The sequence below is a fragment of the Sphingobium sp. CFD-1 genome (assembly GCF_024611115.1).
Classification (GTDB): Bacteria; Pseudomonadota; Alphaproteobacteria; order Sphingomonadales; family Sphingomonadaceae; genus Sphingobium; species Sphingobium baderi_A.
In genome coordinates this window covers 284143-339908 of the sequence record NZ_CP084398.1, presented here as the reverse complement: position 1 = coordinate 339908, position 55766 = coordinate 284143, and the positions used below count along the sequence as shown (strand labels likewise).

Genomic DNA, 55766 nt, shown 5'->3' with positions numbered 1-55766 from the left:
CGACCGGATGCGCCATTCGGCCACCCGCGCGCTGCTGGAGCGGGACGACGTCATCATCGTCGCGTCCGTCTCCTGCCTTTACGGCATCGGCTCGGTCGAAACCTATTCCGCCATGACCTTCGCGATGAAGAAAGGCGGGATCGAGGACCAGCGGGAGATCATCCGCAAGCTCGTCGCGTTGCAATATAAGCGCAACGACGCCGCCTTCGCGCGCGGGAATTTTCGGGTGAAGGGCGACAATCTGGAAATCTTTCCCTCGCACTATGAGGATACGGCCTGGCGCATCAGCTTCTTCGGCAATGAGATCGAGGAGATCGTCGAGTTCGATCCGCTGACCGGCAAGAAGGTCGCGTCGCTGGACTATGTGAAGGTCTTTCCCAACAGCCACCACGTCACGCCCGGCCCGACGCTCAAGCAGGCGATGGAGGCGATCCGACATGAACTGGCCGAGCGGCTCAAGGAATTGCAGGCGGAGGGCAAGCTGCTGGAGGCGCAGCGGCTGGAGCAGCGCACCAATTTCGACCTGGAGATGATCGCGGCCACCGGCTCCTGCGCGGGGATCGAGAATTATTCGCGCTTCCTTACCGGCCGCCTGCCTGGGGAACCGCCGCCGACCCTGTTCGAATATCTGCCGGAAAACGCGCTGCTGTTCGTGGACGAAAGCCACCAGACCGTGCCGCAGATCGGCGCGATGTCGCGGGGCGACCACCGACGCAAGATCACGCTCGCCGAATATGGCTTCCGCCTGCCGAGCTGCATCGACAACCGCCCGCTGCGCTTCAACGAATGGGACGCGATGCGCCCGCAGACCGTCAGCGTCTCCGCTACCCCCGGTCCGTGGGAAATGGAGCAGACCGGCGGCGTGTTCTCCGAACAGGTGATCCGCCCTACCGGCCTCATCGACCCGCCGGTCGAGATCAAGCCAGTGGAGGATCAGGTGGACGACCTGATCCACGAAGCGCGGGAAACGGCGAAGAAGGGATACCGCACCCTCGTCACCACGCTCACCAAGCGCATGGCCGAAGACCTTACGGAGTTCATGCATGAGGCGGGCATCAAGGTCCGCTACATGCACAGCGACGTCGAAACGCTGGAGCGTATCGAGCTGATCCGCGACCTCAGGCTCGGCGTCTATGACGTGCTGGTTGGCATCAACCTGTTGCGCGAGGGATTGGACATTCCCGAATGTGGGCTCGTCGCGATCCTCGACGCGGACAAGGAAGGCTTCCTGCGTTCCGAAACATCGCTGATCCAGACCATCGGCCGCGCGGCGCGCAATGTGGACGGGCGCGTCATCCTCTATGCCGACCGAATCACCGGCTCCATGGAGCGGGCGCTCAATGAAACGTCCCGCCGCCGCGAGAAGCAGCAGGCCTATAATGTCGAGCATGGCATCACGCCGACCACGATCAAGCGTCACATCGGCGACATCATCGCCCATGTCGCGAGCAAGGATCAGGTCACGATCGACACGGGGATCGACGATCGCCCGCACCTGGTCGGCCACAACCTGCGCGCCTATATCGAGGATCTGGAAAAGAAGATGCGCGCCGCCGCCGCCGATCTGGAGTTCGAGGAAGCCGGCCGCATCCGCGACGAGATCCGCAAGCTGGAGGCCGAGGAACTGGGCCTGCCCGCCGAGCAGCAGGTCGCCGCCCCCAGAGGCCGCGCGAACGAAGGCAAGCCGGGAACGCGGAAACTACGCTACGGCAGGACGCAGCGGAAGTTCGGACGATAGGACCGTTGAGTGGAATGGCAGTTATAGGTGGATTGCGGACTGTGCGCTTCTTCATTCTCCGTTGCGGGCTATGTCCGCTCACGGTCGAAACCCGCCTGGCCCCGCCCTGCCACCATCACGCGAAGCTCGCCCGTCCGCGCATCCATTCGCGCCCAGCCCCGCGCGGCGGGCGGGCCATGATCCGTTTCCACGCGCGTTCGTGGAAGAAGAACGCGACGGCATTCACCATCGGCTCGATCAGTGCGATGCCGCCCGCCAAGGCGGCCGATCCGGTCAGCACATAAGCCACGGAAAAGCCGATGGTCAGGTGAATGGACAAATAGGTGGCGGTCTTGATGAGGTCGAGCGGCATGGCGAAATCTCCTGCCGCAACAGTTAAGAATCAATCGCAATAAAGACCAACATCTTTTCCCGCTGGCTCTGATCGCTTCGACCGATCAATATGCCGCGCAGGAGGAATGAGTCATGCGCGGACGGATCAGGGTCGGGATCGGTGGCTGGAACTTTGAACCATGGCGCGGTGCCTTCTATCCTGCCGGGCTACGGCAAAAGGACGAACTGGCCTATGTTGGACAGCATCTGACCGCAACCGAGATCAACGCAACCTATTACAGCACGCAGAAGCCCGCGACCTTCGCGAACTGGGCCAAGTCGGTGCCAGATGGCTTCCATTTCGCGGTCAAAGCGTCGCGTTTCTGCACCAATCGGCGCGTATTGGCAGAGGCAGGCGAATCCGTCGCGAAGTTCGTGAACCAGGGATTGGTCGAACTAGGCGACCGGCTGGGCCCGATACTCTGGCAGTTCATGCCGACCAAGACATTCGATCCGGGTGATTTCAGCGCCTTCCTGAAACTGCTCCCGGCGAGCGTCGAAGGCGTCCCGCTGCATCATGCGCTGGAAGTGCGGCATGAAAGCTTCGGCGATCCCGCCTTTCTGGCTATGGCGCGGGATGCGGGCGCGGCGGTCGTGCTGTCCGATCACCCGGAATATCCCGCGATCCATGGCCATGATGTCGACTTTTCCTATGTGCGCCTGATGCGGAGCCGGGAGGAGGAAGTGACCGGCTATAGCGTGGCGGAAATAGCGCGATGGGCCGATATCCTGCGCGAAAGAGCACGGGGCGGCGACGTGTTCGCCTTCTTCATCAGCGGCGCTAAAGCAAGGAATCCGGCGGCTGCAATGGCCATGATCGCGCATTTGGACAGCTAGATGAGGAAATAGCGTTCCTCCCTCTCCTTTTCGGCGAACCAGCATCCTGTCACTCTCGCGCAACAGGCTGTTGCATTTGCTGCAACTGCGAAGGCGCGCTTTGCGATTGTTGCAGCGCAATGACACGCGCATAGCGGTGACATCAGCCCACAGGGCGATCAATGAACCTGTTGATGGAGTTAAATATGCGTCACGCTTTTCAGGGCGTCGTGCTGGTAGTTGCGGTCAGTGCACAGGTGCTGACCTTCTATTCGGTGCTTTTTGCCTGAGTTCTTCTGCGCTTTTCCCTCTCCCGATTATCGTCGGGACTCAAAAGGCCGCCCCGGGTATCAGCCAAGGGCGGCTCTTTTATTATCTGCTGTTTTACCCAGTCCAGACGATAGTGCGGAACTGACCCGTCAGCCTTCCGCCATCCAGCCTGCAAGCAGATAGGCAACGACGCCCACCGGCCCAAGCGCACAGAGTGTCAGCAGCAGCACAGCGACGCGGATCAGCGTTACATCCATGCCGGTGCGGTTGGAAAGACCCGCGCACACGCCCATGATCTTTCCGTTGCGGCGGTCGAGAGTGAAGCTGTTGTTCATGATTCTGGCCTTCTGATGCAAATATTCTGGTCTATGCGGAACAGTTCGGTGCTGGTTCAGGCGATCGAAACGACTGGACCTACAGCCGCGCCAACAAAGATGCTGGCGAACAGCAAAGCTCCAGCGAGGGCAAAAGCGACGTTCTGAATCTTGGCGATGGACATGTTAATGACTCCCTTGACTTGTGGCGGCCGAACCATCCGGCCTTGATGCCCACTTGATTGCAGGAGCCGTGCCATTTGCCTTTTTCAGCGGAAATGCAGGGTTTCGGACATGCTTTCAGCGAAAGTGCAACGTGTAAAATTCCGTAAATTAGAATAATTCACCGTTTATCGGGATAATTTTCAAGAAGGATGCCATGCCTGCACAACTTCTCTTCGTCTATGGAACATTGCGCCCGGCTTTTGGCAGGCCGATGGCGCTCTGGTTCGGCACGGTCGCGCGGCACAAGGGAAAAGGAAGCGCGAAAGGAGCGCTCTATCGCATTGCCGATTATCCGGGCTTCGTTCCCGGACCGAATGACGTGGTGGCAGGCGATGTGTTCGGACTGCCCGATCCCACGCCGGTCCTTGCGAAACTGGACATCTATGAGGAATGTTCGCCGGACTTCCCGCCACCCCATGAATATCGCCGCGAAATGCTGGCGGTGGATATGCCGGACGGGCCGGTGCAGGCCTGGGTTTATGTCTATGCTCGCCCGACCGACGGGCTGGAGCGCCTGGGAAACGGCGACCTGTCCGCCTGACATGCTTGCGCCGGGACGCTCCCTCGCTAGTCTGCGATCCGGGGCGGGAACAGAGGAGAGCATGCCATGAGCCAGCACCCCCATGATCATAGCGAGCGCCTGCCCGAAGACCGCAACTGGATCAGTTCCACGGGCCTGAACCGGCGGCGGCTGCTGATCGGCGGCACCTTTGCCGCGGGTTTCGCCGCGGCCTGCCGCCCCGTGTCCAGCAGCGCGATCCAGACCTCCGCGCAAGGGCTGGCCGAAGAAAGCGTGTCGATCCCTACCGATGACGACTTTGCCATGCCCGCCTTCGTCGCGCGCCCTGCCGACACGGAAAACGCCCCCGTCATCTGTGTCATTCATGAGATTTTCGGCGTCCACGAATGGGTCCGCGACATATGCCGCCGCTTCGCAAAGGCCGGCTATTATGCGATCGCCCCCGACCTCTTCGCCCGCCACGGCGATGCGACGAAGATTCCCGAGATCAAGCAACTGGTGGACACCATCGTTTCCAAAGCCCCCGATACGCAGGTGCTGGCCGACATCGATGCGGCATATGCCTGGGCCGGTAGCCACGGCGCGAACGGAACGCGGCGCGGCATCACCGGCTTTTGTTGGGGTGGGCGGATCGTCTGGCTCTATGCAGCCCATAGCCCCAATCTGGATGCGGGAGTCGCTTTCTACGGCCGCCTCGTCAGCCAGAAAACAGCACTTCAGCCGCTAAGTGTGATCGAGGAAGTGACGAAACTGAAAGCCCCGGTGCTCGGTCAATATGGCGCGCTCGACAAGGGGATACCGTTGGCCGACGTGGATGCCATGCGCGCCGCGCTCAAGCAGGCGGGCAAGTCCCCGCCCGACGAAATCACCGTCCATCCCGGCGCGGACCATGGCTTCATGGCGGACTATCGTCCCAGCTATGACGAAGCCGCCGCCACAGCGGCATGGCAGGCAACGCTGGGCTGGTTCGACCGCTATGTGAAAAAGGGCAAGTGACTATTTCCCCGTTATCGCCTTCACCGCTGCCAGCGTGCTTTGCACATGGCCGCTATAATTCATCTCGCTATGGACAAAGGCGATGCGGCCCGACGGCGCGATAACATAAGATGTGCGGTCGGTCATGCCCGGCCGCATCTTGAGCGCCACATCATAACCCTGCACGATCCCCGGCCCGGCGGAAGCCACAGCGAATTTGCCAGCGCACTCCTTGGTGGAAAAGGCGACCAGATCATCGACCGGATCGGTCGACATGCCAATGACTGTGGCGCCGGCCTTCTTGAAGTCCTCGATATGCTCGGCAAACTCGCGGGCTTCGGCGGAGCAGCCAGGGGTGAACGCCTTGGGGAAGAAATAGAGCACCACCGGCCCGCGCTTCAACTGGTGCGATAGAGTGAGCGTGAAGGTCTTGCCCGCCATCGCGCCGCGCGTGGTGAAATCAGGCGCTTTCGCACCAACGGCCAGTGCCGCCGTTGCGCCAGTCGCGCTCATCATTGCGGCTGCGACAAGGGAAAGCCCCGCGATCCGTGCGATCGATCTGCTTGACATGGTTCAATTGTCCTTATCTGACGATGCGGGCGGCTCCCACAATTCGATGGCATTACCTTCCGGATCATGGATTCGTGCGAAACGGCCGACCGCGGGATCGTCCCACTCATCCTTGGTGATGATCTCTATCCGCGCGGCGCGCAAGTGCGCGAGCAGGCCGTCGAGATCGCTCACACGGAAATTCATCATGAAATTCTTGTCGGCGGCGAAATAGTCGCTGTCCAGATTGAACGGCGAAAAGACCATCGGTCCCCCCAGCGTCTGCCACACCCATTCATTAGGCGGTGCCGCAGGATCGCTCGTGCAACCAGCGCCAACGCCCAGATGCTGTCGATACCATGAGGCCAGCGCGTCGGGATCACGCGATCGGAAGAACAATCCGCCCATTCCCAATACAGGCATGAAAAAGCACTCCTGACACAATCAAGGCAAGTGTCATCCTTCTTCCCCAGCGGAACTCTTGCCCGCGTCGCCAGTTCCTTCCGGATGCGTTTCTATCTTCCTTTCGCCCTGCCGCTTCTGCTTGTCGCCTGCGATGGCGGCCATGATCAGCAATCCGGCATGATCACCGATATCGAAAATGCGACGTCTTCCGGCCCACAGGAGAAGATAGTCACGAACAATGCCAACCCACCGCCCGAAAATGCCACAGCGCCACGCGCGCAGGAGACCGGATCACTAATCCCCACGGCATTACAGGGGCGCTGGACGGGAATAGGCGACGATTGCACCGACAAAACCGCCGAGCAGGAACTGTCCATCACGCCGAAGGAACTGATCTTCCATGAAAGCGTCGGCACCGTGACCAGTATCGAACAGCAGGCGGATGGGCGGATGAAGGTAAACGCGTCCTTTACAGGCGAGGGCCAAAGCTGGACCCGTAGCTTGACGCTCAAACCCTCCGCCAAGGGGCAGGAACTGACTATGGTAAACGACGGCGTAGCTGTCACGCGCAAGCGTTGCGGTTGAGCTGCGCGGCGTACGCTTCCTAAACCGCTTCCGCACCGCTAGAGCGGCCTGATGATCGGCCGACTGACCCTAAGCGATTTCCGCAATCATGCGGACGCGCTGATCGTACCCGATCATGCATTCATCCTGCTGACCGGCGAAAATGGCGCGGGCAAGACGAACATCCTGGAAGCAGTGTCGATGCTGGCTCCGGGGCGCGGGCTGCGCGGGGCGGCTCTGCGCGACATGGCAAAACAGGACGGCATGGGGGGCTTCGGCATAGCGGCGGAGGTCGATGGCGTGATGCTGGGCACAGGAATCGTGGCCGACACGCCCGATCGACGACAGGTGAGGATCGGCGGGGTTGCCTCTTCCGCCAATGCGCTGGCAGATCATTTGTCAATCATGTGGCTAACGCCCGCAATGGATCGCCTGTTCATGGATAGCCCGGGCGGGCGGCGGCGGTTTCTGGACCGGCTGACCCTAGCGCTGCACCCCAGTCATGCCGCCCATAGCGCTCGCTATGAAGCGGCGATGCGGGCGCGTAACCGGCTGCTGGGCGATCTTAGAAACGCCGATCCGCTCTGGCTCGACGCGCTGGAAGCGCAGATGGAGGAGCATGGCGCCGCGCTGGCCGCCGGGCGCACCGATCTGATCACGCGGCTGAACACCTTGCTGGTGGATCAGTCCGACGCCCCCTTTGCCCGGCCATCACTCGCGCTCCAGACGGAAGAAGAAAGCCACGATTCGCTTGCCCGCCGCCTTAGCCGAGAGCGGCGGCGGGATGCCGCCGCTGGGCGCACATTGTCGGGGCCACACCGGCAGGATCTTGCCGTCACGCACGTCGCCAAGGGCCAGGCGGCAGCACTCTGCTCGACGGGTGAACAAAAAGCCTTGCTGCTCTCTATTCTGCTTGTCCACGCCGCTTTGGTGGCGGCTTCGCGCGGGCAGCCGCCGGTGCTGCTGCTCGACGAAGTGGCAGCCCATCTCGATCCGTTGCGTCGGAGCGCCTTGTTCGACCGGCTGCGCGGCATGGGCGCGCAGGTGTGGATGACCGGGACGGAAAGTGCGCTTTTCCAAGATATTGACGCAGCCACACGGCTGTCCATCACGGCTGGTCAGCTCTTTCGTTCCGCCAGCTAACGCGCGGTAGCAACGACTCGTCGCCCCGCACTTTTCAATTCGTCCGGCCTCTGCCCTAAGGCCGTGACGGGGATGAAACACCTTTAATATATTCGGGGGTCGCAACGCATGATCGGTGGTTTTCGCGCTCTGTTCGCAGCAGTGATGCTTGCGCTCGGCGCCCTGACCGTTACGCCTGCTACTGCCGGCGTACTTCAGTGCGTTCCCTATGCCCGTCAGATTTCCGGTATCCAACTTTATGGCAATGCCAACACCTGGTGGTCCCAAGCGCAGGGCCGCTATGATCGCGGACATGAACCACGCGTAGGCGCGGTTCTGGCCTTTTCATCCAGCCGCGCCATGCCTGTCGGCCATGTTGCGATGGTGAGCAAGGTCATCAGTGATCGGGAAGTGCTGCTGACCCACGCCAATTGGTCCTATCGTGGCGGGATCGAACGCAATGTCCGGGCCATCGACGTGTCGCCGAACAATGACTGGTCCGACGTGCGCGTATGGTACGGCCCCATCGGCAAGCTGGGCCTGCGTTCCAATCCGGCGCGCGGTTTCATCTATGCCAGCCCCGCGCGCGACGATACGACGGGCGTGCAGTTCGCTTCAGCCGATCGCGCCACTGCGGGCTCCGAATCCGCGCACGGTGCCTACTGAACGTTTAACCACTTCCTAAATGTCGCGACCTAGGATCGTCCCCGGTGGGGCGATTCTCTGTTTGAGGTCGCATGATGTTTCGATGGATTCGTTGGGCGGTGGCGATGCTCCTGTCCGGCGCGATGGCTGCGCCCGCTCTGGGGACAACGCCTCTTCAATGCGTTCCCTATGCGCGCATCGTCTCCGGCGTGGAGATTTACGGCGACGCGCTGACATGGTGGGCACAGGCGGAAAACCAATATCAACGCGGGCATAGGCCGCGCAAAGGCGCAGTTCTCGCCTTCCGTCCGGCGGGGCCGATGGCGCTGGGGCATGTGGCGGTGGTCAGCCATGTGATGGACGCGCGACGTATCTTGATCCGCCATGCCAACTGGTCCGCTCCCGGAGCGATCGAGGAAGACGTGATGGCGGTGGACGTTTCCCCCGCCGGGGATTGGAGCGAGGTGCGCGTATGGCACAGTCCGACCCGCCGGATGGGTGCGCGGATCAATCCGACCTATGGTTTCATCTATGGCGACAGGGAAAAGCTGCATCCCTTCACGCCCAATCCGGCCATGGGGAGCAGCATCCGTTTGGCCAGCATGGATCAGGACGCATGGCGGGATGTTCAGGTGCCGGCGCGCGCGGTTTTCCGTCCTGCGTCGAATGAGGCGCGATTGCAGAGGACGGCATCGAACGATATGCGAGATCGGCGCAAATCCGCCCATGAGCCATGGCTTGAGAGCGATCCGCGCGTGATGGAATATGCCGATGCGACGCCCGCCTCGCGTTCGCTGGGCGACATTATCGCCGACGTGAAGCAGGAAGCGCGGATGCGCTGAGGATTATTCCCCGCTTGTCTCAGATGTGTCTTCAGCAGCGGTTTCAAACCAGGCTTCGACCGGCCCGGACAGTTTGATGGTCAACGGATTGCCATGACGATCGCGGGTCTTGCCCGCCGCGACGCGAATCCAGCCTTCGGAAATGCAGTATTCCTCGACATCCTTCCGTTCACGCTCTTTGAAGCGGATGCCGATACCGCGCTGCAGGACTTCCATGTTGAAATGGGGGCTGCGCGGGTTGGTCGAAAGACGATCCGGGGGCGTGTCGCTCATATCTCTGCTTCCTGTGACGTGTGCGGCGCGCCTACCCCGTCACCCTGCCGCGCGTCAACCATGGCGCGGCGGAGAAAGAGGAGGAATGGACGCGAGCCGCGCCTGTTCGCCCCTCCCCTTTCATCCGGCTTCAGCGGCAGATTCGGACGCGAACGCGCCGGTCGGCATAATAGCTGTAGCGCCATTCGGTCCAGCAACGCTGACGATAGCCGCGCCAGTTCGCCCGATAGTGACGGTCACGGCGCCAGTCACGGCGATCGCCTCTCCAGTGACGCCGGTCATTCCAGCGATGATCGCGGTCGCCGCGCCAGCCGTCGCGATAACTATGGTCGCGCGCCTGTGCGGGAACCGACGTCGCGCCCAGGCTGGCGATCGCCAGTCCCAGCGCAGCAGCGCCTTTCCACAAAAGGGTCATGATACTTCTCCTCACGCAGTCCCGCCGCTCCAGCCGACGGGACTTGATGAGGAAGATGGGCGTTAGCGACTGAACCGTCGGGGAACGCGCCTGTCAGTTTGGGTTCAGGCTTATCCTACCGCCCGCGCAGACCTGCTTCGGCCTGCGCCATATAATCGCGGGTGATCGGCAGGGTGCGCCGGTTACGCGCATATTGGACCTGAAAATTCACCATGCTGCCATGCTCGAACACCGTCGCGGCGCCCGCCAGATAGAAAGTCCACAGGCGGAAAAACCGCTCGTCATACAGGGCGACGATCTCTTCCTTGTGCTCCATTGCCCGCTTATACCATTCGCGGATCGTAAGGCCGTAATGCAGGCGCAGAACCTCCACGTCCGTCACCATCAGGCGCGTGCCCTCACTGCCTTTCAACATTTCAGACAAAGCTGGGATATATCCGCCAGGGAAGATATATTTTTGCGTGAAGGCGTCGGTGATGCCAGGACCGTCCACCCGCCCGATGGTGTGGATCAGCATCACCCCTTCAGGCGTCAGCAGGTCACGGCATTTGTTGAAGAAGGTGCGGTAATGCGCTGTGCCCACATGTTCGAACATGCCGACGGACACAATCCGATCGAACGGCCCCTCCATATCGCGATAGTCGATCAGTTCGAAACGGACATGGTCCGATACGCCAGCATCCTGTGCTCGCTGGCGCGCAACCTTGAGCTGTTCTTCCGACAGGGTGATGCCTGTCACATCGACGCCGCAGGTGCGGTGGAGATAGAGCGCCATGCCACCCCAACCACAGCCGATGTCCAGCACCTTCATGCCCGGTTCCAGCAGCAGCTTGGCAGCGATATGCGCTTTCTTGTCTTCCTGCGCCTCTTCCAGGCTGATCCCCGCCTGATTGTCGGCATCGGGCCAGTAAGCGCAGCTATATTGCCGGTCCTTGTCGAGGAAGAGCGCATAAAGCGCGCCCGACAAATCATAATGATGGGCGACATTGGCTTTGGCGCGGGAACGATGGTTGGCGCGCCAAAGCGTCTGTCGAAGCGCCTTGAAACCGCGTTTCAAGGGCCCTTTGGCGCTGATCGATTTGCCGTTTTCCCAAGCGTTATTGACGCGAATTAGGGAGATCAGTTCCATGATCCCGCCACCTTCGATGATGACCCGCCCGTCAATATAGGCTTCCGCCATGCCGAGCCGCGGATCCTTCAATATATCGATGGGAACGCGCGAATCGAGGAATTGAAGGGTCAACGCGGGAAAGGCTGGATCGGCCGTTCCCACCGTGCTGCGAGAGCCGTCATGATAGATGACCGTAAGCTGACCTTGCGAAACCAGTCGTTTGAGAACCCGATCGAATATTTTCATGCGCCGCACCCTGCCCTGTCATGACGCGGGCGTCAAATGCCTGCATACCAGTCATAACCAGCCCGATCTTCCCAGTAGCCGCCCTTACCCGCGCCGATACCGGAGAGACTTTCCACCACCTCTATTCCCGTCAGATATTTGGCGTGCTTGTAGCCAAGCTGCCGCTCCACCCGCAGTCGCAGCGGCGCCCCGTTCGCCACCCGCAAAGGTTGATCGCCCAGTGCGAAAGCCAGAATGGTCTGGGGATGGAACGCGTCGATCAGGTCGATGCTTTCATAATAGGCATTACCGTTCCCCATATCGTCGGCGCAGCGAAAAACGATGTAGCGCGCGCGGCTGCTCATCCGCGCCGCATTCAGAATCAGCGATAGCGGCACGCCGCGCCATTTGCCGATCGCACTCCATCCTTCCACGCAATCGTGGCGCGTAATCTGCTCGCGATGGGGCATGGCATGAAGTTGCACGAGGGAAAGCGACAGGGGCCGGGCCACCATTCCGCTTACGCGCAGCCGCCAGTCGGCAAAGCCGTTGCGCCACAGTGTCTTATATTCGGGCGTGTTGGGATTAGCGGTGCCGTTCGCGCGAAAAAAGGGGGAAATCTGGTCGGGCCGGAATTCATGGGCGAGGGCATCGCGGCGCATCAGACTGCGTTGCGCCCATTTATGGAAATTCTCGGCTGAAAACAGCGTGTCGCGCACCCTTTCATTGCTCGCCAGCCGATCGCATCCGGCCAGCGTGACCGCTCCGCCCAGCACCAGTGCGCGGCGGGATAACAAAAGCGTCATCTCCCTTCCTCCGGCAGACGATATTTGCCGGTGAGCATCGACCGGATTTCATTCAACGGCCCCGCCAGCAGAACCATGAGAATGTGAACGAGAAAAAAGGCCATCAGGGCGAACGCCGCCAGGAAATGAAGCGACCGGGCCGATTGGCGACCGCCAAACAGATCGATCAGCCAGGGCCAGGCCGCGTTCATGCCCGGTGACATGGTAAGCCCGGTCAGAATGACCAGCGGCAGCAATAGAAAGATCACGGCCATGTAACTGGCCTTTTGCAACACATTATAATGCAGCGCCGCTTCCCCCCTTGGGAAACGCAACCGGACATGATCCTTGACGTCTCGCCAGAGATGAGCAGGCGCCAACTCACCCCGGCGGAAAAGCAAATCCTTACCAATATGCCCATTGCCAAGGCTCCAGAGCATATAAGCGAGGAGCGAGACGATCAGGATCGGCGCGGCGGTCAGGTGCCAATGCCGCGATATGGCGAGATTATAGAGTGCCGGCAGGGTGATCCAGCCCGGAAAACGATCCAGTTCCAGCCACGCATGATCGAAATTGGCGCCATACTGGCCCCAATAGAGCCGGGGGTGGGCATTGAAGATGCCAAGGCCACTGGTGAACAGCGTGTAGAGCAGCAGCACGTTCGCCCAATGCCACAGACGGGTGGACAGCCGATGGCGTTGCACCATACGCGCCGCAGTAGCGGGGACCAAGCCTTCTTTCATGGCAGGCACTGTTACTCTTTTGCATCAGTCAGGTCAAAATGGATGTTCCCTGACGGAAATGACAGAAGCCGTTCATGTGGCAGCCATCTGGCGAGAGCATAAGCGCGCTCCCGTCGCAAGTAAGATCGTCGGATATATAAGCGACTACGGAACGATACCTGCATGTTTCAAGGGGGGCTTGATCAAAATAAATAATAGATCAGTCCCTTTTCAAAACTGATTGAGTACCTAGATAGAGTTCATCCCGGTTCAGGGTGTCAAAGAATAAATGAGGAATATCATGAAGACTGCGATTCTCGCGGCCATTGCTGCTGCCTCCGTTGCCGTTCCAGCTTTTGCTCAGGACGCAACTCCCTTTACTGGCCCGCGTGCAGGCGCGATCCTGGGTTATGACAATATCCAGGGCAGCGATGGTTTCACCTATGGCGCCTCCGCCGGTTACGACATCGCGGTGGCCCCGCGCATCACGGCCGGCCCGGAAGTGTCGTTCAGCGACTCCACCACCAAGGACAGCGGCGTCCACGCCAGCCGCGACCTCGCCGCCTCGCTGCGTCTCGGTTATGCCGTGACGCCGAAGGTTCTGGCGTTCGGCAAGGTCGGCTATGCCAACACCCGCTTCGAATTTGCCGGCGCGCATCAATCGCTGGAAGGCGTGCGTTTCGGCGGCGGCCTGGAATATTCGGTGACTCCGCGCACCTATATTTCCGCCGAATATCAGCGCACCGAATATGAAGATGATTTCGGCGGCCGCAATGCGGGCGTCGTCGGTATCGGCTTCCGCTTCTAAGCACGGAACCAGTGTATGGAGAAGGGCGGCTCCTCTTGTGAGCCGCCCTTTTTTTGCATCTACGCTTGCGCCGCCCAAACTGTTGCGAAAAAACATCAATCCTCAATAATGTTTATGACGATGTTGCAACTCGATCCATGGCGACGCATATGCGCGTCACCGCAGGTGAACATTGCGGTTCATGAGAAGGCTGAAGGCTGCTTACCGCAGTCTTTTTGCAAGGTGATAAAGAAAACAATCGAAACACCAAATCATGAATACATGACGGCTATTGTCATTCCGACAATGTTGCCGCTTCCATAATATGAGGGTTTTATGAAGACTGTGATTTTCGCAGCCGCTGCTGCTGCCGCTTTTGCCGTGTCCGCGCCTGCTTTCGCTCAGGAAGCCGCGTCCTTCACGGGTCCGCGCGCCGGCGTGACCATGGGCTATGACAAGTTCGACGGTGAAGATGGCTTCAGCTATGGCGTGACCGCCGGCTATGACCTGGCGCTCGCTCCCCGCGTGACCTTCGGCCCCGAAGTGTCCTTCGGCGACACCACCACCGGTGAAGGCGGCGTCGAAATCAGCCGCGACCTCGCTGCTTCGGTGCGTCTGGGTTATATTGTCACCCCGCAGATCCTCGCCTTCGCCAAGGTCGGCTACGCAGACACCCGCGTCGACGTCGGTGGTGCGGGCTTCGCGGTGGAAGGTGTGCGTTATGGCGGCGGTCTGGAATTTGCAGCCCGTCCGAACATCTACATTTCGGCTGAGTATCAGCGCACCGAATATGAAGCCAATTTCGGTGGCCGTGATGCGGGCGTCGTCGGCATCGGCTTCCGTTTCTGATCCTTCCTGGACAGCAAATAGGAAAGGGCGGTCCCATGGGGCCGCCCTTTTTCGTTGCGCCATATTAGGTTGGTGAACGATCAGCCCAGCGCCGCCTGTTTCTCCTCGGCCAGCCGGTTGAGTTCGGCGCGGCTCTTCTTCTCGCTCGCGGATTTGAGCTGCCCACACGCCGCCATGATGTCCCGCCCGCGCGGCGTGCGGACCGGAGCGGAAATACCGCCTTCGAACACTATGTCGGAAAAGCGCCTGATCCGCTCCGGCGTCGAACATTCATAGTCGGTGCCCGGCCATGGATTGAAGGGGATCAGGTTCACCTTCGCAGGCAATTTGAACTGGCGGAGCAGGCGGACAAGCTCATGCGCGTCGGCGTCGCTGTCATTCTTGTCCTTTATCATCACATATTCGAAGGTGATGCGCCGCGCATTGTTCGCGCCGGGATAGTCGGCGCAGGCCTGCAACAGCTCCTCGATCCCATATTTCCGGTTGAGCGGCACCAGTTCGTCGCGCACGTCCTTGGTCACGGCATGGAGCGACACGGCAAGATTGACGCCGATCTCCTCACCTGCCCGCGCCATCATCGGCACTACACCAGACGTGGAGAGAGTGATGCGCCGCTTCGACAAAGCCAGCCCGTCGCCGTCCATCACGACCTTCAGCGCGTCGCGCACATGGTCGAAATTATAGAGCGGCTCGCCCATGCCCATCATAACGATGTTGGTCAGCATCCGGCCGTCGGGCGCATATTGCGGAGCGTCATCATCCTCATCCTCGATGGTCGAGGACATACTCCCCTTGGGCCATTCGCCCAGCGCGTCGCGCGCCAGCATCACTTGCCCCACGATCTCGCCCGGCGTCAGGTTGCGGACAAGGCGCATCGTGCCGGTATGACAGAAGCGGCAGTTGAGCGTGCAGCCGACTTGGCTCGACACGCAGAGCGTCCCCCGATCCGCGTCGGGGATGAACACCATTTCATAATCCTGCCCGTCGTCGGAGCGCAGCAACCATTTCCGCGTGCCGTCGCTCGACACCTGCGCCTCCACCACCTGCGGACGGCCGACGATGAAGCGCGCCGCCATCCAGCCGCGCATCGGCTTGGCGAGGTCGGTCATCTTCTCGAAATCGGTCTCGCCGCGATGGTAGAGCCAGTGGAAAAGCTGCTTGGCGCGCAGCTTCGCCTGCTTGGGCTCCAGCCCCGCGCTTTCCAGAACAGCACGGATCCGATCGCGCGCCAGGCCTAGCAGGTCGACGCGGCCATCCTCGCGCGGTGTTACGGCGCGCGGCACGGGCACAGGATCGATAGCGCCGGGAATCGGCATGAGCGGGTTGGCGGCTGTCTGCATAGGGCGCGCACATAGTCGATTTGCCTGGATTTTGAAAGGGTGCGGCTTGCCAGAGCATTTTGGAGTCAGCTGGCACGGCTGACGGCTCACAAAAATGCGGCAAAAAGATCTAGCGCAGTTTCGCGCATCCCAGCGCCGCCGCGTCGATCGCCGTCGCCGCCCCGCGCAAAGCGTAGGTGTCGGCAAAAGCCCGCCCGCGCATGTCGGCGGACTGCACGCTCATGCTGGTAGCCGACCGCATCGCCGCGACGATGGCGGCGTCTCCGCGCGCATCGGGGGCCCAGGCATCGACCTGCCCCGCGACAAGGGGAAAGCGCCTATCGCCAATGCTCAGGATCACGGGCGCCTTGTCGCCGCGCATCCGACTCAGGCGAAAATGAACCTGCCCCCGCAGCTTCTCGCGCGGCCAACTCGCAACCGAGGCGAATCCATTGAGCGCAGCGCTGGAACGGATGCTAACGGGCTGCGCGATGGCGTAGCAGCGCGGCGTCGCCGGATCGCGGAAAGCGCCCCAACCTTCGAATATCCCCAGCGAATCGCGCGCCTGCGCTGGCGCGGCAGCCAGCATCAGGATGGGGATCAGGGCAAGGGCGCATCGCATTCCCCCGGCAAAGCCCAAGCCGATTCCTTTTGCAAGCCTTGGCTTTGCACGGAAAGGATGAGCGAGTGCTTGCCGCCGCCGTCATAGCGGCTATGAAGGACCATCCATCATTGTCACCCGGATTCGACCGAAGCCGGGTCATCGGCGAAAAAGAAACGGACAGAACAGGGACATGAAGGCCACCATCGAACGCGCAACGCTCCTGAAAAGTCTGAGCCACGTCCAGTCGGTGGTCGAACGGCGCAACACCATACCGATCCTGTCGAACGTGCTGATCGAAGCATCGGCGGACGGCGCGATCAAGCTGATGGCGACCGACCTCGATCTCCAGATCGTGGAGAGCATCTCCGCGCAGGTCGAACAGGCCGGGGCCACCACCATTTCGGCGCACACGCTGTTCGACATCGCGCGCAAGCTGCCCGAAGGCAGCCAGGTGCTGCTCCACGCTGCCGAGGGCAAGATGCTGATCCAGGCGGGCCGTGCGCGCTTCAACCTGTCGACCCTGCCGCGCGACGACTTCCCGGTGATCGCGGAAGGCGACCTACCGACCAGCTTCGAACTGCCCGCCGAAACGCTCAAGCAGATCATCGACAAGACGCGCTTCGCGATTTCGACCGAAGAGACGCGCTATTATCTCAACGGCATCTATTTCCATGTGTCGGATGAAGGCCAGCCGGTGCTCAAGGCCGCGGCGACCGATGGCCACCGCCTCGCCCGCGTGACGGTTCCCCGGCCCGATGGCGCGGATGGGATGCCGGGCATCATCATCCCGCGCAAATGCATTGGCGAGCTTCGCAAGCTGCTGGACGAGGTCGAAGGATCAGTCGCAGTTTCGCTGTCCGCCAGCAAGATCCGTTTCGGCCTTGGCAGCGCGATCCTGACCAGCAAGTTGATCGACGGCACTTTCCCCGATTACAGCCGCGTCATTCCGACGGGGAACGACAAGTTGCTCAAGATCGACCCGCGCAGCTTCGAGGAAGGCGTGGACCGTGTCGCCACCATCGCCACGGAAAAGACCCGCGCGGTCAAGATGGCACTCGATCGCGACAAGATCACACTATCCGTCACCAGCCCCGAAAACGGCACGGCTGCGGAAGAAGTCTCCGGCGCGTTCCAGGGCGAAGGCTTCGAAATCGGCTTCAACGCCCGCTATCTGCTCGACATATTGGGGCAGATCGACAGCGACCTCGTCGAACTGCATCTGGCTGATGCGGCGGCGCCCACGCTGATTCGCGAGAATGATCGCAGCCCGGCGCTCTATGTGCTGATGCCGATGCGAGTGTGATTGCCGATCTTCGCGAATGAAGTGATTAAATTCCGTCGTTTTTGAGCCTTCTAGGTAAGCTTCTTTCAAGAAGTTTGGGTTAGGCACAGGGCATGAACCCCGTGCGTCCAGCTTTTCCGGAGTCCACAGCGCCCAGTCCCGGCCTCATGACGTCGCTGGGACTGGCAGAAAGCGGTGGAGATGTATCTGCGACCTGGGTTTCACGGGCCTTCCTTCTCATTGCCGCGCTTTGGCCGCTGGTTCTGCTGGCGAAGATTTGCATTTCCGCCCTCTACGGCGCGCCTTTCCATCATATAGCCAGCCCATGGCAATCGATCCTGCTGGCGGCGATGCTGTTGGCGGACGGCGCGCTGATGATCGCGCCGCGCCAGAGCCGATTCCGCGCGCTCATGCCACATGTACAGATGTGGCTTATGCTGCCCATGGCTTTCCTTTCGGGACTTACATTCAGCCTCTGGTGCAATGTCACCGCCCCGTCCCTGCATTTCATCGTGCCCGAATTTGCCGTCGCGCTGCTGGCGGTGTGCATCTTCGGCGACCGTAGGCTGCTGGGCCTGTCCTATTTCCTGGGCGTCCTGCTGGTGTCGGTCATGCAGCAAGGCGGCTGGATGCAGGCCGGGCTGGCGGTGAGCTGCGTGTCGGTCATGCTGATCGCCACGGTGCGGCAGGCCAGGGTGGACCGCGATCAGGCCATGCTACGCTACCGGCAGGAATTGCGGGCCCAGCGTTCCGACCGACTGCTTCATGAATATGAACGCTCCGGTCGGGGCTGGTTCTGGGAAACGGACCGGCAGGGATTGCTAGTCTATCTTTCCAAAACGCTGGCCACGACGTTGGGCAGGCCCGTCGAACAACTCATCGGACAACCTTTCACCGATCTTGTCGGCCCCGGCAACCGCCCTCATGGCGACGGTGAACGTACATTGGGATTCCATCTGTCGGCGCGTTCGGGTTTTACCGAGGTCGCCGTTCAGGCCGCGATGATGAACGAGGAGCGCTGGTGGTCGATTTCCGGCCAACCGGTATTCAATGAATATGGTCAGTTCCAGGGCTTTCGCGGCAGCGGCACCGATCTTACCGAAATAAAGCGCAGTCAAGCCGAAGTGGCGCGACTGGCCCAGTTCGATTCTCTCACAGGCCTCGCCAATCGGGTCCAGATAATGCAGGCGCTGGAGCACTCCATCAAGAGCATCAATGGCCAGATGGGCGAATGCACCCTGATGATGCTGGACCTGGACCGTTTCAAGAGCGTCAATGACACGCTGGGACATCCGGCCGGAGACGCGCTGTTGCGACAGGTCAGCGAGCGACTGCTCCGAGTGGTCGGCAATCAGGGGCTGGTCGGCCGCCAAGGCGGCGACGAGTTCAAGATCCTTCTGGTCGGGCGTCAGGACCCAGCGGTGCTGGGCCATCTCGCCCAGGCTATCATCAGCACCATATCTCAGCCCTACAAGATCGAGGATACGTCCGTCGTCATCGGCGTTTCGATCGGCATTTCCCACTGCCCGCACGACGGCGTGACCACCGACGCTCTGATCCGCAACGCCGATCTGGCGCTTTATGCGGCAAAGGGCAACGGCCGAGGCGTCTATCGCTTTTATTCATCCGACATGCACGCCGATGCGGAAGATCGCCGCCGACTGGAGGAGGATTTGCGCGACGCGCTGGCGACCGACGCGCTGCATCTGGTCTATCAGCCGGTCGTATCGTCCGTCACCGAACAGATCACTGGCTATGAAGCGCTGCTTCGCTGGCAGCATCCCCGGCGGGGGCTGATTGGCCCCGATATCTTCATTCCCATCGCGGAGGATACAGGCCTGATCGCGCAGATCGGGGACTGGGTGATCCGCACAGCCTGCAAGGACGCGGCGCAATGGGTGGGAAGCACGCGCGTGGCGGTCAACGTCTCCCCAATCCAGTTCGCCAATCCCAGCTTTCCCTCCACAATCATGAACGCGCTGGCGTCGACGCAATTGTCGCCCGAACGCCTGGAGCTGGAAATCACCGAGAGCGTGTTCCTGAACGACAATGCGGACACCGATTCGATGTTCGCGCGACTGAAGGCCCTGGGCGTACGTCTGGCGCTGGACGATTTCGGGACAGGTTATTCCTCGCTCGGCTACTTGAAGAAAGCGCCGTTCGACAAGATCAAGATCGACCAGAGCTTCGTGCGCGGCGCGGCGATCAAGGGCAATCGCAACAGCGCAATCATCAAGGCCATCGTAAGCCTGGCCGAAGCACTGGGCATGGACACGACGGCGGAGGGCGCGGAAACCCATGACGAGCTGGACCTGATCCGCCAACTGGGGTGCAGTCATGTGCAGGGCTATGTCTACGGACGGCCGATGGGCGCCGCTGAGGTGCTCGAACGTCAGTTGAGCGCGGGCACTGCTGCCAAGGTCGAAGGTTTCAAATCCAGTCGGCCCGAACGCAAATCCATGCTGCGGACCGTGGCCGTGCATAATGACGGAGACATATATTCCGCGCGCATCCGCAACATTTCCGCCACCGGCGCGCTGGTCGAAGGACTGTGGGACGTGCCGGAAGGGACGACCTTCATCATCGAGCTGGCGGACAATTATTTCGCCGACGCCGTCGCACACTGGTCGAAGGATGACCGCATGGGCGTGGAATTCCGGGAGGCGGTCGATCTCAGCCGCCTGAAAACCACCACTCGCCGCCTACTCGCATCCTGACCTCTCGGGATTGTCTCCGTTCTCGGCCATTCCTCCCAACACCCGTTCGCCCGGAGTAGGGGTGAGCGAAGCCGAAGTGGCTACTCAGGACGAACGGATGGAATATGTCCAAAATCCACCTAATAACCGCCGCTTTGCAAGATCACGCGGCAGCATGGCCGGTCAGAAGAACAGCTTGCGGAAACTGATCGTCACCGTGCGGCCCAGCGGGTCCAGATAGTCCGGCTGATAACGCAGCGGCGTCGCCCCGGTCGCGTCCGTCACATCCCGCCGCGCATTGAAGATATTGTCGATGCCGATGGAAACCCGCGCGCCTCGCAGGAAAGGATGGTCGCGCACCAGTCCGGGCATCTGCCCCAGATTGGCGAAGAGGCGCAGATTGGCGGTGGCGAGGCTGCCGAAGTTCAGGCGCGACGTGCCGCCCAGCGCGCCGTCGACATGCGTCCCGCTTTCCCAGTTGACGCTCAGCCGCCCGCCGATGCCGTTGTTGGAATAGCCCAGCCGCGCTTCGACCTCATGGCGTGGTTGCCCGCCCGATGAACCGGTCGCGTCGCCGCTCAGCAGGTTGAGTTCCGGCACGCCCGGCGCGATCAGGATGCTCTCGGTCAAATGCCATGTGTGATACAGGCTGAAGCTGAGGCGTCCGCCACCGCCGCCGCCACGCCGCCCGCCAAAACCACCCCGCCCGCCGAAGCCGGTGCCCGGCCTTCCGCTCGGTCCCGCGTTGCTGCCGCCAGTCTCACCCGGTCCGCCCGGACCAGCATCGCGTCTGGGTTGGCCGTCGCCGCCTCCCTCGCCGTCGCCTCCACCAGCGGGACGGCGATTGCCGAACAGCGATTGCAGCTCGACCGGCCGGTTTTCGGGCTTTCCACCCGCCGCGCGCCAAGCTTCCATCAGCTTCTGCACATGCGATTTGAGCGGGATCGACAGGTTGAAGCCCCAGTGCAGTTCCTTGCTTTGCGACCGCAGGAAATTGATCGGCCTCGCGTCGATCTGCGTCAGCGCGCCGTCCGCATCGCGCAGGAAACGATCCTGAAAGGCCGCCTCTATGGCGGGTGTGGGCGTGGGGAAGGCCGCGATGGGATTACGGGTGCGGCTGTTGAGGTAGGTCGCCGTCAGCGTCAGATTGGGCTTGTCGAAGGGCTTCACCGTTGCGCTCAGGCGGAACTGGTCGCGCACGCTTTCCTTCAGCCCGGCATTGCCACCCGACAACGTCGTCACGAACACCGTCTGCCCGGTGGCATAATCGAAGACAGGCATATTGGGCGTGGAGATCAACGGATCAGTGATCTGCGATCCGGTTGGCGCGGCCCGGTCCTGATTGGCGGACATCAGGACCTGAACCGCCTTCACTGGCTTCCAGCGCAGACCGTAGCCCAGCGTCGAAAGCGTGCCGAAATCCGACAGGCGCTGCGCGGCGGCGTTTATGTTGACGCCGATGTCGCCCAGCATCCCCAGCACGTCCCGCGACCGGCTGGTGAGCGGCACGTCCAGGCTGATCTGCCCGCTCGCGATTTCCCGGCTATAATCCGCATTGCGCTCGACCCCCGACCGGATCGACCAGCTTTCAAAGCCATTGGCCGACCCGCCCAGACTGAGCGATGTCGTGACCTCCCCCGCAGGCAGGTCGAATAGCGGGCCGCTCAGCAGCAGATCGCCCGAAATCGCCTGCGATTTCGCCCGCGCACGGTCGGTGAGGCGTGTGGCCAGCAGATTGCCGGACATGTCGCCATAGGGGTTCACCGACGCGTCGCCCGCTTCCAGCGCCGCCTGTATCGCGCCGGTGGAAATGCCGCGATCCGTCCGCGTGCGGGTGTCGGAAATGTCGCCATTGCCGGTAAAGGACCATTGCCATCCGCCCCCCAGCGCGCCGTTCAGCGTGATCCCGATATGGCCCGTGGTGCCCCTTATCCCCTGCCCCAGCGCACCCGTCTGCGCGAGATAGCGGTAAAGCCGCGCATCGCCCGCGAAGGGCGAGAAGGGATTGCCTGCAGGCAATGTCAGCGCCGCCGCCGACAGCCCCTGAAACGAATCGTTGTCCGAAAGCTCCAGCCGCCCGTTGATGGTGGCCGACACCCCGCCCAGCGCGCGAGCCAGCGTGGCGTTGGCGGCAAAATTCTCTGTGGCGGGGCTGAGCGTGCGATAGCGGCCAAGGTCGCTGACGCTCTGCTGTCCCGCGCCCGCCACGAAATCGCTAAGCGCAGGCACGGAGGCAGCCGCACTTTTCGGCACGGCAGCCACCGTCACGGTCTGCCCGGCAAGGGCAGAAAGCGCCGGATCGATTTCCCCGTCCTGCGTCGGGGCGGTGATATTGCCGCCCAGCGAATAGGGCCGGGACGGCGCGGTCGGAATGATATCCCGCTGGCTTTCCAGCAGTTGCGCGGCGCGGCTATATTTGAGGTTCAACGTGAAGCGGTTGTCGCCCCGGATACGCATGATGCCTGCTTCGGCCGATCCATTCTCACGCCCGCCATCTGTCGTCACGCCCCCGCGCACATCGGCGGATTCCGCGCGAAAACGCTGGCGCAGCACAATGTTCATGACCTTCTGCGTCGGCGCATAGCCATAGGACAGCGCAACCTGTTCGGGCAGCACGTCGACCCGCGCCACCGCTTCGGAAGGGAGATCCTGAATCTCCGAAAAGCTGGAGATGCGCTTGCCGTTGAGGAGGATGATGGGCGTGCCGTTGGTTTCGGCCGACAGTTCAGACACCATTTCGGAAATCGACGCGACGCCCAGCGCGCGGATGTCGGCGGCGCGGAACTGCTGTTCGGGCTGGACATCTCCGAACACCGCCCCACGTTCCGGCTGGCCGGTGACGACTATTTCCTCCCCTTCGTCCATCTCCACGGGCGGGCGGCGCTCGGCCTCCTGCGCCATCAGCGCGCCGGGCGCCGCGCCGGACAATAAGGTGAAAATGGCAAAGGACATGGAACGCCGCACGGAAACCCCCAAAACAGACCTGAACATGGCCTGCCTAGCAGCCAGTTGTCGCAAAATTCTCGCGGAGCAAAGGGAGATTTGTCGCAAATTGTATTTCCGACATGGGAGATTGTAATGTCGGACCATGCGAACACTTTATCCCCCGATCGAACCTTTCACCTCCGGCCATCTCGATACCGGGGACGGCCACAGCGTCTACTGGGAACGCGCCGGAACGCCGGGCGCGAAGCCCGCCATCTTCCTTCATGGCGGGCCAGGCGGGGGCTGCGCGCCCGATCATCGGCGTCTATTCGATCCGGCGCGTTATGACGTGCTGCTGTTCGACCAGCGCGGCTGCGGCCGCTCGACGCCCCATGCCGACCTCAACGCCAACACGACATGGCATCTGGTGGCCGACATCGAACGGCTGCGGACCATGATGGGCGTCGAAAAATGGCTGGTTTTCGGCGGGTCATGGGGATCGACGCTAGCGCTCGCTTATGCTCAGGCCCATGCGGATCGCGTCAGCGAACTGGTGCTGCGCGGCATCTTCACCGTCCGCAAGCGCGAGATCGACTGGTATTATCAGGAGGGCGCGAGCCGCATCTATCCGGACAAATGGGAACGCTTCCTCGCGCCTATAGCGCAAAGCGAGCGCGGCGATCTGCTCCATGCCTATCGCCGCATCCTGACGGGAGAGGATCATACGGCGCAGATCGCAGCGGCCAAGGCATGGAGCGTCTGGGAAGGCGAAACCATCCGCCTGCTGCCCGACCCCGATCTGTCGGCGACCCACGAAGCCGACGATTTTGCGCTCGCCTTCGCCCGAATCGAAAATCATTATTTCGTCCATGGCGGCTGGCTGGAGGACGACCAGCTCATCCGCGACGCGGGCAAGCTACGCGACACTCCCGGCGTCATCGTGCAGGGCCGCTATGACATGGCCTGCCCGGCGGAGACCGCCTGGGCGCTGCACCGCGCTTGGCCGCGGGCGCGCTTCGAGATGATCGAGGGCGCGGGCCACGCCTATAACGAGCCGGGCATATTGGACGCCCTGATCCGGGCAACGGATGGGTTCGCAAGGTGAGAGATTGGTGGCGACCCGGCATCCTTCCCCGACACCGCGGACTTGTTCAGCTTCGCAGGCTCGGCTCAGGGTTCAATTGCCGGATCAAGCAGGGTTCTTGGGACATGATGATTACTGAACCAAGTTCAGCATGATGTCGCGGGCAACGCCCGCTCTCGACCCATTCACGGCAACCTTAAAAGAAAAAGGGCCGCCGGGCAGGCGACCCTTTCTTGCTCTGTATCCTGACGGCAGGATAGCAGGGCGTCAGTCGGCCTTCGACTGGAGATTCACCGCCGCATATTTGCCGCGGCGATCGACTTCCAGTTCGAAGTCCAAACGGTCGCCTTCGTTGAGGGCGGGCATGCCCGCACGCTCAACCGCACTGATGTGCACGAATGCGTCCGGCTGGCCATCATCGCGCTGAATGAAGCCGAAGCCCTTCATCGCGTTGAAGAACTTGACCGTGCCGCTGGCGCGCTCGCCGGTAAGCTGACGCTGAGGACCGCGATCGCCACCACGCTCAGCGCCGCCGAAACCGCCTGCGCGCGGCTCACGCGGCGCACGTTCCTCGACCGGAAGCGGCTCGCCCTCGATCTTCAGGTCGGTCGCCGACACCTTACCCCCGCGATCGACGAGGGTGAAGCCAAGCGGCTGCCCTTCCGCCAGGCCGGTCAGGCCTGCCTGTTCGACCGCACTGATGTGCACGAATACGTCTTCGCCGCCATCATCACGCACGATGAAGCCGAAACCCTTCTGTCCATTGAAGAACTTTACGACGCCAGTGCCTTCGCCGACGACCTGTGCGGGCATTCCGCCGCGACCGCCGCCAAAACCACCAGCGCCGCCGCCGCCAAAGCCGCCGCCACCGCCGCTGCGGAAACCACCGCCGCCGCCAGCGCCACCGCCGCCGAAGCCACCTCGGTCACCACCGCCGAAGCCGCCGCGATCACCGCCGAAACCACCACGATCACCAAAGCCGCCACCGCCGAAAGTGCGGCCACCTTCGTAGAAACTGTCTTCGCCGAAACCGTCGCGCTTGTCCTTGCCGCGCCCGCCGCGGCGACCTCTATCAAAACTCATGCCCTGTTGGTCACTTTCGCTTCGCCCAAATGTAAAATCGGACAAACATGCCGGGCGAAATGACATGCAGAATCCACCGCAGCACAGCGGTTTGAGAATCACTATATCAACTTTTCGGGGGAGCGCGAATGATTTTAGCCTGCAACCCGTCAGATTCCGCTGGCCCGCATTTCCATAGAGACAGGATGCGATAGAGACAGGATGAAAGCCTCGATTGCGATATGACCGCTTTCACCATAGAGGGGAGCCATGACCGTCTATTTCCATGAAGAGGATCTGCCCGAGGGCGTCCTTGCACCCGGCCCGATCGCCGTCGATACTGAAACCATGGGCCTCATCACCCCGCGCGACCGACTGTGCGTCGTCCAGATCAGCGACGGCAAGGGCGATGAGCACCTGGTGCGCTTCAGTCCGGGAAGTGATTATGCCGCGCCAAACCTGAAGGCGGTTCTGGCTGATCCGGAGCGGCTGAAACTCTATCATTTCGGGCGTTTCGATATTGCCGCCATCAAACATTATCTGGGTGTGATCGCCGCGCCCGCCTATTGCACCAAGATCGCCTCGCGTCTGGTACGGACCTATACCGACCGTCATGGCCTGAAGGAACTGGTGCGCGAACTGCTGGGGCAGGAAATCAGCAAGCAGCAGCAAAGTTCCGACTGGGGCGCGCCGCTGCTGTCCGACGCGCAAAAGGATTATGCGGCGTCGGACGTGCGTTATCTGCATCTGCTGAAAGAACAGCTCGACAAGCGGCTGATCCGCGAAGGGCGCATGGAACTGGCGCAGGCTTGTTTCGATTTCCTCCCTCATCGGGCTGACCTAGATCTGGCGGGGTGGCCGGAGATCGATATCTTCGCCCACATGTAAGGATATAAAGGGAAGCGCGCCATCCATGTCGATCCAGGCTGAACAGCAACGCCATGCGCGCCGCCACTGGGCGCGGCCGGGCGGCAGCCATGACCGGCTGGTCAGGACGCTTAAGAACTGGCTGCCGGTCGCGGTGGGCGTTCTGGCGGCGCTGTTGGCGACCGCGCCCTTCACCGGCGGGGACAAGGTCAGCTTCCTGCTCGACAAGAACCGGGTCGAGATCGCGCATGAGAGGATGCGCCTGACAGAGGCGCTCTACCGAGGGGAGGACAGCAAGGGGCAGCCCTTCTCCCTGCGCGCGGGATCGGCGGTGCAGAAAAGCTCACGCGAGCCCGTCGTGGACTTGAGCGACCTGTCAGCGCGCATATTGCTGTCCGACGGCCCCGCGGTGCTGAGTGCACAAAAGGGCCAGTATAATATGGATAGCGAACGGGTCGGCATCATCGGCCCGGTGCAGTTCGAGTCGGCGGGCGGATACCGCATGACGACCCGCGATGTCGGCGTCGACCTTCAGTCCCGCAGGCTCAAGAGCGCAGGCCGGGTCGACGGGCGCATCCCCATCGGCACCTTCAGCGGCGATCATCTGGAAGCGGATCTCAATGCCCGCACGGTGACGCTGAACGGCAGGGCACGCTTGCGCATCGAACAAAATGGCCTCAAAGGGCGGAACTGATGAAACGCACCGTCACCCTCTTTTCACTAGGCGCGATCGGCACCGCGAGCGCCATTTTCGCGGGGGCAGGCGCGCAGGTGATGAAGAATCACGATAGCAATGCGCCGGTCAACTTCTCCGCCGATCGGATCGAAGTGCAGGACCGCGCCGACCGGGTGGTCGTGTCGGGCAATGTCGTCGTAACACAGGCGGGCATGACGCTGAATGCGGCGCGCATGACCGTTGCCTATCGCCAGACGCCGGGCAACAGCACTGGCAATACCGGCAGTGGCGTGGAAGTCGATCGGATCGATGCTTCGGGCAATGTCGTTGTGACAAAGGCGGACCAGACGGCGCGTGGCAATGTCGCCATTTACGACCTCAACAAGCGGCTCATCACCATGTTGGGCAATGTGGCGCTGACGCAAGGCGCGAATCGTCTGACGGGCGGGCGGCTCGTGATGGACCTCAACAGCGGGCTTTCCACTGTCGACGGGCGGGCGAGCGGCGGGACGCCAGGCGTTTCGGGCGGGTCCAGCGGGCGCGTATCAGGCACCTTTTCCGTGCCGCAGCGCAAGAATTAGCTGGAAGGAAAGCGCGTCGCCATTCTGGATAGGAACCTAGGAACGCGGCCTGCCTTCCAATATAGGCACGGTCGTTTCTTCACTTCGCTTTCGGACGGTTAATCCCGATCAGCCAGGGCTTCACCTTGCCGGTCGGGAGTGGCGTTCCGTCGAGCCTTTTGGCGCGGATGATGCGGATCGGCTTCACGATCATCTGCCCGCGCATAGGACCTGAGCCACAACAAGTCGGCATGGCGAGGATGCGCTTTACCACGTCCATCCCCGCGACGACATGACCGAAGGCGGCATAGCCGATATAACTGCCCTGCGCGTCCATGTTCGGCGTCGGCCCCACCGTGATGAAAAAATTACCCATCGCCGAATCGGGACGGTTGGGCCGCGCCATCGACAGCGTGGCGTTGAGATGGCGGATGCCCGTCTTGCTCGTCGACTCATGCTGGATGGGGGGCAACGCACGACGCGCATCCGTGTCGATGCCGCCCTGGATCAGGCCGAGTTCCGGTGCGCTTTTGCGTCGCGCCGCCCGATAGAAAGTGACGCCATCGAACCGCCCATCATCCACATAGGCCAGGAAATTGGCTGCTGTGTGCGGGGCATGGCGATTGTCGGTAGCAACGATGATCGTCCCGACAGAGGTTTCGATGGCGACCCGGGTATAGCCCGGCGTCGGGCGATTGGCAGGAAGAGCGGCGGCCATGCCGGGAAGAAAGGCGAAGATCAGCAACAGGAAACGTGGGACAGTGGAAAAGGACTTCAACGGACAGGCACTCATATCTGGATCGGAAGGAAGCGGGACAAGGCTAAAGACGCCGCGGACCAATCGCAACCAGCGACCGCCTAGAGCCAGTTGGCCCGCTTGAAACGCAGGTAAAGCAGTCCGCAGATGCTCGCCATCACCGCCAGAACGACGAAATAGCCATAATGCGTCCGCAGTTCAGGCATATTGTGGAAATTCATGCCATAAATTCCCGCAATCGCGGTGGGCACGGCAAGGATGGCGGCCCAGCTTGCCAATTGCCGCGTGGTAGCGCCCTGCCGCTGGGATTCGAGCAGATGGCTGACCTCGAACACCGAAGTCAGCACTTCGCGCAAATTCTCGACCATGACTTCAACCCGCCGCACATGATCATACACGTCCTTGAAATAGGGCTGCACCTGCGCGTCGAGACAAGGCAGATCGAGATGCACGAGCCGGCTCGCCATTTCCGACATGGGGCCAAGAATACGGCGAAAACGGATCAGTTCCCGGCGCAGGTGAAAGATACGCATGATGTCGTCCCGCTCAAGAAAAGTGTCGAGCGCCCGATCCTCCATCGCGAGCACTTCCTCCTCAATGGTTTCAACAATGGGCAGATAACCGTCGACGATGAAATCGAGGATCGCGTGGAGCACATAGTCGACGCCATGGCTGAGCAGCGAAGGCGCCGCCTCCAGATGCGATCGCAATTCCGTGTGAGCGCGGGCAGAACCGTGCCGCACGGAGATGATATGGTTCGGCCCCAGAAAAACCGCCGTTTCCCCGTAGAGGATCTTGTCCCCATCCAGATGGGCCGTGCGCGCGACCACGAAAAGTTGATCGCCATATACGTCCACCTTCGGAAGCTGGTGCGCCTTGAGCGCGTCCTCGACCGCCAAGGGGTGCAGGCCATAATGCACCTGCAACGTCCGTAATTCCTGCTCCGACGGTTCCACCAGCCCGATCCATACGAAATCGGACGGATTCCCCATCACCGGTGCATGATCGAGCGAAACACTTTCGACTGGTTTCCCCGCGCTGTAGAGATAGGCGGCAACGACGCTCATGATGTCTCCAGATCATATGGACGCATCAGCGGTAGCAGATCGCCGCTTCGCCCGGAACACGCGAACGTCGACGAAAAGGCCGATGCCCATCATGACCAAGATTTCATCATCGGATCATCACCGTTGCGGACGGCGATCTCTATGTACCCGGAATAATAGCGACAGGCGCTCGAGCGACGACGACATGACAAGCCCGATTTTCTTCGACCCCACCGGGCGGCGGGGCATATGGGCGCGACGCGCCTTGGCGACGTTACTGGCGGCCATCGTTGCGGCGGCCATCGCCTTTGCCTCCACGCTGATCGCCGTGCCGTCCGAAGGCGACCTGGCCCTGCCGCTGCCCCAACCCCATGCGGCGCGCCTTTCCGGCCTGTCTCGCCTGCATCACGACATCACGAAATGGCTGCCCGACTGGCCCGCCACCCGCAGGGCCGTCAAGCCGCTGAACGTCGGCTTCTACGTTCCCGATGACGAAACGAGCATCGCCTCGCTGCGGCGGCATGTAGGGCAACTTGATTGGATCGTGCCCGCGCTGGTAACAGTTTCGACTCATTCCCCCATGCCGCATTTCGTCAGTGACCCGCGCCTGTCCCAGATGATTGCCGCCATGCCGCATACGCCCAAGCTATTGCCGATGGTCCAGAATATCAGTGATAATGGCTGGGACGGCGCGGGCATGGCGCGGCTGCTCGGCCATGCGGAAACGAGCCGCCTGCTCGCCCGGCACCTGGGCGACTATGTGGCGCGGCATCGGATGGGCGGGCTCGTCATAGACTTCGAATCCCTGCCGGACGGGGCGATGGGCGATTATCTGCGCTTCCTCCACATGCTTCGTGCTGCCATGCCGCCCCATGCGACGCTGGCGCTCACCGTTCCGGCGGGCGACGGATGGCCGATGGAGCAACTCGCGCGCGCTGCTGATCGACTGATCTTCATGGCCTATGACCAGCATTGGCAAGGCGGCGAGGCCGGTCCCATCGCCGCGCAGCCCTGGTTCGTGCGGCAGGTTGAAGAGGCGATACGCCGCATCGGTCCTGACAAACTGGTCGTCGCTCTCGGCAGCTATGGCTATGACTGGCACGGCGGGGCCGCCGATGCACTATCGCTGGACGAGGCATGGCTCGCCGCGCATGACAGCGATGCGCCCGTCACCTTCGATCCAGCCAGCGGCAATACCGGTTTCGCCTATGACGAAAGCGGACAGCGGCACCAAGTCTGGATGCTGGACGCCGCCGCGACATGGAACCAGATGCTAGCGCTCAAACGACTCGGCGTGGGCAGCGTGGCGCTGTGGCGGCTGGGCAGCGAAGACCCCGGCTTCTGGCCCGACCTCACCGCCTTCCGCCGCGGCGGCCGACCGGACCTGACCCGCATCGCCAGTATGCTCAACACCGATGTCGAGGGCACGGGCGAAATCCTGCGGATCACCGCGACGCCGACCGAAGGCAGCCGCGCCATCGCCTTTGGGCCGCAGGGCATGATCGCGCGGGAAAGCTACCGCGCCCTTCCCACGCCCTATCAGGTGCAGCGGACCGGCGGGCAGCGGGCGAAGATGCTCGCGCTGACCTTCGACGACGGGCCGGACGCGACATGGACGCCGAAGATCCTCTCCATCCTCGAAAGGATGCACACGCCCGCGACCTTCTTCGTCATCGGGGAAAATGCGCTGGAGCATCCGGCCCTGCTGCGCCGCATCGTCGCGGACGGCAGCGAGATCGGCAATCACACCTATGCCCATCCCAACCTTGCGACATGGCCGGAGGAAGGGACGCGACTCCAGCTCAACGCCACGCAGCGACTGGTGCAAGCCTATACCGGGCGTAGCATGAAGCTGTTCCGCGCACCCTATTTCGGGGATGCGGAACCCACCACGGCAGACGAACTCGGCCCCGCACTCGCCGCACAGAAAGCGGGATATACGGTTGTCGGTCTCCATGTCGATCCCAATGACTGGCAGCGCCCCGGCACCGATGCAATCGTCAGGCAGGTGATCGATCAAGTCCATGCCGTGACGCCCGACCGTTCCGAAAATATCGTCCTGCTGCATGACGGCGGCGGCGAGCGGTCGGAAACGGTCGCGGCCTTGCCCCGCATCATCGCGACGCTGCGGGCGGAGGGATACAGCTTCGTGCCCGTCTCGCGCCTTGCGGGCCTGTCTCAACAAACCGCCATGCCGCCGGTCCAGCCCGCTGACCTGACGGCAGTGCGGATCGACGTCGCCGCCTTCGTCACGCTGGCGGCGCTCAGCACATTGCTCGGCTGGATCTTCACCCTGGCAATTTCGCTGGGGATAGCACGGGCGGTGCTGATGGCGGGGCTCGCTACTTTCCAGTCGCGCCGTCCCCGCATGCAGCCGCCGGTCCATCAACCCAGCGTGTCGGTCATCATCCCCGCCTATAATGAAGCCCGCGTGATCGAAGCATCCATCCGCCGGGTGCTTGCGAGCCAATATCCCGGCCTCCAACTGATCGTGGCGGATGACGGGTCGAAGGATGCAACCAGCGCCACCGTCGCCAGCGCATTTGCCGGCGATCCGCGCGTCACGCTGCTGACGCTGGAAAATGGCGGCAAAGCGTCGGCGCTGAACCGCGCCCTCGCCCAAGCGATGGGCGAGATCGTCATCGCGCTCGACGCCGATACCCAGTTCGAGCCGACGACCATCGCTCGCCTTGCCCGCTGGTTCGTCGACCCCGCCATCGGCGCCGTGGCGGGCGAGGCGCGTGTGGGGAACCGGGTGAACCTCGTCACGCGCTGGCAGGCGCTGGAATATATCACGGCGCAGAATCTGGAACGGCGCGCGCTGGCGGGATTCGATGCGATAACGGTGGTGCCGGGCGCGGTCGGCGCGTGGCGGCGGGCAGCGCTGGATGCGGTCGGCGGCTATCCCGAGGACACGCTGGCGGAGGATCAGGATTTGACCATCGCGATCCAGCGCGCGGGCTGGCGCGTCACCTACGACCCTGAAGCGGTCGCCTGGACGGAAGCGCCCGAAGACTTTCGCGCCCTTGCCAAGCAACGTTATCGCTGGGCGTTCGGCACGCTGCAATGCCTGTGGAAACATGCCAGCGTGCTGCGGGCGCGCAAGCCCACTGGCCTCGCGCTGGTCGGGATGCCGCAGGCGTGGCTATTCCAGATCGTCTTTGCGGCGATCTCTCCGCTGATCGACCTTGCCCTCATCCTCTCCATCGCCGCCACCGTGGTCCGGGTGCAGGAACATGGCTGGGCGCAGACCAGCGGTGACGTCTGGACCATGGGCGTCTATTGGCTGACCTTCATTGCCATCGACGTCGCCTGCGGCTGGGTTGCCTATCGGCTCGACGGGGGCACGCTCCGCTATCCCCCGCATCTGCTGATCGCGCAGCGCTTTGTCTACCGCCAGATCATGTATTGGGTGGTGGTGCGCGCCATTGCTTCGGCCGTCGGCGGCTGGGTCGTGGGCTGGGGCAAGCTCGAGCGATCAGGCCGCGTCGCCATGGCTTCGGGCGAAGCCCTTCCTTCCCCCAGCCATTCCCGACGATTGCGCGCCGCATGAAAGCGCTCCGGCGCGATAACCGGAAAAGCAGAACCGCGACCGGCGCGATGCTGGGGTGCCTCGCCATCGGCGCGCTGGGAATGAGCTTTGCCTTCTTCCTCCATGTCCATCGGGCAACCGGCAGCCATGCGGGGCAAGCTGCTGCACAGGGGCATATCTTGCCTGGCTTGACGCTGGTGAATGGACAGCCTGCGGGATCAGGCCTGATCGTCACCAGCCTGGCGTCGGATGGGCAAGCGCGACGGCTGGGACTCGCGGTGGGAGACAATATCGTGCAAATCGACGGGCAAGCCTCGCGATCGCTGGATCAGGCGACCGCCTATCTGTTACATCATTCGCGGAGTAGCGTCCGGCTGGCGCTGCGTCATGAGGGAACGATGCGGAAAGTGACCTTCGATCTGTCGGATGACGGCAAATGAGCCAGAAAATCCTCATCGTCGAAGATGATGCCGTCACCGCCGACTATATCGCCAAAGGGATGACGGAGGCGGGCTTCACCGTCGATCGGGCAGACAATGGTCGCGACGGCCTGTTCCTGGCGAGCGACAGCGGCTATGGCGCGATCATCCTCGACCGGATGATGCCCGCTATGGACGGGATGTCCGTGCTGAAAGCCCTGCGCGCGGCAGGTATCGAAACGCCTGCGATCATCCTTTCCGCGCTCGGCACGCCCGAAGACCGGGTAGAAGGGTTGACCGGCGGCGCGGACGATTATCTGACCAAGCCTTTCGCCTTCGCCGAGTTGCTTGCCCGCGTGCAATTACTGCTACGCCGTGCGCGGAACGGACAGAGCGGCGGTGCTGTGGTGACGGCGCTGCGCCACGACGATCTGGAGATGGATCTCCTCTCCCGCAGGGTGAAACGCGGCGGCAAGGCGGTGGATCTGCAACCGCGGGAATTTCGCCTGCTGGAATTTTTCTTGCGCCACCCCGATCAGGTCGTAACCCGCACCATGCTGCTGGAAGGCGTGTGGGATTATCATTTCGATCCCGGCACCAACGTCATCGACGTGCATGTCAGCCGCCTGCGCCGCAAACTGGACGACGGGTCCGACCGTCCGTTGCTGCACACCGTGCGTGGCATGGGATACCGCCTTGGCATCGAAAAATAGCATCGCGGCCCGCCTGCGGGGCTTTGCGCGGTCAACCATCGGGCGCTTCGTGGGACTGGCTTTCCTCTGCCAATTCATCGTCAGCGGCGGAGTGCTGCTCTTTGTGCAGCAGGCAAGCCAGCGCTCGATCGTCGCGGCGGACCGGCAGACCGTCGAAAGCCTGCGCGACGAACTGCTACGGGTAGAGCGCGTGCGCGGACTTTCGGCGCTACAACGCGCGATCAAGGGGCGGCTTTCCACGGTAAGGGGCGAAAGGATCGTCCTCCTCCTCACCGACGCGCAAGGGCGGGTGCTGATCGGCAATCTGGGCGCATGGCCTGCCACCATTGCCTATGACAGCCCATGGCAGACCATCGACCTTTATCGCATAGGCAATGACCGCCCCGAACCCATAGGCGTGACGGCAGACACCCTGTCCAGCGGCGGCCATCTGTTAACTGGCATCGCGACCACCAACAGCCTGCAACTCTCTCGCATCTATGAAGAAGCGCTCAGCATCGCCTTCGTCATGACGCTGATGCTGACACTAGGAATCGCCATCCTGCTGGGCCGGGTGCTGGCGCGGCAAGTTTCGGCGATAGCCGACACCGCCAACGCCGTCGCGGTGGGCGCCCTGGACCGGCGGGTCGAAACGGATGGCAGCGCTGATGCCTTCGATCAGCTCGGCCAGTCGATCAACGCCATGCTGGAGCGGATTGACGCGCTGGTGACGCAGCTTCGCATGATGACCGACGGGCTTGCCCACGACCTTAAATCCCCGGTCACGCGCCTGATCTCCGTCGTCGAGCAGGCAAGCGCGCAGACACGGGACGACATGGCGCTCGACGCCTTGGAAAAAGTGCATCGCGAAGCCCGCGCGCTGCAATCCATGTTGTCGACGGCGCTGCTCATCAGCCGGACGGAGGCAGGCTTCGGCGGAGACCGGCTGCTGGACACCGATATCCGAACGCTACTGCGCGACCTAGAGGAGGTTTATGGGCCGTTGGTCGAGGATAGCGGATTTGCCCTCGCCATCGAAGCGCCGGATATGCCGCCCTTCCCGCTGCACCGCGAATTGGTGAGCCAGGCGCTCGCCAACCTCATCGACAATGCGCTGAGCCATGCGGAGAGCGGCGATCACATCACTCTGTCGGCGGAACAGCGTGAGGTCGGATCATGGCTGGCAATCAGCGTCGCGGACAATGGCCCCGGCATCCCGGAGGATCTGCGCGCCGCCGCGCTCAAGCGGTTCGGGCGGCTAGATCCATCGCGCAGCAAGCCAGGTTCGGGATTGGGCCTATCGCTGGCCGAAGCGGTCGCGCGGTTGCACCATGGCCGTATCGAACTGGCTGAAAACGGGCCGGGGCTGCGCGCCACGCTGCTGCTTCAGGGGCATGGATAGTTCCCTTATCCGTGACCCGAATGGCTGGCATCCTGCATCCTTTTGATTTAGCTTCCTCTTTGGATCAGTCATTGCCGGGCCATTTCGGTGTTGCTCGACCTGTTCGAAGAAATGCCCGTCATTGTGAAAAAGGGGAACCGACATGACGAATGGAACCGCTCTCGGACGCTTTTCTGAAATCACGTGGCTGATCGATAATTGGTGGCTCATCCTGCTGCGGGGGATCGCGGCCATATTGTTCGGCGTTCTCACCTTTCTGTGGCCGTCGCTATCGCTGTTGTCGATCGTGCTGTTGTGGGGCGCATTCGCCTTTGTCGACGGAATTTTAGCCATTGCAACCGCCTTCATGACGAAACAGCCGGGCGGAGGGTCGCGATGGTGGATGGGATTGGTCGGCCTGCTGGGCGTGGCGGCGGGGCTGCTCACCTTTTTCGCGCCGGCCGTCACCGCCTTTGGCCTGCTTCTCTATTTCTCGGCGTGGCTGATCGCGATGGGCCTGCTTCAGATCATCGGCGCGATCCGTCTCCGCAAAGCGATCGACAATGAATGGATGCTGGCGTTGAGCGGCCTTGCCTCCGTCATTCTCGGAGCGCTGCTGATCGGCTATCCGCTTACCGGCTTGCTGTCCGTCGCCTGGATGATCGGCATCTTCGCGCTGATAGTCGGGATCTTCTACATCGGCCTGTCGCTGCGTCTCAGGAAAGTGAAGGACGCCGCCGCCTGATTACTCCTCCAGGGGGATGACTGGACGCGTAGCGAACAGTCCGAACAACAGGATAAGGCCATAGGCGATGGCGGGCACGATCAGCGCCGTGCGGAGCGTCGCAATGTCAGATACCCATCCGGCGATGGGCGGCAGGATCGCGCCGCCCACGATCGCCATGCAGATGACCCCCGACCCATCCGCCGCGCGCTGGCCCAGCCCTTCGCACGCGAGGCTGAAGATCGTCGGGAACATGATCGCATTCATGAGGCCGATAGCGATCAGCGACCAACCCGACACCGCGCCCGTCGTGGAAGCCGAAATCCCCAACAGCAACACCGCGCCTGTCGCGACGCAGGCCAACACTCGCCCCGGCGAGAAGAAGCGCAGCACCGCCGATCCGATGAAGCGGCCCACCATCGCGCCGCCCCAATAATAAGCGACCAGCTTGCCCGCACTTTCCATGTCGAGGCTCAGCGTGCTGGGTTGCACCAGATAGAGCACCATCAGGCTGCCGATCGTCACTTCCGCGCCGACATAGAGGAAGATGCCCATTGTCCCGAAAGCAAAGCGAGGCCGCGACAACAGCCCGAAGGCGGCGGTGACGTTCATCTTCGCCGCGCGTGTTTCCTTGAGCTTCGTGCGCCGGAACCAGACCGCCAACGCGACAATGACCAGCGCAACTGCCAGACCGATATAGGTATGGACGACCACCCGCGCCTCCTGCGCGCGAAAGGCAGTCAACGCCTCCCCCGTCAGGGTGGACGGATCGATTTTTGCAATGCTGCCCAGGATCAGTATCGACCCGACATAGGGAAAGACGGTCGTGCCCAGCGCATTGAATGCCTGCGCGAAGGTCAAGCGACTGGACGCGGTTTCGGGCGTGCCCAGCATGGAGATCAAAGGATTGGCGACCACTTGCACGATGGTGATTCCGCTCGCCAGCACGAATAGTGCGAACAGGAACGCACCGAACAGGCCTGATCCTGCCGCCGGAATGAACAGCAGGCACCCCGCCGTCATCGACAGCAGCCCGATCACCGCCGTCCGCATGTAACCGAAGCGATGCACCAGCGCGGAGGCGGGAATGGAAATCAGGAAATAGGCCGCAAAGAAGGCCGACTGGACCAGCAATACCTGCGCGTTGGTGAGGGTGAAGAGATCCTTGAGCTTGGGGATCAGTACATCGTTGAGACTGGTGATTCCACCGAACACGAAGAACAGAGCAAAGACGAAACCGGCCAACCCCCGCGCCGCCGTCCTTGTTCCGACCTGAGAACCGGCATTCGCGCCCGCTGTCATCGTCATATCCGGCCTTCCCTCTTCCTTGCCGGCATCATTGCCGCTTTTCCGCATCCTATCATCAGCAAAGGGTGGGAAGGCAATGACCTAAGTGCGGAGTCGTGCAGGGACGCGGTCGCTGGCGGCGAAGAATTTTCAAGCCCCGCCCGATCCTGCACGGCTCTCTCATTTCTCTTTACTGGATGCCCGCCATGGCGAGATATTTGATCTCCACATAATCGTCGATGCCATAACGCGACCCTTCGCGGCCAATGCCTGATTCCTTCACGCCGCCGAAGGGTGCGACTTCGGTGGAGATGATGCCGGTGTTAATGCCAACAATGCCATATTCCAGTGCTTCGGCGACACGCCACACTCGTCCCAGATCGCGGGCGTAGAAATAGGCGGCAAGACCAAAGCGCGTCGCATTGGCCTGCGCGATGGCGTCCGCCTCGTCCGAAAAGCGGAAGATGGGCGCGAGGGGGCCAAAGGTTTCCTCAGTGGCAATCCGCATGTCGGGCGTCATTCCCGCGATCACCGTGGGCTGGAAAAAGTGGCCTCCCAATTCATGCCGCGCACCGCCGGTAGTGACTTTCGCACCATGTTCCAGCGCATCGGCCAGATGCGCCTCTACCTTTGAGAGGGCGTCATCGTCGATCAGCGGCCCGATATCGACACCCGGCTCCGTGCCGATACCGACATGCAGTGCCGCCACCGCCTGCGTCAGCCGTTCGACGAAACGCTCGTAAATGGCATCCTGCACATAGAGCCGGTTGGCGCAGACGCAGGTTTGACCCGCATTTCGGAACTTGGACGCGATTGCGCCTTTCACCGCTTCGTCGAGATCAGCATCGTCGAACACAATGAAGGGCGCATTGCCTCCCAGTTCCAGGCTGACCTTCTTCACGGTGCCCGCGCTTTGCCTCATCAGCAGCTTGCCGACCTCCGTAGAACCCGTAAAACTGATCTTCGCGATCCTGGGGTTGGAGGTTATTTCGCCGCCGATAGCCTTGGCGTCACTGGTGGTGACGACGCTCAGCAGTCCCGCGGGCAGCCCCGCTTCCTCCGCCAACACGGCCAGCGCCAGCGCGGAGAGCGGCGTCTGCTCTGCGGGCTTGAGCACCATCGCGCAGCCCGCCGCCAACGCCGGACCGGCCTTGCGCGTAATCATTGCCACCGGGAAGTTCCACGGTGTGATTGCACCACATACGCCGATGGGCTGTTTCAGCGTCAGGATGCGGCGATCGGCGGCATGGGTAGGAACGACGTCGCCATAGACACGCTTCCCTTCTTCCGCGAACCATTCGATGAAGCTTGCGCCATAGACTATCTCGCCTTTCGCTTCTGCCAGCGGCTTGCCCTGTTCGGCGGTCATGATCGCCGCCAGATCATCCTGGTGAGCCAGCATCAGGTCAAACCAGCGGCGCAACACCAGCGCACGCTCTTTCGCTGTCTTGGCCGCCCATCCTTTCATCGCTACGTCCGCGGCATCGATGGCGCGCCTCATATCCTGCGCGGTGAGGTCCGGCACATTTGCGATGGGCGCGCCGGTTGCAGGATCGTGAATGGCGAATGTGCGGTCGGCGCCAACCCACTCCCCCCCAACATAGGCTTGTTCGCGCAGCAGGTCTGGGCGGTTGAGCAAAATCACGAGATTGTTCTCCATTCCAACGGACGGGCATTATGGCGCCTCAATCCAACGCCACGTCGTCCCTAAGCGTTCCGCTCTATAAGCTGTGCGAAAAAGGCTGCGTCCCTGCAACATGGTAAATGGATTCGACCACCCGCCCTCCCAACCGAAACCCGCGCCTTGCAGCGCAGCTCTCCCTACCCTATTCTGGCACCAGCAATCGCAAGGGAGAAGGCGATCATGGATTTCCACCTGACAGCAAAGCCATCCAGCCCCGCCGCCAGGAAAGTCCTTGCCCATGCCCTCCATTTCCGTTTCCCATATCAGTTGGTCCACGCCTGAAGGACAGCCTGTTCTTGCCGGCATCGACCTCCAATTCAAACAGGAACGCACCGGTATCGTCGGCCGCAATGGGGTGGGTAAATCCACGTTGCTGCATCTGCTAGATGGCACGTTGAAGCCGCTCAATGGGCATACCATCCTCAATGGTACGCTGAGCGGGCTGCGCCAGGTCGTCCGCGCCGAATCGGACGAGACGGTCGCCGATCTGTTCGGCGTCACGCAGGATCTGGCGCTGCTGCAAAAGGCCGAAACCGGTGAAGCCAGCATGGCAGAACTGGAACATGCCGACTGGACGCTGGAGTCCCGCATCCTGTCCGCGCTTGGCCGACTTGCGCTCGACGCCACTCCGGCTACCTCCCTTGCCCTTTTTTCCGGTGGTCAGCGCACGCGCCTTGCCCTTGCTGCGGCTGTCTTCGCCCAGCCCGATTTTCTGTTGCTGGACGAGCCAACCAACAACCTCGATCATGATGGACGGCGCGCCGTGCTCAACCTACTGCGTGATTGGCGTGGCGGCGCGATTATAGTCAGCCACGACCGCGAACTGCTGGAGGAAATGGACGCGATCGTCGAACTTACGAGCATCGGCGCCACTCGCCATGGCGGCAACTGGAGCCATTATCGCGAGCGCAAGGCCGTTGAACTCGCCGCCGCACAACAGGATCTCGCTACCGCTGAGCGCCGCGTTAAAGCTGCAAGCCGCGATGCCCAGATCGCGGTCGAGCGCAAACAGCGACGCGACGCCGCAGGCCGCCGCAAGGGCGCACGCGGCGACATGCCCCGCATAGTTTTGGGCATGCGGCGTGAACGCGCGGAAAAGAGTGGCGGCGACAATGCTCATCTGGCCGACCGCCTGCGTGCCGATGCCGAGCAGGCTGCTCGTCAGGCAAAAGCGCGTGTCGAAGTGGTCGAACCCATCTCCATCGCTCTCACGCCAACGGGCCTCGCTGCGTCCCAACGCGTGCTCGATGTGGAGAGTCTGACAGTTGGTCACGAACGGGAACGTGCCATCATCACCAGCCTCGGCTTTTCCATAGTCGGGCCGGAACGGATCGCGCTGGCCGGTCCCAATGGTTCGGGTAAATCCACCCTGCTCGCCACCATCACAGGTCATCTACGGCCCTGGGCCGGAGACGTGAAATTGCATGTGCCCTTCACCCTTCTCGATCAGCAAGTCACGCTGCTCGATCCCGCGCGGACCATCGCGGAGAATTTCCTGCGCTTCCATCCTGGCGTCGGAAATCATGCCTGCCGAGCCGCGCTGGCCCATTTTCGTTTCCGCGCCGGCGCCGCCGATCAGCGGGTCGCTACACTGAGCGGCGGTCAGATGCTGCGTGCGGGGCTTGCATGCGTGCTGGGCGGAGCATCGCCCCCACCCTTACTGATCCTCGATGAACCAACCAATCATCTGGATCTGGAAGCGATGGAAGCCGTCGAAGCAGGCCTTAACGGCTATGATGGCGCACTGCTGGTGGTCAGCCATGATGGCGCCTTCCTCCGCGCCATCGGCATCGAACGGACTATCGATCTGGCTGGCGGGACTGGAAAAGCGCCATTTCCATCCCATGTCACGGGCGGGCAGTGATTTTCCCCTTGCTCCGGCGATCCCGACATGCACAAAGCTTGCCAATTGCCGCATTTCGGATCGATCTATACGCGTGATTAACCAAAGCGGCTGCAAGGACAGACGAATGGACGATGTGACGATCATGGAAAACAAGACTGCCGAAACCTATCCTGTGCCACAGGAAGTGGGCGACGGCCTGTCAGTGATCTCCATTGCCAAAAGCTATGACAAGCGCGCTGTCTTGACCGACGTCTCGCTGACCGTGGGCAAAGGCGAAGTCGTCGGCCTGCTCGGCCCCAATGGCGCGGGCAAGACGACCTGCTTCTATTCAGTCATGGGCCTCGTCCGCCCCGATCATGGCCGCATCATCCTCGACGGGCAGGACATTACAGGGCTTCCCATGTATCGCCGCGCGATATTGGGCCTTGGCTATCTGCCGCAAGAAACCTCGATCTTTCGCGGCCTTACCGTCGCGCAGAATATCGGCGCGGTGCTGGAACTGGCCGAGCCGGACAAGAGTTCCCGCGCGGCCCGCCTTGAACAGCTGCTGGAAGAATTCGGCCTTACCCGCCTGCGCGATTCCGCCGCCATGGCACTGTCGGGCGGTGAACGCCGCCGCTGCGAAATCGCCCGCGCGCTGGCGGCCAATCCTTCCATCGTGCTGCTGGACGAACCTTTCGCGGGCATCGACCCGCTGTCCATCGCCGACATTCGCGATCTGGTGAAACAGCTCAAGACACGGGGGATAGGTGTCCTCATCACCGACCATAACGTGCGCGAAACGCTGGAAATCGTGGATCGCGCCTGCATCATCTATAGCGGACAGGTGCTCTTTACCGGCAGCCCCACCGAATTGGTCGCCAATGCCGACGTCCGGCGGCTCTATCTGGGCGAGAATTTCTCGCTGTGACATGATCGGGCGCACTTTCCTCCCCCGCCCTTCAGGCATCGGGACAGACTGATGGCGCTCGGTCCCCGCCTTGACCTGCGGCAGAGCCAGTCGCTCATCATGACGCCGCAGCTTCAGCAGGCAATCAAGCTGCTGACGCTGTCGAATCTCGAAATCGAAGCCTTTGTCGCGGGAGAGCTGGAAAAGAACCCACTGCTTGAATCCAGCGGCGCAGAGGATGACCGGTTCATCTCCGCTGACGGCGTGGACCGCGATGTCGAGCAACCAACCCTCTCCGCCGACATAGGCGAAGCCGACACGCTGATCGGACAGGGGTTGGGCGAGGCCGACTGTCCCCTCGATGTCGACCACAGCGCCGAAACCTTTATCGATGACGGCCCCGGCGACCGCCTGGCCGCCCAAGCAGTAGGATCAGCAGGCGGCGGCGACATAATGCCGGGCTATAGCGGCGAAGCGCCCGATTTGGACAGTTTCGCCAAGATGGAACCCGGCCTTCAGGAACATCTGATGGAGCAGGCCGGGTCGCATCTGTCGGGCATGGATATCCTCATCGCGACGCAACTGATCGGCCAGATCGACGAAGCCGGCTATCTGGAGGCCAATCTCCTTGAAACCGCTCATGGGCTGAGCGTGCCGCTCTATGATGTGGAGCGCGTGCTGGGCGTGATCCAGGGCTTCGACCCCACAGGCGTCGGCGCGCGCTCGCTTGCCGAATGTCTCGCCCTGCAAGCGAAGGAAGTTGACCGCTACGATCCCTGCATGGCGAAGCTGCTCGCTAATCTCGACCTGCTCGCCAGGGGCGCGCTGCCCCAACTGCGCCGTATCTGCGGCGTGGATGAGGAGGATATGACCGACATGATCCGCGAACTGCGTGGATATGATCCCAAACCCGGCCTGCGCTTTGGCGGAGAACGCGCCGCTCCGGTCACGCCCGACCTGTTCGTCAACCCGACCAAGGAAGGCTGGGCGATCGAGGTGAACGCGACGACCCTGCCTCGCATCCTCATCAACCGCAGCTATTATGTCGAATTGTCCAGTGGGACACAGGGCAAAGCGGCCAAAAGCTGGCTCGCAGACTGTCTTGCCAGCGCCAACTGGCTGGTGAAGGCGCTCGACCAGCGGCAGAAAACCATCATCAAGGTAGCAAGCGAGATCGTGCGCCAGCAGGAGGATTTCTTCCACAAGGGCGTCGCGCATCTGAAACCCCTGACGCTCAAAGCGGTAGCCGAAGCGATAGAGATGCATGAATCAACAGTCAGTCGCGTCACGTCGAACAAATATCTCTCCTGCCCGCGCGGCCTCTACGAACTCAAATATTTCTTCACCAGCGGCGTGGCTGCGGCGGGCGGCGATGGCGCAGTCTCCGCCGAAGCGGTGAAAAGCCACATTAAGGCGTTGATCTCCAAAGAAGATCCGCAGGCCATCCTGTCCGACGACACGCTGGTCGACCTGCTGCGCGCCAAGGGCATGGATCTAGCCCGCCGCACCGTTGCCAAATATCGCGAATCCATGGGCATAGGCTCCTCCGTCCAGCGACGGCGGCAAAAGGCGTTGCAAGGCAAGGCCGCCTGAACGCACGCTGCGGCTGGATAGTGAGCAGCCGCGCAAAATGCATTCCAGACACCTCTTGACCGGCGGCAGCGAAGCGGCAACATCACTACCTTTCCATGCATCCGAAGGGTGATCGCGTCGCCATGTCCGTCGCTTATCTGAACGGTCGGTTCCTTCCCTTGGAACAGGCCCATGTCTCCGTGCTCGATCGGGGCTTCCTCTTTGCCGACGGCATCTATGAAGTCGCTGCCGTGATCGACGGCCATCTGGTCGACAGTGCAGCGCATCTGGCCCGATTGGAACGATCGGCCGGAGAAATCGGCATTCCCCTCCCTATTCCCCCGGCAGAGATTGAGGCGGTGCAAAAGAATCTCGTCGCCCGCAACGGCCTTGGCGAAGGTCTCGTCTATCTCCAACTGACCCGTGGCGCGGATGGCACCCGCGATTTCCAGCCCTCCGCCGCAATCCAGCCTACTCTGGTCATGTTCGTGCAGGACAAGCCTTTTCTCGACGTGGCCGCCGTCCGCACGGGGATCAGCGTGGCAACCACGCCCGATCTGCGTTGGAAGCGCCGCGACATCAAAAGCGTCATGCTGCTGGCGCAGGCTATGGCGAAACAGGCCGCCAAAGTCTCAGGCGCGCAGGAAGCGTGGATGATAGAAGATGGCTTCGTGACCGAAGGCGCATCCTCCACCGCCTTCATCCTGACCGACGAAGGCATTATCACCCGCCCTTATTCCCATGCGGTGCTGGCGGGCTGCACTGGCGCGGCGTTAACGGCGCTGGCAGAGGAAAGCGGCCTCAAGGTCATCCGCCGTCCCTTCACCGTGATCGAAGCGCTCGCCGCCCGCGAAGCCTTCATCACAAGCGCCTCCACGCTTTGCCAGTCGGTGGTGCGGATCGACGGACAGGCCATCGGTTCCGGGCTTCCCGGCCCGGTCGCGATACGGCTGCGCGAACTCTATATCGACTTCGCCCGCCGCACTGCTTCCTGAAAAGATCGAAAATGCGTCCAATATGGAGGAATGCCTCCTCATGCGTTCCTTCCCTTCATCTGGTGAAATGAGGCAGCCGAATCGCATCGGGAACGGTACGTTCGTTGCGAGCCCGTTTCCTTTTTCCTACACAACCCCGAGGGCGGCCGCCATTGTCTCCGCTTTGGAGAAAAGATCGGGCTGCGCTGTTACGATATTTCAGTAGGATGAAGAACAGAACAAGCACGGGAGCCGCTCATGACTTATGATTTCCCCTACGGCACGAAAGGGGGATCGGCCGATCTGCCCTACGGCAGAAAGGATGATCGCGCCGGCCTGCTGGTTCTGACCGATATGGCGGCAACAGACGACATGGCGGCTGTCGCTTCGGCGGCCGGGCTGCGCCTTCTGGAGGCGGTGGCGATAGAGGAAGCGCCCTCCCGGCTTGACATTCAGCTCGGCTGTGACGTCGTTCTCCTGCTATGCGACCGGCAACATCCGATATTGGAACGCCTGTTCGTACAGGTGGAAACCTTTGCCATCCAGCATGATATTCCGGTGATCCTCGCGGCTGGCCTGGAAACGATCGATCTGGCCTATGCCTGCACCCGTAATGAACGGACGCAGTTGCTGTGTCGACCTGATGAAACCGATCTCGCTGCCGCGCTACTTGTCGCCGTCGAGACGATAGGCAACGGGCAGACCCTTCATGACCTCAGCGGCGATAGCGACGGCATCCGCCTGCAAAAGCTGAGCGATGAAGTCAGCCGCCTTGCCCGCACTCTGGAAACACTGACCCAAAGACGGCATCAGGCCGCACCGTCCTTCGAACTTGGCCCCCGCATTTCCGATCGACCAAGCGATTATATAGGCATGCCTGCCATTGCCCCCCTGGGCGAGGAGCAGGCAGACGTGGATGGACGGAATGACATCACACCTCAACAGGTGCGGGACTGGTTGCGCGTCCGCCGCCTGCGTGACGAGTTTCTGCCGGGGGACCTGTTTGCCGATCCGGCATGGGACATGCTGCTCGACCTGTTTGCCGCGCGGCTGGAACAGGAACGCGTATCGGTGTCCAGCCTATGCATCGCATCGGCCGTGCCGCCCACCACCGCGCTCCGTTGGATTCGCACATTGACGGAAAAAGGGCTATTGCAACGACAGGCCGATCCGCACGACGGGCGCCGCGTCTTCATCACCTTGGCCGATAGTGCCGCCGCCGCCCTGACCCGTTGGTTTGGAGCGAGCCGACGCTTTCTTGGCCATGATGGAAGAACGGGGATACATGCGTGACCTGCAGGCAATGCTCCTCTCGCCCAAGAGCCATGTGGGACTTCCCTGCCGCTTCCTTCGGGAATAGTTCGGGACTCTCATATCCATTCCAGTCCGTTCGCTGCTGCTCTGTTCCGCGAACATACTCTTGACCGTTGGCCAAAAGACCCTAGAAGCGCGGGGAAATCCCCACGGGGGCGATTAGCTCAGTTGGTAGAGCGTCTCGTTTACACCGAGAATGTCGGCGGTTCGAGCCCGTCATCGCCCACCATAAATTCATGATCGGTGACTTGTCGTTCGTCGTATCGATGCGGATGAATGATATTCATCCGCCAGCAATCTCTGGTCAGGCACTCGTCTAGCCCATGCCGGTCTCAATCCTTTTCAGCGGTGTCATAGCCCCCATCCTGTTTCTGCTCTCTCCTTCGGCGGCGGCGAGCATGAGGGACTGCCTCGATTGGTATCCACCCGCCAAGGCCATAGCCTCCTCGGACAAGCCCTGCCCGCCTCCGCTGCTGATGTAATGCATGCCCGCCAGCATATTGCGGCCCGGCTCGACCGCTGCTAATCGACCGCTCCATGATCCAGCCGCCTGAAATCATCCGAGTCTCCCGGTCGCGCGTTTCCTGCGACGGTTCGGGCGACATTCCCGCCGCCCTCGGCCATCCGCGCGTCTTTCTGGAAATCGACGAGCATGGCTATGTCGACTGCGGCTATTGCGACCGGCGCTTCGTGCTGATCGGCGGGCCGGGTGACACGCCTGAAGTAGGCAATTTGCCCGATATAGCCTCAGGCGCCAGCATCTGACGAAATTTCGCCGGGCTTAAGGGCGACTTCGGCATCTAATTTGACGTGATTCCCGAGGCGGTGGGCTTCACCTGCCTCGAAATCATTCTATATCGGACGCATGACCGATCTTGCTTCCCAATTCACCGATGCTCGTGGCCTGCTCTATCGTCCGGGTCTGCTCGATCCAGATGGCGCGTGCCGCCTGACCGCCGAGGCACTGAAAGCCTGCGACGATGGCGAACTTTATCTGCAATATCGGGCGAGCGAAAGCTTCGGCTTCGATGATGGGCGACTGAAGACCGCCGACTATTCGACCGATGCGGGCTTTGGCCTGCGCGGCGTGTCGGGCGAAATGACGGGCTTTGCCCACGCCAACGACATAAGCGAAGCCGCTATTCGCCGCGCCGCCGAAACATTGACGCTGCTTGACCCGGCCGAGGGCAGGCCAGCCCCGCCCCCGCAGCGGACCAACCGCCACCTTTATACCGACGCCAATCCCCTGGAGATCGTCCCCTTCGCCGAGAAGGTGAGGCTGTGCGCCGAGATCGATGCAGCCGCCCGCGCCCGCGATCCCCGCGTCGCGCAAGTATCTGTGAGCCTGTCGGGAAGCTGGTCCGTGGTGGAGATCCTCCGCGCCGACGGTTTCACCGCAACGGATATTCGCCCGCTAGTGCGCCTCAACGTGTCGGTTATCCTGGAGGAGAATGGCCGCCGCGAAACCGGCGTGTTCGGGGTGGGCGGGCGTTATCTTTACGATCAGGTCATGGATGCGGCGATCTGGAACCGCGCCATAGACGAAGCGCTGGCGCAGGCACGTGTCAACCTGCGGTCTGTCGCCGCCCCCGCCGGGGAGATGACAGTGCTATTGGGGCCGGGCTGGCCCGGCGTGCTGGTGCATGAAGCCATCGGTCATGGGCTGGAGGGCGATTTCAATCGCAAGGGCACCAGCGCTTTTTCCGGCCGCATTGGTCAACGCGTTGCCGCACCCGGCGTGACGGTGGTGGATGACGGCTCCATTCTGAACCGTCGCGGCTCCCTCTCCATCGACGATGAGGGCACGCCAACCCGCGAAAATGTCCTGATCGACGACGGTATCCTCAAGGGCTATATGCAGGATCGGCTGAACGCCCGGCTGATGGGCGTCGAGCCGACCGGTAACGGCCGCCGCGAAAGCTACGCCCACGCGCCGATGCCACGCATGACCAACACATTCATCAAAGGCGGCAATGATGACCCGCAAGAGTTGCTGAGCCGCATGAAATCCGGCATCTTCGCCAAGAGTTTCGGCGGCGGACAGGTCGACATCGTATCGGGCAAGTTCGTCTTTTCCTGCACCGAAGCCTACAAGGTCGAGAATGGCAAGCTGGGCGAGCCGATCAAGGGTGCCACGCTAATCGGCGATGGCCCGACCGCGCTGACCAAGGTCGCAGGCATCGGCAATGACTGGGCACTGGACGAAGGCATCGGCATGTGCGGCAAGTGCGGGCAGAGCGTGCCTGCTGGCGTCGGCCAGCCAACCCTGCTGATCGAGGGGCTGACGGTCGGCGGCACGGCGACCTGACGCGAAGCCGCCATGGGCTGAGGAACCCGGCTGCGAGCCGCTCATTCATCTGGTATGAACATGTTGACCGATAGTCCCGATGCCGTGACCGCCGATTGGGCGGCGGCGCTGCTTGACTTCTGGTTCAATCAGGTCGGCGAAAAAGGCTGGTGGGGCCATGATCCGCTATTGGATCGACTCTGCAAAGCGCGTTTCATGAAGACTTGGGAAGAAAAGCGGAGATTGCCTGCCGAAGACTTCCTCGAACGCGCGGACGAAGCGCTGGCCGCGGTGCTGCTGTTCGACCAATTGCCCCGCAATATGTTCCGGCAAAGCGCCACGGCCTTTGCCACCGATCCCCTCGCCCGCGACATTGCCCGCGGCGCTATCGCCCATGGCTATGATATCCAGATTGGCGGGGCTGGCCGTCTCTTCTTCTACATGCCTTTCCAGCACAGCGAGGCGCTTGAGGATCAGGAGCTTTCGCTCACGCTGTTCGAAGCTGCGGGCGATCAGCAATCACTGGACTTCGCGCGCGAGCATCACGCCGTTGTCAAGCAATTCGGTCGTTTTCCACATCGCAATGCCGTTCTGGGCCGTTCAGACCGGCCCGGCGAGGCAGAAGCGGCAACGCAAGGCGCGATCTGGTAAAACAGCATCGGCCGCTGCCCAAATTTTAATCACATTCCGGCCGCTGCCCATTTTTTTGGCGCTGCATCATAAGCAGCGCACCTGAAAACCCCTGTTAATCCCCGTTTAACGAATTGGCACAGCTCTTGCTGAGTAGTGTTCGCACACCAGTTAAAGGGGGCGACATGAAACTTGTCATGGCTATCATCAAGCCGTTCAAGCTTGACGAAGTCCGCGAGGCACTTTCCTCGCTTGGCATCGCCGGCATGACGGTCAGCGAAGTGAAGGGCTTTGGTCGTCAGAAAGGACAGACCGAAATCTATCGCGGGGCCGAATATTCAACCAACATGGTTCCGAAGATCAAGATCGAGGTTGTCTGCGACGACGACCTCGCGCCACGCGTCGTCGAGGCAACACAGTCCGCCGCCAATTCCGGCGCCATCGGCGATGGCAAGATTTTCGTCCTCGATGTCGGCCAGGCGGTTCGCATCCGCACCGGCGAAACCGGCGAAACCGCTCTGTAAAATTGGGGGGAATAATGAGCTTTTCCAAAAAACTTTGCAGCATGGCGGGCGCTGCGGCGTTATCGCTGTTCACCGCGCTGCCTGCTTGGGCGCAGGACGCCGCCGCTGCGGCCCCCGTGCCGAATAAGGGCGACACCGCCTGGATGATGGTTTCCACCATCCTCGTTCTCGCCATGATCCTCCCTGGCCTTGCGCTGTTCTATGGCGGCTTGGTCCGCACCAAGAACATGCTGTCCGTCATGACGCAGATCGGCGCGGTCGCGTGTCTCGCGATGCTCGTCTGGGTCACCTATGGCTATAGCCTGGCATTCGGTCCCGATGCGTCGGAAGGGCTCAAGCCCTTCGTCGCCAGCCTTGGCAAAATGTTCTTGGCCGGCATCACGCCGGATTCGACGGCGGCGACCTTCACCGACGGGGTAGTCATTCCCGAATATGTGTTCGTCAGCTTCCAGATGACCTTCGCCGCGATCACCGTGGCGCTGGTGCTGGGTTCGGTGGTCGAGCGCATCAAGTTTTCGGCCGTGATGATCTTCGCCCTCGTCTGGCTCACCATTGTCTATTTCCCGATTGCCCATATGGTCTGGGCGGCAGGCGGCCTGTTCTTCGAAATGGGCGCGTTGGACTTTGCGGGTGGCACGGTGGTGCACATCAACGCCGGCGTCTCCGCGCTGGTGGCGTGCATCATCCTGGGCAAGCGCATGGGCTTCCCCAAGGAACCGATGGCGCCCCATTCGCTGACGCTGACGGCCGTCGGCACCGGCCTGCTGTGGGTCGGCTGGTTCGGGTTCAACGCCGGTTCGGCGCTGGAAGCCAATGGTTCGGCTGCTCTCGCGATGATCAACACCTTCGTCGCCACTGCCTCGGCCGCGCTGGCCTGGATGGTTGCGGAGCGTGTCGCCGGGCACAAGGCTTCGGCTCTGGGCTTCTGTTCGGGCGTGATCGCCGGTCTCGTCGCCGTGACTCCGGCGGCGGGTAACAGCGGCCCGTTCGGCGCGATCGTCCTTGGTGCTGTCGCCTCGGTCATCTGCTTCTTCGCGGTCACAGTGCTCAAGCCCAAGCTGGGTTATGACGACTCGCTCGACGCCTTCGGCATCCATGGTATCGGCGGCATGATCGGCGCGATCGGTACCGGCATCGTCTACTCGCCTTCGCTGGGCGGACCGGGCGGCGCGGACTATGCGATCGGCAGCCAGCTCGTGACGCAGATCCTTGCCACGGTGACCACCATCGTCTGGGCGTCGATCGGCACCACCATCGCCATATTCATCGCCAAGGCAGTGACCGGCCTGCGGGTCAGTCCCGAAGTCGAACAGGAAGGCCTCGACCTCGGCGAGCATGGCGAACGCGCCTACAACTACTGAGATTGGCAGGGCGGCCGCGAAGCCGCCCGCCTCACCTTGTTCCTCCTGCGAACATACCTCGGGGCCGGTGCGAAAGCATCGGTCCCATTTTTATGCGGGACACGCCGGTGAGGGCAATTAAAGCTGGGTCGATTTCATCGCGAAGATGGGTTCGTGCGGCTGGTAGCTCGCCATCCTGTCCAGCAATATATCCAGCTCGCTGGCATGAATGAGAATGTCCGCATGGCCATGGCGGATGAATCCCACCTCCACCATCTGGCGATAGAAGGCGATCAACGGATCGTAAAAGCCGTTCATGTTGAACAGCCCGACCGGCTTGGCATGATAGCCAAGCTGCGCCCAACTGATCGCCTCCCATAGTTCATCCATCGTGCCAACGCCGCCGGGCAGCGTCACGAAGCCATCGGACAGATCGGTGAACATCGCCTTGCGCTGATGCATCGTCTGGACGATGTGCAATTGTGTGCAACCGCGATGAGCGACTTCAGCGCTGACCAGCGCCTCGGGGATCACCCCGATCACTTCGCCGCCCGCTTCGAGCGCGGCATCCGCCACGGCGCCCATCAGGCCCAATCGCCCACCTCCGTAGACAATGCCGATTCCCCGCTTTGCCAGGTCGTGCCCGACCTGCCGTGCCGCTTCGACAAAAGCCGGGTCGGCGGGCGTAGCCGAGCCGCAATAGATGGCCAATCTCTTCACGCCAGGTCTTTCAACATTAGGGCAGCGGTCGCCTTTGCTCCGGTCACCACGCCGGGGATGCCCGCGCCCGGATGTGTGCCCGCGCCCACCAGATAGAGGTTGGGAATGACATCATCGTGATTGTGCGGCCGGAACCAGGCATTCTGCGTCAACAGCGGTTCCAGGCTGAAAGCGCTGCCGCAATGGGTGGAAAGATCGCGCGCGAAATCGGCTGGCGTATAATGGAACTGCGTGACGATACGGGAACGGATGTCCGGTATCAACCGATGCTGGACTTCATCCAATATCCGATCTGCATAAGCAGGCGCGAAGCGATCCCAGTCGATCGGCAGTTTGCCCATATGGGGCACCGGCGTCATGACGGAGAAAGTCGAATAGCCCTCTGGCGCCAGCGACGGATCGGTGACGGTGGCATGTTGCAGATATAGGGCGAAATCCTGCGGCAGGATGCCATAATCGAAAATGTCCTTGAGCCACGCTTCATAACGCGGACCGAACAACATCATATGATGCGGAATGCCCGGCCAGCTTCCCCTGATCCCGAAATGCAGCACGAACATTCCGGGCGACCAGCGCTTGCGGGCGATCCTGTCAGCCTGCTTCGCGCCACGCGGATGATGGCCCAGCAGATCGCGATAGCTGTGCACCAGATCGGCATTGCTGGCGACGGCCTCCGCCTCACCATGCCAGTCCGAGGCGGTCCGCACGCCGACCGCCCGGTCGCCATGCACCTCGATCTGCACAACCCTGTCGCCCAGACGCAGCACACCGCCCAGACGCTCGAAATGTGTCGCCATGCCCTGCACGAGCCGGTTGGTTCCGCCCTGGGCGAACCAGACGCCGCCCTGCTTCTCCAGCTTGTGGATCAGGCTGTTGATTCCGCTGGCCGTCGTCGGATTGCCGCCGATCATCAGCACGCGCCATGATAGCGCCTGCCGCAACCGTTCATCCTTCACATAAGACGAAACGACGGAAGAGACGGAGCGCCACGCCTGATTGCGGGCCAGCATGGGTGCGGCCCGGACCATTGAGGCGAAGTCGGGAAAGGTTTCGCAGCCTAGCCGCCGCCATGCTTCTTCATATATATCGTCGGCATGGTCGAGGAATCGCTCATAGCCCGCGACATCGGGCGGGCTGAGTTTCGCGATCTGGGTACGCAGCGCGCCCTCCCCGCCCGCGCAGTCGAACTGGGTGCCGTCCGGCCAGTTCAGGCGGTAAAAGGGATCGACGGGGAGCAGCGTCACATCTTCGGCCATGTCATGCCCGGACAGGCGCCACAGTTCCGCCAGCGAGGCCGGGTCGGTGATGGCGGTCGGACCGGCGTCGAAGGTGAAGCCGTCCCTTTCCCACATATAGGCGCAGCCGCCGGGGCGGTCGCGAGCTTCCACCAGCGTGGTTTCGATCCCCGCGGACTGGAGGCGGATGGCGAGCGCCAGACCGCCAAAGCCCGCGCCTATGACAATGGCCTTCCTGTTCATCAGGCGATGGGGCTGGGCAAGGGAAGCATGGCGCCTCTTATGGGCATGGGGGAGGGAGGGCACAAGATGCCGATGAGGGGTGGAGGCAAAAGCAAGAGAGAGGTGGCGAAGGGAAAGGGGTTGGCACGATCTCCTATATAGTATAGGGGGGTATCCTATGCATATTGTTGCCGATCAGGAAAAGCTGCTGGCGCGGGTCCGGCGGATCGCGGGGCAGGTTCAGGCCGTGGAGCGCCAGCTCATGGGCGATGCGGGCTGTTCGGAGACGTTGCAGCTTGTCGCATCCGTGCGCGGCGCGGTGGGCAGCCTGATGGAAGAACTGATCGAACAGCATATGCGCGAGCATGTGGCGCGCCCCGGCCTGACCGATATGGAGAGGCAGGCAGCAGCCGAAGAAATGCTCGCGCTGATCCGGCGATACGGGAAATGACGATGCACGACGATCACGGCCCCTCTCACCATGGCCACCCTCATCATGGGCATGACCATCGCCATGGACAGGGCCATGGGGACACGCACAAGCAGGCACATGGTCAGGCACTGGGGCAGGCACGGGTGCAGGCCGGGGCGGCGGACGATTTCCCGCCGCCGCCCGACGATCTGGAGGAACTGCATTATTTCGATCATATCTACCTGAGCGCGGGGCATGACCGCAATGCGAAGCGGACGCTGTGGGTGGTCTGGCTCACCGCCGCGACCATGGTGGTGGAAATCGTCTTTGGATGGATCACCGGGTCCATGGCGCTGCTGGCGGACGGGTTCCACATGGCGACGCATGCGGGCGCGCTGGCGGTGGCGGCGGCGGCCTATGCCTACGCCCGCAAACATGCGCGCAATCCGCGCTTCACCTTCGGCACGGGGAAGGTCGGCGACCTGTCGGGCTTTGCCTCCGCGCTGCTGCTGGGCGTGACGGCGCTGTTCATCGCGGTCGAATCGGGGATGCGCCTGTTCGAGCCGGTGAACGTCCGGTTCGGGGAGGCGACGCTGGTCGCGGTGATCGGCCTTGCCATCAACCTGCTGAGCGCCCTGCTGCTGGGCCACGACCATAGCCATGACGGGCAGGAACATGGTGGCCATGACCACAAGCACGGCCATGCCGACAATAATCTGCGCGCCGCCTATGTGCATGTGCTGACCGATGCGCTGACGTCGGTGCTGGCGATCATGGCGCTGCTGGCGGGGCGCTATCTTGGCTGGTGGTGGATGGACCCGGCGGTCGGCCTGCTGGGCGCGGTGGTGATCGCGCGCTGGGCCTGGGGCCTCATGAAGGACACGTCGGCGATCCTGCTGGACACGGCCGAACCGGCGCTGATGGCGCGGGTGCGGAGCCTTGCCGAAGCGGAAGGCGCGACGATCCGCGACCTGCATGTCTGGCGCGTCGGCCCCCATGCCCATGCGGCGATCATCAGCCTGACGCCCGGCGCGAACATCGCGGCGGTGCGCGCGAAGGTCGGCGCGCTGCCGGGGATGGAGCATGTGACGGTGGAGACGGTGTGAGGTTTATGGCCGAGAGGCGGTGACGGCTACGCTGCTTTGGATCAGGCGGCTGTGGGGTTTGCGGAAGGCCGGCTTTCAGTGGCAGATATAGCTGAATCGGACATACGCCCGTTTATTTCGGAGCCTTGCCACAGTGAGATACGCTATCTTTTTTGCAGGCATTTTCGCGACCTTCTTTTTCATGCTGCATCCCACCAAGGAAACAGACGAGGCTAAGTATCGCCATGCTCAGCAGGCATATGATGCGGCCCTCCATGGTTCGGTGAATACACTTTCCAATGTCAATTTTTATCGGAGGTGGAGGCGCCGCGGCGGACCAACTTCTATCTTTTATCGGCCAGGAGGGCGCGACGCCGATATCCGCTGCATCAGGTGCCCGCTATATGGGCGAAAATCCCTCTCCCAAATTGGTGAACTAGATTTCGTTACCTTGCCAAGTGGCGGTAAGATCGCGGTTGAGATGCGATCCGTATCAGGCGAAATTCTTATGTCCCGGAAGGCATCATTGCAGGCGATACGTTCCGTTAGAGACATATATGGCGATACTTTAAAATCATCCACTTCGCGAAACCGGCGAAATATCTCACTCCTGGCTCTTGAGTTTTTTTTCGCTCTCGTTCTCACAGGCATATATGCCCTCTATAGGTTATCAAACCGCGCTTCCACGCGTTCGAATACTTAAATGGCTAGCTGGGCATCATGACACTAAAGCCGTCACATCCGGGCGTCTGCAAACGGTGAGTTGATCTCAGATTGGCGGCAAGAAATGACCGCAAACAAACGCGCATGTCCGTATCAAGCGATACGCCATTTTCCGCCGCGAACCGATTCTACACCGCCTGCCCCGCCGCCCAGCCGCTGGCCCAGGCCCATTGGAAATTATAGCCGCCCAGCCAGCCGGTGACGTCCACCGCCTCTCCGATCGCGTAGAGGCCGGGCATCTTGCGCGCCTCCATGGTGCGGGAGGACAGGCCGTCGGTGGCGATGCCGCCGGAGGTGACTTCGGCCTTGGCATAGCCTTCGGTGCCGTTGGGGGTGAAGGACCAGCGGGCGAGGCGGCGCTCCGCCTCCGCCAGCTTGCGGTCGGGGAGGTTGGCGAGGTCGCCGGAGAGAGCAAGGCGTTCGCCCAGCGCATCGGCAAGGCGGTCGGGCAGATGGGCGCGCAGGCTCTGGGCGAGCGTGGCGCGGGGCTTGTGGCGCTTGGCTTCGATCAGCCAGCCGTCCGGCCGATCGGGCAGGAAATCGAGCGCGATGGCCTCCCCGTGCCGCCAATAGGAGGAAATCTGGAGGATCGCCGGGCCGGACAGGCCCCGATGGGTGAGCAGGGCGGCCTCGCGAAAGGCGGTCTTGCCGCTGTGGGCGATCACCTCGGTCGAGACGCCGGAGAGGGAGCGGAACAGCACATCCTCGCCGCCCAGCGTGAGGGGGACGAGCGCGGGGCGCGGCTCCACGACCTTGAGGCCGAAGCGGCGGGCAAGGTCATAGGCGAAGCCGGTCGCGCCCATTTTCGGGATGGAGGGGCCGCCGGTCGCGATCACCAGCGCGGGGGCGGCGGCCGTTCGGGCGCCATGGGT

54 protein-coding genes and 1 tRNA gene (2 of these 55 only partly in view) are annotated in these 55766 nt (G+C 62.1%); 35 read left to right on the top strand and 20 right to left on the bottom strand.

Translation table 11 applies throughout. The features are described from left to right. On the top strand, nt 1-1738 hold the 3' portion of the coding sequence (gene uvrB, locus LDB26_RS01655; RefSeq protein ID WP_257540014.1) for an excinuclease ABC subunit UvrB. 446 nt of this gene lie to the left of the window's left edge; the window shows 1738 of its 2184 coding nt (coding positions 447-2184); its start codon lies beyond the left edge, outside the window; its stop codon occupies nt 1736-1738. A 115-nt stretch (nt 1739-1853) separates the two neighbouring features. Here the strand turns inward: uvrB and LDB26_RS01650 are convergent, their stop codons facing one another. Beyond that, on the bottom strand, nt 1854-2090 hold the full coding sequence (locus LDB26_RS01650; RefSeq protein WP_062063304.1) for a DUF2061 domain-containing protein: 237 nt from the start codon (nt 2088-2090) through the stop codon (nt 1854-1856). A 113-nt stretch (nt 2091-2203) separates the two neighbouring features. On the opposite strand from LDB26_RS01650, the gene LDB26_RS01645 reads away from it, so the two are divergent. Further along, nucleotides 2204-2947, top strand: coding sequence for a DUF72 domain-containing protein (locus LDB26_RS01645; RefSeq protein WP_257540012.1), 744 nt, complete (start codon nt 2204-2206; stop codon nt 2945-2947). Nucleotides 2948-3345: 398 nt separating this feature from the next. Here the strand turns inward: LDB26_RS01645 and LDB26_RS01640 are convergent, their stop codons facing one another. Continuing rightward, nucleotides 3346-3531, bottom strand: a complete 186-nt coding sequence (locus tag LDB26_RS01640; RefSeq protein ID WP_062063300.1) for a PspC domain-containing protein — start codon at nt 3529-3531, stop codon at nt 3346-3348. 358 nt (nt 3532-3889) lie between these two features. Between LDB26_RS01640 and LDB26_RS01635 the strand changes: the two genes are divergently transcribed. After that, entirely contained in the window at nt 3890-4276 is a 387-nt protein-coding gene (locus LDB26_RS01635) for a gamma-glutamylcyclotransferase (RefSeq protein ID WP_257540010.1), read from the top strand. Nucleotides 4277-4342: 66 nt separating this feature from the next. Next, nucleotides 4343-5251 carry a dienelactone hydrolase family protein gene (locus tag LDB26_RS01630; RefSeq protein ID WP_257540008.1) on the top strand — a complete coding sequence of 303 codons (909 nt, stop codon included), beginning with the start codon at nt 4343-4345 and terminating at the stop codon, nt 5249-5251. Here the strand turns inward: LDB26_RS01630 and LDB26_RS01625 are convergent, their stop codons facing one another. Beyond that, nucleotides 5252-5746, bottom strand: a complete 495-nt coding sequence (locus LDB26_RS01625) for a peroxiredoxin (RefSeq protein ID WP_231746459.1) — start codon at nt 5744-5746, stop codon at nt 5252-5254. A gap of 57 nt (nt 5747-5803) precedes the next feature. Continuing rightward, the gene (locus LDB26_RS01620; protein ID WP_257540006.1) at nt 5804-6202 is read right to left on the bottom strand and encodes a VOC family protein; all 399 of its coding nucleotides are present in this window, start codon (nt 6200-6202) and stop codon (nt 5804-5806) included. 30 nt (nt 6203-6232) lie between these two features. Here LDB26_RS01620 and LDB26_RS01615 point away from each other — a divergent pair, with 30 nt between their 5' ends. The 4 genes from LDB26_RS01615 (at nt 6233) to LDB26_RS01600 (ending at nt 9357) form a co-directional block, all read left to right on the top strand. Continuing rightward, nucleotides 6233-6769 (top strand): hypothetical protein, encoded by a 537-nt coding sequence (locus LDB26_RS01615; protein WP_257540004.1) that lies wholly within the window; start codon nt 6233-6235, stop codon nt 6767-6769. A 51-nt stretch (nt 6770-6820) separates the two neighbouring features. Continuing rightward, the gene (recF, locus tag LDB26_RS01610) at nt 6821-7891 is read left to right on the top strand and encodes a DNA replication/repair protein RecF (protein WP_062063287.1); all 1071 of its coding nucleotides are present in this window, start codon (nt 6821-6823) and stop codon (nt 7889-7891) included. A gap of 108 nt (nt 7892-7999) precedes the next feature. Then, on the top strand, nt 8000-8536 hold the full coding sequence (locus tag LDB26_RS01605; protein WP_062063285.1) for a CHAP domain-containing protein: 537 nt from the start codon (nt 8000-8002) through the stop codon (nt 8534-8536). Nucleotides 8537-8610: 74 nt separating this feature from the next. Continuing rightward, nucleotides 8611-9357, top strand: coding sequence for a CHAP domain-containing protein (locus LDB26_RS01600; RefSeq protein ID WP_062068471.1), 747 nt, complete (start codon nt 8611-8613; stop codon nt 9355-9357). A 3-nt stretch (nt 9358-9360) separates the two neighbouring features. On the opposite strand, the gene LDB26_RS01595 is transcribed toward LDB26_RS01600, so the two are convergent. The 5 genes from LDB26_RS01595 to LDB26_RS01575 form a co-directional block, all read right to left on the bottom strand. Then, complete coding sequence (locus tag LDB26_RS01595; protein ID WP_062063283.1) at nt 9361-9630, bottom strand: DUF3297 family protein; 270 nt, start codon at nt 9628-9630, stop codon at nt 9361-9363. A 130-nt stretch (nt 9631-9760) separates the two neighbouring features. Further along, the gene (locus LDB26_RS01590) at nt 9761-10045 is read right to left on the bottom strand and encodes a hypothetical protein (protein WP_257540001.1); all 285 of its coding nucleotides are present in this window, start codon (nt 10043-10045) and stop codon (nt 9761-9763) included. A 115-nt stretch (nt 10046-10160) separates the two neighbouring features. Then, nucleotides 10161-11402, bottom strand: coding sequence for a cyclopropane-fatty-acyl-phospholipid synthase family protein (locus LDB26_RS01585; RefSeq protein ID WP_257539999.1), 1242 nt, complete (start codon nt 11400-11402; stop codon nt 10161-10163). A gap of 32 nt (nt 11403-11434) precedes the next feature. Beyond that, nucleotides 11435-12187, bottom strand: coding sequence for a molybdopterin-binding protein (locus LDB26_RS01580; protein ID WP_257539997.1), 753 nt, complete (start codon nt 12185-12187; stop codon nt 11435-11437). Next, on the bottom strand, nt 12184-12909 hold the full coding sequence (locus LDB26_RS01575; RefSeq protein ID WP_257539995.1) for a cytochrome b/b6 domain-containing protein: 726 nt from the start codon (nt 12907-12909) through the stop codon (nt 12184-12186). Before LDB26_RS01575 ends, LDB26_RS01580 begins: the two co-directional genes overlap by 4 nt. Nucleotides 12910-13189: 280 nt before the next feature. On the opposite strand from LDB26_RS01575, the gene LDB26_RS01570 reads away from it, so the two are divergent. Genes LDB26_RS01570 through LDB26_RS01560 form a run of 3 tightly spaced genes read left to right on the top strand, consistent with a single transcriptional unit; the run spans nt 13190 to nt 14524 of the window. Beyond that, nucleotides 13190-13696 carry an outer membrane protein gene (locus tag LDB26_RS01570; protein WP_062063272.1) on the top strand — a complete coding sequence of 169 codons (507 nt, stop codon included), beginning with the start codon at nt 13190-13192 and terminating at the stop codon, nt 13694-13696. 15 nt (nt 13697-13711) lie between these two features. Next, complete coding sequence (locus LDB26_RS01565; protein ID WP_257539993.1) at nt 13712-13999, top strand: hypothetical protein; 288 nt, start codon at nt 13712-13714, stop codon at nt 13997-13999. Between the two features lie 12 nt (nt 14000-14011). Then, nucleotides 14012-14524 (top strand): porin family protein, encoded by a 513-nt coding sequence (locus tag LDB26_RS01560; protein ID WP_257539991.1) that lies wholly within the window; start codon nt 14012-14014, stop codon nt 14522-14524. An 80-nt stretch (nt 14525-14604) separates the two neighbouring features. On the opposite strand, the gene rlmN is transcribed toward LDB26_RS01560, so the two are convergent. Beyond that, entirely contained in the window at nt 14605-15864 is a 1260-nt protein-coding gene (rlmN, locus tag LDB26_RS01555) for a 23S rRNA (adenine(2503)-C(2))-methyltransferase RlmN (RefSeq protein ID WP_062063268.1), read from the bottom strand. Nucleotides 15865-15973: 109 nt separating this feature from the next. Continuing rightward, entirely contained in the window at nt 15974-16465 is a 492-nt protein-coding gene (locus tag LDB26_RS01550; protein WP_257542221.1) for a hypothetical protein, read from the bottom strand. 172 nt (nt 16466-16637) lie between these two features. On the opposite strand from LDB26_RS01550, the gene dnaN reads away from it, so the two are divergent. Next, the gene (dnaN, locus tag LDB26_RS01545; protein WP_062063264.1) at nt 16638-17750 is read left to right on the top strand and encodes a DNA polymerase III subunit beta; all 1113 of its coding nucleotides are present in this window, start codon (nt 16638-16640) and stop codon (nt 17748-17750) included. A 92-nt stretch (nt 17751-17842) separates the two neighbouring features. After that, nucleotides 17843-20446 carry a bifunctional diguanylate cyclase/phosphodiesterase gene (locus LDB26_RS01540; RefSeq protein ID WP_257539988.1) on the top strand — a complete coding sequence of 868 codons (2604 nt, stop codon included), beginning with the start codon at nt 17843-17845 and terminating at the stop codon, nt 20444-20446. Between the two features lie 162 nt (nt 20447-20608). Here LDB26_RS01540 and LDB26_RS01535 read toward each other — a convergent pair whose 3' ends face one another. Then, nucleotides 20609-23377, bottom strand: coding sequence for a TonB-dependent receptor (locus LDB26_RS01535; RefSeq protein ID WP_257539986.1), 2769 nt, complete (start codon nt 23375-23377; stop codon nt 20609-20611). A gap of 136 nt (nt 23378-23513) precedes the next feature. Here LDB26_RS01535 and pip point away from each other — a divergent pair, with 136 nt between their 5' ends. After that, nucleotides 23514-24455 (top strand): prolyl aminopeptidase, encoded by a 942-nt coding sequence (gene pip, locus LDB26_RS01530; protein WP_257539984.1) that lies wholly within the window; start codon nt 23514-23516, stop codon nt 24453-24455. A 246-nt stretch (nt 24456-24701) separates the two neighbouring features. Here pip and LDB26_RS21505 read toward each other — a convergent pair whose 3' ends face one another. Beyond that, entirely contained in the window at nt 24702-25517 is an 816-nt protein-coding gene (locus tag LDB26_RS21505; protein WP_062063254.1) for a cold-shock protein, read from the bottom strand. A 249-nt stretch (nt 25518-25766) separates the two neighbouring features. Here LDB26_RS21505 and LDB26_RS01515 point away from each other — a divergent pair, with 249 nt between their 5' ends. The 3 genes from LDB26_RS01515 to LDB26_RS01505 are packed head-to-tail and all read left to right on the top strand — an operon-like array spanning nt 25767 to nt 27620. Further along, nucleotides 25767-26384: a ribonuclease D gene (locus tag LDB26_RS01515; protein WP_257539982.1), complete on the top strand. Its 618-nt coding sequence runs from the start codon at nt 25767-25769 to the stop codon at nt 26382-26384. A gap of 25 nt (nt 26385-26409) precedes the next feature. Beyond that, complete coding sequence (locus LDB26_RS01510) at nt 26410-27057, top strand: LPS export ABC transporter periplasmic protein LptC (RefSeq protein ID WP_062063250.1); 648 nt, start codon at nt 26410-26412, stop codon at nt 27055-27057. Further along, nucleotides 27057-27620 carry an LptA/OstA family protein gene (locus tag LDB26_RS01505; protein WP_257539980.1) on the top strand — a complete coding sequence of 188 codons (564 nt, stop codon included), beginning with the start codon at nt 27057-27059 and terminating at the stop codon, nt 27618-27620. Before LDB26_RS01510 ends, LDB26_RS01505 begins: the two co-directional genes overlap by 1 nt. Nucleotides 27621-27699: 79 nt before the next feature. Here LDB26_RS01505 and LDB26_RS01500 read toward each other — a convergent pair whose 3' ends face one another. Continuing rightward, complete coding sequence (locus LDB26_RS01500) at nt 27700-28317, bottom strand: peptidylprolyl isomerase (RefSeq protein WP_062068467.1); 618 nt, start codon at nt 28315-28317, stop codon at nt 27700-27702. Nucleotides 28318-28457: 140 nt separating this feature from the next. Further along, entirely contained in the window at nt 28458-29423 is a 966-nt protein-coding gene (corA, locus tag LDB26_RS01495) for a magnesium/cobalt transporter CorA (RefSeq protein WP_257539978.1), read from the bottom strand. Nucleotides 29424-29607: 184 nt separating this feature from the next. Between corA and LDB26_RS01490 the strand changes: the two genes are divergently transcribed. The 5 genes from LDB26_RS01490 to LDB26_RS01470 all read left to right on the top strand — a co-directional run bounded on the left by LDB26_RS01490 (nt 29608) and on the right by LDB26_RS01470 (nt 36171). Then, nucleotides 29608-32955, top strand: coding sequence for a glycosyltransferase (locus LDB26_RS01490; protein WP_257539976.1), 3348 nt, complete (start codon nt 29608-29610; stop codon nt 32953-32955). Continuing rightward, complete coding sequence (locus tag LDB26_RS01485) at nt 32952-33374, top strand: PDZ domain-containing protein (protein WP_257539974.1); 423 nt, start codon at nt 32952-32954, stop codon at nt 33372-33374. The genes LDB26_RS01490 and LDB26_RS01485 overlap by 4 nt, the downstream gene beginning before the upstream one ends. Beyond that, nucleotides 33371-34066, top strand: coding sequence for a response regulator transcription factor (locus tag LDB26_RS01480; RefSeq protein ID WP_062063240.1), 696 nt, complete (start codon nt 33371-33373; stop codon nt 34064-34066). Before LDB26_RS01485 ends, LDB26_RS01480 begins: the two co-directional genes overlap by 4 nt. Continuing rightward, nucleotides 34050-35447 (top strand): HAMP domain-containing sensor histidine kinase, encoded by a 1398-nt coding sequence (locus tag LDB26_RS01475; RefSeq protein WP_257539972.1) that lies wholly within the window; start codon nt 34050-34052, stop codon nt 35445-35447. Before LDB26_RS01480 ends, LDB26_RS01475 begins: the two co-directional genes overlap by 17 nt. A 142-nt stretch (nt 35448-35589) precedes the next feature. Beyond that, nucleotides 35590-36171 carry an HdeD family acid-resistance protein gene (locus LDB26_RS01470; protein WP_257539970.1) on the top strand — a complete coding sequence of 194 codons (582 nt, stop codon included), beginning with the start codon at nt 35590-35592 and terminating at the stop codon, nt 36169-36171. On the opposite strand, the gene LDB26_RS01465 is transcribed toward LDB26_RS01470, so the two are convergent. Together LDB26_RS01465 and LDB26_RS01460 are read right to left on the bottom strand one after the other, a co-directional pair. Continuing rightward, entirely contained in the window at nt 36172-37458 is a 1287-nt protein-coding gene (locus LDB26_RS01465) for a sugar MFS transporter (RefSeq protein WP_082635301.1), read from the bottom strand. 169 nt (nt 37459-37627) lie between these two features. Beyond that, a complete protein-coding gene (locus LDB26_RS01460) occupies nt 37628-39097 on the bottom strand; it encodes an NAD-dependent succinate-semialdehyde dehydrogenase (protein WP_257539968.1) in 1470 nt (489 codons plus the stop codon). Nucleotides 39098-39359: 262 nt separating this feature from the next. On the opposite strand from LDB26_RS01460, the gene LDB26_RS01455 reads away from it, so the two are divergent. The 11 genes from LDB26_RS01455 to LDB26_RS01405 all read left to right on the top strand — a co-directional run bounded on the left by LDB26_RS01455 (nt 39360) and on the right by LDB26_RS01405 (nt 50518). Further along, complete coding sequence (locus LDB26_RS01455; protein WP_257539966.1) at nt 39360-40985, top strand: ABC-F family ATP-binding cassette domain-containing protein; 1626 nt, start codon at nt 39360-39362, stop codon at nt 40983-40985. A gap of 106 nt (nt 40986-41091) precedes the next feature. Continuing rightward, nucleotides 41092-41877: an LPS export ABC transporter ATP-binding protein gene (lptB, locus tag LDB26_RS01450; protein ID WP_062063233.1), complete on the top strand. Its 786-nt coding sequence runs from the start codon at nt 41092-41094 to the stop codon at nt 41875-41877. Nucleotides 41878-41928: 51 nt separating this feature from the next. Continuing rightward, complete coding sequence (gene rpoN / locus LDB26_RS01445) at nt 41929-43449, top strand: RNA polymerase factor sigma-54 (protein ID WP_257539964.1); 1521 nt, start codon at nt 41929-41931, stop codon at nt 43447-43449. A 122-nt stretch (nt 43450-43571) separates the two neighbouring features. Continuing rightward, the gene (locus LDB26_RS01440) at nt 43572-44423 is read left to right on the top strand and encodes a D-amino-acid transaminase (RefSeq protein WP_257539962.1); all 852 of its coding nucleotides are present in this window, start codon (nt 43572-43574) and stop codon (nt 44421-44423) included. Nucleotides 44424-44660: 237 nt separating this feature from the next. Beyond that, nucleotides 44661-45695: a winged helix DNA-binding protein gene (locus LDB26_RS01435; RefSeq protein WP_257539960.1), complete on the top strand. Its 1035-nt coding sequence runs from the start codon at nt 44661-44663 to the stop codon at nt 45693-45695. A gap of 174 nt (nt 45696-45869) precedes the next feature. After that, nucleotides 45870-45945 (top strand) — tRNA-Val (locus LDB26_RS01430). Nucleotides 45946-46253: 308 nt separating this feature from the next. Beyond that, a complete protein-coding gene (locus LDB26_RS01425; RefSeq protein WP_062063225.1) occupies nt 46254-46481 on the top strand; it encodes a zinc-finger domain-containing protein in 228 nt (75 codons plus the stop codon). Between the two features lie 100 nt (nt 46482-46581). Further along, nucleotides 46582-48024 (top strand): metalloprotease TldD, encoded by a 1443-nt coding sequence (gene tldD, locus LDB26_RS01420; protein WP_257539958.1) that lies wholly within the window; start codon nt 46582-46584, stop codon nt 48022-48024. 54 nt (nt 48025-48078) lie between these two features. Continuing rightward, entirely contained in the window at nt 48079-48654 is a 576-nt protein-coding gene (locus LDB26_RS01415; RefSeq protein ID WP_257539955.1) for a DUF924 family protein, read from the top strand. A gap of 164 nt (nt 48655-48818) precedes the next feature. Then, complete coding sequence (locus tag LDB26_RS01410) at nt 48819-49157, top strand: P-II family nitrogen regulator (protein WP_062063219.1); 339 nt, start codon at nt 48819-48821, stop codon at nt 49155-49157. Nucleotides 49158-49171: 14 nt separating this feature from the next. Further along, nucleotides 49172-50518 (top strand): ammonium transporter, encoded by a 1347-nt coding sequence (locus LDB26_RS01405; RefSeq protein ID WP_062063217.1) that lies wholly within the window; start codon nt 49172-49174, stop codon nt 50516-50518. A 117-nt stretch (nt 50519-50635) separates the two neighbouring features. On the opposite strand, the gene LDB26_RS01400 is transcribed toward LDB26_RS01405, so the two are convergent. Both LDB26_RS01400 and LDB26_RS01395 read right to left on the bottom strand, forming a co-directional pair. Then, on the bottom strand, nt 50636-51217 hold the full coding sequence (locus LDB26_RS01400) for a TIGR00730 family Rossman fold protein (protein ID WP_062063214.1): 582 nt from the start codon (nt 51215-51217) through the stop codon (nt 50636-50638). Further along, on the bottom strand, nt 51214-52695 hold the full coding sequence (locus LDB26_RS01395) for a phytoene desaturase (protein WP_257539953.1): 1482 nt from the start codon (nt 52693-52695) through the stop codon (nt 51214-51216). Before LDB26_RS01395 ends, LDB26_RS01400 begins: the two co-directional genes overlap by 4 nt. Nucleotides 52696-52852: 157 nt before the next feature. Between LDB26_RS01395 and LDB26_RS01390 the strand changes: the two genes are divergently transcribed. Beyond that, complete coding sequence (locus LDB26_RS01390) at nt 52853-53125, top strand: metal/formaldehyde-sensitive transcriptional repressor (protein ID WP_021245083.1); 273 nt, start codon at nt 52853-52855, stop codon at nt 53123-53125. Continuing rightward, complete coding sequence (dmeF, locus tag LDB26_RS01385) at nt 53122-54192, top strand: CDF family Co(II)/Ni(II) efflux transporter DmeF (RefSeq protein ID WP_257539950.1); 1071 nt, start codon at nt 53122-53124, stop codon at nt 54190-54192. Before LDB26_RS01390 ends, dmeF begins: the two co-directional genes overlap by 4 nt. An 830-nt stretch (nt 54193-55022) precedes the next feature. Here the strand turns inward: dmeF and LDB26_RS01380 are convergent. Continuing rightward, nucleotides 55023-55766 carry the 3' portion of an NAD(P)/FAD-dependent oxidoreductase gene (locus LDB26_RS01380; RefSeq protein ID WP_257539948.1) on the bottom strand. The gene runs 441 nt beyond the window's last position, so the window shows 744 of its 1185 coding nt (coding positions 442-1185); the start codon falls outside the window, past its right edge — the gene reads right to left on this strand; the stop codon is at nt 55023-55025.

Coding starts and splice junctions, on each gene's coding strand:
- LDB26_RS01470 (WP_257539970.1), top strand. CDS start 35,590: ATGACGAATGGAACCGCTCTCGGACGCTTTTCTGAAATCACGTGGCTG.
- corA (WP_257539978.1), bottom strand. CDS start 29,423: ATGAGCGTCGTTGCCGCCTATCTCTACAGCGCGGGGAAACCAGTCGAA.
- LDB26_RS01505 (WP_257539980.1), top strand. CDS start 27,057: ATGAAACGCACCGTCACCCTCTTTTCACTAGGCGCGATCGGCACCGCG.
- LDB26_RS01630 (WP_257540008.1), top strand. CDS start 4,343: ATGAGCCAGCACCCCCATGATCATAGCGAGCGCCTGCCCGAAGACCGC.
- recF (WP_062063287.1), top strand. CDS start 6,821: ATGATCGGCCGACTGACCCTAAGCGATTTCCGCAATCATGCGGACGCG.
- LDB26_RS01490 (WP_257539976.1), top strand. CDS start 29,608: ATGACAAGCCCGATTTTCTTCGACCCCACCGGGCGGCGGGGCATATGG.
- LDB26_RS01580 (WP_257539997.1), bottom strand. CDS start 12,187: ATGACGCTTTTGTTATCCCGCCGCGCACTGGTGCTGGGCGGAGCGGTC.
- LDB26_RS01605 (WP_062063285.1), top strand. CDS start 8,000: ATGATCGGTGGTTTTCGCGCTCTGTTCGCAGCAGTGATGCTTGCGCTC.
- LDB26_RS01590 (WP_257540001.1), bottom strand. CDS start 10,045: ATGACCCTTTTGTGGAAAGGCGCTGCTGCGCTGGGACTGGCGATCGCC.
- LDB26_RS01585 (WP_257539999.1), bottom strand. CDS start 11,402: ATGAAAATATTCGATCGGGTTCTCAAACGACTGGTTTCGCAAGGTCAG.
- LDB26_RS01570 (WP_062063272.1), top strand. CDS start 13,190: ATGAAGACTGCGATTCTCGCGGCCATTGCTGCTGCCTCCGTTGCCGTT.
- LDB26_RS01515 (WP_257539982.1), top strand. CDS start 25,767: ATGACCGTCTATTTCCATGAAGAGGATCTGCCCGAGGGCGTCCTTGCA.
- LDB26_RS01500 (WP_062068467.1), bottom strand. CDS start 28,317: ATGGCCGCCGCTCTTCCTGCCAATCGCCCGACGCCGGGCTATACCCGG.
- rlmN (WP_062063268.1), bottom strand. CDS start 15,864: ATGCAGACAGCCGCCAACCCGCTCATGCCGATTCCCGGCGCTATCGAT.
- lptB (WP_062063233.1), top strand. CDS start 41,092: ATGGACGATGTGACGATCATGGAAAACAAGACTGCCGAAACCTATCCT.
- LDB26_RS01650 (WP_062063304.1), bottom strand. CDS start 2,090: ATGCCGCTCGACCTCATCAAGACCGCCACCTATTTGTCCATTCACCTG.
- dnaN (WP_062063264.1), top strand. CDS start 16,638: ATGAAGGCCACCATCGAACGCGCAACGCTCCTGAAAAGTCTGAGCCAC.
- LDB26_RS01550 (WP_257542221.1), bottom strand. CDS start 16,465: ATGCGATGCGCCCTTGCCCTGATCCCCATCCTGATGCTGGCTGCCGCG.
- LDB26_RS01435 (WP_257539960.1), top strand. CDS start 44,661: ATGACTTATGATTTCCCCTACGGCACGAAAGGGGGATCGGCCGATCTG.
- LDB26_RS01440 (WP_257539962.1), top strand. CDS start 43,572: ATGTCCGTCGCTTATCTGAACGGTCGGTTCCTTCCCTTGGAACAGGCC.
- LDB26_RS01460 (WP_257539968.1), bottom strand. CDS start 39,097: ATGGAGAACAATCTCGTGATTTTGCTCAACCGCCCAGACCTGCTGCGC.
- LDB26_RS01410 (WP_062063219.1), top strand. CDS start 48,819: ATGAAACTTGTCATGGCTATCATCAAGCCGTTCAAGCTTGACGAAGTC.
- LDB26_RS01635 (WP_257540010.1), top strand. CDS start 3,890: ATGCCTGCACAACTTCTCTTCGTCTATGGAACATTGCGCCCGGCTTTT.
- LDB26_RS01465 (WP_082635301.1), bottom strand. CDS start 37,458: ATGACGATGACAGCGGGCGCGAATGCCGGTTCTCAGGTCGGAACAAGG.
- tldD (WP_257539958.1), top strand. CDS start 46,582: ATGACCGATCTTGCTTCCCAATTCACCGATGCTCGTGGCCTGCTCTAT.
- LDB26_RS01625 (WP_231746459.1), bottom strand. CDS start 5,746: ATGATGAGCGCGACTGGCGCAACGGCGGCACTGGCCGTTGGTGCGAAA.
- LDB26_RS01640 (WP_062063300.1), bottom strand. CDS start 3,531: ATGAACAACAGCTTCACTCTCGACCGCCGCAACGGAAAGATCATGGGC.
- LDB26_RS01540 (WP_257539988.1), top strand. CDS start 17,843: ATGAACCCCGTGCGTCCAGCTTTTCCGGAGTCCACAGCGCCCAGTCCC.
- rpoN (WP_257539964.1), top strand. CDS start 41,929: ATGGCGCTCGGTCCCCGCCTTGACCTGCGGCAGAGCCAGTCGCTCATC.
- LDB26_RS01565 (WP_257539993.1), top strand. CDS start 13,712: ATGGAGAAGGGCGGCTCCTCTTGTGAGCCGCCCTTTTTTTGCATCTAC.
- LDB26_RS01535 (WP_257539986.1), bottom strand. CDS start 23,377: ATGTCCTTTGCCATTTTCACCTTATTGTCCGGCGCGGCGCCCGGCGCG.
- LDB26_RS01415 (WP_257539955.1), top strand. CDS start 48,079: ATGAACATGTTGACCGATAGTCCCGATGCCGTGACCGCCGATTGGGCG.
- LDB26_RS01645 (WP_257540012.1), top strand. CDS start 2,204: ATGCGCGGACGGATCAGGGTCGGGATCGGTGGCTGGAACTTTGAACCA.
- LDB26_RS01575 (WP_257539995.1), bottom strand. CDS start 12,909: ATGAAAGAAGGCTTGGTCCCCGCTACTGCGGCGCGTATGGTGCAACGC.
- LDB26_RS01510 (WP_062063250.1), top strand. CDS start 26,410: ATGTCGATCCAGGCTGAACAGCAACGCCATGCGCGCCGCCACTGGGCG.
- LDB26_RS01620 (WP_257540006.1), bottom strand. CDS start 6,202: ATGCCTGTATTGGGAATGGGCGGATTGTTCTTCCGATCGCGTGATCCC.
- LDB26_RS01595 (WP_062063283.1), bottom strand. CDS start 9,630: ATGAGCGACACGCCCCCGGATCGTCTTTCGACCAACCCGCGCAGCCCC.
- LDB26_RS01425 (WP_062063225.1), top strand. CDS start 46,254: ATGATCCAGCCGCCTGAAATCATCCGAGTCTCCCGGTCGCGCGTTTCC.
- LDB26_RS01405 (WP_062063217.1), top strand. CDS start 49,172: ATGAGCTTTTCCAAAAAACTTTGCAGCATGGCGGGCGCTGCGGCGTTA.
- LDB26_RS01560 (WP_257539991.1), top strand. CDS start 14,012: ATGAAGACTGTGATTTTCGCAGCCGCTGCTGCTGCCGCTTTTGCCGTG.
- LDB26_RS01390 (WP_021245083.1), top strand. CDS start 52,853: ATGCATATTGTTGCCGATCAGGAAAAGCTGCTGGCGCGGGTCCGGCGG.
- LDB26_RS01395 (WP_257539953.1), bottom strand. CDS start 52,695: ATGAACAGGAAGGCCATTGTCATAGGCGCGGGCTTTGGCGGTCTGGCG.
- LDB26_RS01485 (WP_257539974.1), top strand. CDS start 32,952: ATGAAAGCGCTCCGGCGCGATAACCGGAAAAGCAGAACCGCGACCGGC.
- LDB26_RS01600 (WP_062068471.1), top strand. CDS start 8,611: ATGTTTCGATGGATTCGTTGGGCGGTGGCGATGCTCCTGTCCGGCGCG.
- dmeF (WP_257539950.1), top strand. CDS start 53,122: ATGACGATGCACGACGATCACGGCCCCTCTCACCATGGCCACCCTCAT.
- pip (WP_257539984.1), top strand. CDS start 23,514: ATGCGAACACTTTATCCCCCGATCGAACCTTTCACCTCCGGCCATCTC.
- LDB26_RS01455 (WP_257539966.1), top strand. CDS start 39,360: ATGCCCTCCATTTCCGTTTCCCATATCAGTTGGTCCACGCCTGAAGGA.
- LDB26_RS21505 (WP_062063254.1), bottom strand. CDS start 25,517: ATGAGTTTTGATAGAGGTCGCCGCGGCGGGCGCGGCAAGGACAAGCGC.
- LDB26_RS01480 (WP_062063240.1), top strand. CDS start 33,371: ATGAGCCAGAAAATCCTCATCGTCGAAGATGATGCCGTCACCGCCGAC.